The organism is Paenibacillus sp. cl123 (genome assembly GCF_900101595.1).
In the GTDB taxonomy this organism is placed as follows: domain Bacteria; phylum Bacillota; class Bacilli; order Paenibacillales; family NBRC-103111; genus Paenibacillus_G.
This window is the reverse complement of the sequence record NZ_FMYY01000015.1, coordinates 115,344-156,343: the sequence shown is the minus strand read 5'-3', so window position 1 is coordinate 156,343 and position 41,000 is coordinate 115,344. Positions and strand designations below refer to the sequence as shown.

Here is a 41,000-nt window from a genome sequence, read left to right as displayed (position 1 = left end):
GTAGTACACTCGCTTTTTTAGAATGGAACGCTTCTTATTCTTCACGGACTTCTGGAAGATGCTTCTTGCATCACGAATGAGTTGATTCTTAACGGCAGAGGGCAAATTCGCATCGATGTTCTTTGAGGTTAGCTTCGGAAACGTTCCAGATGCTTCGGCTTGCTCAGTCAAAAGATTAACCGTCCGAATGTATTCATTGCCCATATTCACCAATACAGAAGGGTTGGATGGAAAAATACGGATTTGAACAGTGACCGTCTGCATGTCTTCACCCCCTCTTCTTTTGTTCTTCCACATACCTTTTGATGGTTTCGCTTGAAACGTTTCCTGCCGTACTGACAAAGTAGGAACGTGTCCAAAGAGAAGGCAGATGCTTCAGGTGCTGGAACGTTTCACGGAGAAGACAAGAAGTTATTCCTTTCAATTTCGCCATGATGTCAGCGGGAGAGTCAGTTGGCAGGACATTCAGAAAAATAGGCACATGATCGGGCATCACTTCCATGGCGATAAGTATCCAATCGTTTTCAGCGCATATTTCCTAGGCGAGCTCTTTGAACTGAATCTCTACCTGATTGACTAGCACTTTACGCCTGTATCTCGGGCAAAACACAACATGATAGTTGATTAATGATAACGGTCGTTTTAGTAGTTCTGTACGATTGTCCCACAACAACATGGTATCAGTTCGATGGATATACGACAACAAATTCGTGTATCCATGTAGGACAATTAAGCCAGCCTAAAGGCTATCCCTTGTCCTAAGCCAATTCATCCCGCGGCTGAAGCCACGGTCTTTCTCGCCTATTTTCTATAATGTAAAGATGGTGCGGCAAGCGGACAGATACGAGTATAATCTACATCGTAAATTTTGTACAGTTTTTTCTGTACATACTGAATAAACGGAATTTATTGTTGACATATGAGGTTCCTTTTCTTTACACTTAATAAGGCACGAGAGAGAAACTCGAACGAAAAAGGGGTGAGCTTGTGGCCATTATAAATGTGCATCAGGTGACCAAAGTATTTGGTCCCGATCCCGACTCCGTTCTCCCTTTGCTGAAGCAAAAGTGGACGAAGGAGCGGATTTACAGAGAAACCAAGCATACCGTGGGCGTCAATGAGGTTAGCTTTTCCGTAGAACCGGGCGAAATTTTTGTCATTATGGGACTGTCCGGCAGCGGCAAGTCGACGCTGGTCCGGCTGCTGAACCGGCTGATCGACCCCACGCACGGCAAGATCGAAATTCACGGGCAAGATATCGTCGGCATGAACGCCGAAGAGCTGCGCCAGGTACGCCGGCAGAGCATCAGCATGGTATTCCAGAAGTTCGCGCTGTTCCCGCATCGTACTGTCGCACAGAACGTGGAGTACGGGCTTGAGGTTCAGGGCGTGGAGAAGAAAAAGCGGCGGGCCAAAGCGCTGGAATCGCTTCAACTGGTCGGCTTGCAGGATTGGGCGGACAGCCTGCCCTCCCAATTAAGCGGAGGGATGCAGCAGCGGGTGGGGCTCGCCAGAGCGCTGGCCAACGACCCGGACGTTCTGCTGATGGACGAAGCCTTCAGCGCGCTCGATCCGCTGATCCGCAAGGATATGCAGGATGAGCTGCTCGAGCTTCAGGAGAAGATGAAGAAGACGATCATCTTCATTACGCATGATCTGGACGAAGCGCTGAGAATCGGCGACCGGATCGCCTTGATGAAGGACGGCAGCGTCGTGCAGATCGGCAAGCCGGAGGAAATTATGATGAATCCGGCCAATGCCTACGTCGAGCGGTTTGTGGAAGATGTGGACCTGTCGAAGGTGCTGACCGCTTCTTCGGTCATGCGCCGCCCCGAGACGATCGGGATCGACCGCGGGCCGCGGGTCGCGCTGCAATTGATGCGCGAAAGCGGAATTTCCAACCTGTTCGTCGTCGACCGCGGCAAGAAGCTGCTCGGCGTCATTACAGCCGAAGACGCCTCTGCGGCAGTCCGTGACGGCCGGGGGCTGGAGGACATCGTAATCGCCGATGTTCCTGTGGTGTCCCCAGAGCGGATGCTGTATGAATTATTTGAAATATGCGGGACGTCCAAATATCCCGTAGGCGTAGTGGATGCCAACCGCCGCATACTCGGGGTTATCGTCCGCGGAGCCGTACTCGGGGCGCTTGCCGGACATCCGGTCGCCAATCAGGAAGAAGAGGTGAAGCCGCATGATGCCGAAGCTGCCCTTGGATGAATGGGTGGAAACGGGCGTAGACTGGCTCGGCTCCAACCTGTCGTTCTTCTTTGAGCTCGTCTCATCGGCGATTGAGGGGATCGTCAACGGCTTGTCGGCCGCCTTTCATTTCCCCCCTTCGCTCGTTCTGATCTTGCTGATCGCCGCCTTGGCCTATTATCTCGGCAAATGGCCGTTTGCGTTGTTCGCTGCCGCGGGCTTGCTGCTGATCGATAATCTCGGCTTCTGGAGCCACACGATGGACACCTTGGCCCTCGTGCTAACTTCGGCGCTGATCTCGATTCTGATCGGCATCCCGGTCGGCGTCTGGTGCGCCCAGAGCGACAGGATGCGCAATATATTCACGCCCATGCTGGACTTCATGCAAACGATGCCGGCCTTCGTGTACCTGATTCCCGCCGTTACCTTCTTCGGCCTCGGCGTCGTGCCGGGCGTGATCGCATCGGTCATTTTCGCCGTGCCGCCGACGATCCGGCTGACCAATCTGGGCATCCGACAAGTAGCCGAGGATCTTGTGGAAGCGGCGGACGCGTTCGGCTCGACGCCGGGACAGAAGCTGTTCAAGCTGCAATTCCCGCTGGCTATGCCGTCGATTATGGCCGGCGTCAACCAGACGATCATGCTGGCGCTGTCGATGGTCGTCATCGCTTCGATGATCGGCGCCCAAGGAATCGGTGCGGATGTATACCGGGCCGTGACCCAGATCAAGACCGGGCAAGGCTTTGAGGCCGGACTTGCGATCGTCGTCCTGGCTATTCTGCTTGACCGCATCACCCAACATATCATGAAGAAGAAAAGGAGCGTTTAATCGATGATGAAACATGCGATGAAATCATTCATGCTCGTAAGCTTGACCAGTCTGCTCGTTCTTGCCGGCTGCGGCACCAAGGAAGGGGCTCCCGGGGATGCCTCTGCGGGAGGAGCTTCCGGAGGCGCAGCCTCCGTGGGCGCTCAGGTCAAGCATGAGGTTATCGGGATCGACCCCGGAGCCGGCCTGATGAAGCAAAGCGCTCAGGCACTGAAGGATTACGAGCTGACGGACTGGAAGCTTGTCGAGGGCTCAGGCGCAGCCATGGCCGCCGCTCTGGACAAAGCCTACAAGGATAAGAAGCCTATTATCGTGACAGGCTGGACTCCCCATTGGATGTTTGCCAAATATGAGCTGAAGTATCTGGAAGACCCGAAGGGAACGTTCGGCCAGGATGAGCAGATCCATACGGTCGTCCGCAGCGGGCTCAAGCAGGATGCCGGCTCCGCTCACACGATGCTGGACCGGTTCGAATGGACGCCGGACGATATGGCGGTTGTGATGTCCGCCGTAACGGATGGGAAGAAGCCGGAGGAAGCCGCCGCCCAGTGGGTGAAGGATAACGCGGACAAGGTGGACGGCTGGGTGAAGGATCTGCCCCAGGATGCGGGCAAAAAGCTTAAGCTGGCCTATGTGGCCTGGGATTCGGAGATTGCCAGCACGAACGTGGTCAAGATCGTATTGGAAGAAAGGCTTGGCTATAAGGTAGAGATGCTGCAGGTCGAAGCGGGTCCGATGTGGGCAGGCATTGCCGACGGCAGTGCCGACGCGATGGTCGCCGCCTGGCTGCCGACGACGCATAAGGACTATTTTGACAAATATACGGGCAAGTTCGAGGATCTCGGTCCGAATCTGAACGGCACCAAGCTGGGCCTTGTCGTTCCCTCCTATATGGACATCGATTCGATCGAGGATTTGAAGACAAAGTAATGATAGGGCGAGTACGAGGGGATGGGGCCGGAAACGGCTCCTTTTTTCTATAGCGTTCCGGCAAGATTTCTTGTATGCGCGGCGATTCGCCGTGAGTGCGGGTTAGTGAATTCTTCCCTCGCTTTCTTGGGTAATATATAGGAATACAAGAGAAATGAGGGAAGCTTATCATGACATTGACGCACGAACAACGCATTACGCTGCACGGCTTCAATAATTTGACCAAATCGCTCAGCTTCAATATGTACGATATTTGCTACACCCGGACCAAGGAGGAGCGGGAAGCCTATATCGCCTATATCGACGAGCAGTACAGCTCGGAGCGGCTGAAGCGGATTCTGCAGACGGTAACGGATATCATAGGCGCGCATGTGCTGAATATCGCCCAGCAGGACTATGTGCCTCAGGGGGCCAGCGTGACGATCCTCGTCTCCGAAGGACCTGTGGTCGAGGTGCCGAACGAGTCGTTCGACGAATCGCCGGGGCCGCTGCCCGAATCCGTCGTCATGCAGCTCGATAAAAGCCATATTACGGTACATACGTACCCCGAATATCATCCCGATGAAGGGATCAGCACGTTCCGGGCGGATATCGACGTCTCCACCTGCGGGGAAATTTCGCCGCTGAAGGCGCTGAATTACTTGATTCATTCCTTTGACACCGATATTATGACGATCGACTACCGCGTCCGCGGCTTCACCCGGGACATCCATGGCTACAAGCTGTTTATCGATCACGATATCAGCTCTATCCAGAACTACATTCCGGACAAAATCAAGCGCCAATACGACATGATCGATGTTAATGTGTACCAGGAGCATATCTTTCATACAAAATGCAAGCTGAGAGCCTTCGATTTGAACAACTACCTGTTCGGCTATACGAAGGACAAGCTCTCCCCCCGCGAGCAGCAGGAAATTACCGAGCGCCTGCAAACCGAGATGGACGAAATTTTCTACGGAACGAACATGCAGCGCGGAGAGGTGGATGACGAGCAGGATGAATCGTAAGAACGGATGACATGGAAAGCGGCCCGAGTCGGTCGCTTTTTGCGCATGAAGCGGCCAAAGATCATCCTTCTGCAACCCGAAACGAAGTTCGGCTCAACGCAACCCCGCAAGTTTCTGCGGCTTACTTCCGGCTGAAGCGGCTGCCACTATCCTCCTAGCCACTCCTTCGCGCGTTCATCGCTTGGTGGTCGTGCCGTACGAAATGAAACGCACAGCCTCTCCTCCTACGTCCAACCCCAGAAAAAACCGTCCCGGTCCCAGGCGACACGTCCCCGGTGCATTTTTTTGAACAGCTTCTTTACTTCCTTGTCGATCGATTCATGCCCGTTGTCATTGATATAAATAAAGGATTCTCCGAAATGCTCGCGAATATGGGCAACCGCCTGCGTCTGATGCAGGATGCCCCTGTTTCGCACCTCCTCCAGCATCCAATGGGCCACTTGCTCGGCTGATACCGTGGTCATCTGTATCGCTCCCTGTCTTCTTGCGTATTTGTTTTCATTGTATCAGGATATCCTTCGCAAGCCAAAAAAGACAAATCGGGATAAGTTCAACCTCGAACTTGTATGTGTTCAGATTTGCGGTATCGGTCTACAATGAACTTGTCGGCAGCAGCCAAATTGGTCAACTTGTCCGACTGGTTCGGCCGGCTGCCCGGAAACCGTTTGTATCACTCAATTTCATCTATCACTCAATTTCGGAGGGATTTGTCATGAGTACTATTAAGGTCGCCATTATCGGCTGCGGCTCGATAGCCAACAACGCGCATATCAAGGCTTATATGGCCAACCCGGATGCGGAAATCGTTTATTTCTGTGATAAAATAAAGGAGAGAGCCGAGAAGGCTGTAAGCGATTACGGCTGCGGCCAAGCGATCGAGGACTATCGCGTGATCCTGGAGGATCCCGAGGTAGAAGCAGTGTCCATCTGCACGCCGAACGACGTGCATGCCGCCATCTCCATCGACTGCCTGCGCGCGGGCAAGCATGTGCTGTGCGAGAAGCCGGCCGCCAGAACCTATGCGGAGGCGCTGGAGATGCAGAAGGTGCAGCATGAAACCGGCAAAGTGCTGAATATCGGCGTCGTGAACCGGTTCAATACGGGTGTCAATATTATCAAGAATATGATCGCGGGTGGCGAGCTCGGCGAAATTTATCATGTATACGTCAGCTTCCGCTCGCAGCGCTCGATCCCGGGCCTCGGCGGAGCGTTCACGACCAAGGCCATCGCCGGCGGCGGCGCGCTGATCGACTGGGGCGTTCATTTCCTCGACATCGTCATGTACTGCTCCGGCGATCCGAAGCCGCTGACCGTAACAGGTCAAGCGTACAGCAAGCTGGGACGCGAGATGGAAAATTACTCGTACATCAACATGTGGGCCGGTCCCCCGAACTATAACGGCACGTACGATGTGGACGATTTCGTTACGGCGATGATCCGTACGGAGGGTCCTAGCATTACCTTAAACGGAGCTTGGGCGCAAAATATCGGCGTAGACGAGATGTATATCGACTTCCTCGGCGACAAAGCCGGTATCCGGCTGCAATACGGTCAAGACTTCAAGCTCTACAGCGCGCAGCACGGCGCCCTGCTGGAGACGACGCCGAAGTTCAATTCCAAAGAGATGTTTCAGAGTGAAATCGACAGCTTCCTCCGCTGCATCCGGACTGGCGAGAAGCTGCCCTCCCATATCGATACGGTCATCTTGTCATCCCAGATCATCCAGGCGATCTATGACTCGTCCGACCTGCGGGCGGAAGTTTCGTTCGAGTAAGGAGGCGGTCCTCTGTGCAAACGAAGAAAATCGGATTCATCGACTATTTCCTGGACGAATGGCATGCCAATAAATATCCGGAGTGGCTCGCTGCAGCTTCCCAAGGGAGCATGAAGGTCGCCTACGCCTACGGCAAAAAGGATTCCGACACCGGCCTCAGCAATGCGGCCTGGTGCGAGGCTCATGGCGTAGAGCTGCTCAGCTCCATCGAAGAGGTTGTCCGGCTCAGCGACTACCTGATCGTGCTGTCTCCCGACCATCCGGAGCAGCACGAGGAGCTGGCCCGGCTGCCGCTGGAGTCCGGCAAGCCGACCTACGTTGACAAGACGTTCGCGCCTGACCGTGCGGCGGCGCTCCGCTTGTTCGACCTGGCGCGCCGGCACGGCACGCCGATGTATTCCTCCTCGGCGCTGCGCTTTGCCGAGGAGTACAAGACGGCGGCGCGCGAAGGGATCGACGCGATCGCCAGCATCGGGCCCGGCAGCTTCGACACCTACTCGATCCATCAGATCGAGCCGGTCGTCTCCTTGCTCGGCAGCGATGCGCAGCGTGTCATGTTCATCGGCACGCCGGCATCCCCGGCGCTGCTGATCGAGTTCGCCGGCGGCCGCCAGGCGACGATCCGCCATCTGAGCGGAGACGCGCCCTTCCAGCTGGCCGTCAATTACGGCTCCGCCGGCAGCGCTGTCTTGAAGCCGGAGTCGAATTTCTTTCAATTATTTATGCAGGATCTGGTGCGGTTTTTCGAAACCGGCCAGCCAAGCGTCGATGCCGCGGAGACCGTCGCGGTCATCACGATTATCGAGTACGGCTTGAAGGCCGCGTCGGCTCCGTTTCAGTGGGTGGAGCTGCCTTAATCCTTAACGGTCAGCAATCGAATCGCGGGACGGGGAAATGAGATCGATATGGCGGGGGTTCGGACAAACGATGAAGGATAAACGCAAGGCAGGCTGCCACTTTCACTTCGATAATAACTTTGCCCAAGGGCAGTCTACTTTCGGCGGCATCGATCTGTATCAGATCGGCGAAATCTGCTGCGAGAGCGGGTACGAGATCGGTCCGCATCTCCAGTTTTGCCTGGAGCTGAGCTGTATCGTGTCCGGCAGCGGGTACTTCATCATCGACGATGAGCAGGTAGCCGTGCGGGAGGGGGATTTGCTGTTCAACGCAACCGGCCATATGCACACGATCCGCACCGATGCGGCCGGGCCGCTGCGCTTTGTGTATATGGGTTTTATGTTCAATACTTCGGCTGAGGCGGAGTTTGCGGAGATGGAGCGCTTTTTCCAATCGTCTCCCTATCACCACGCCCGGGACAGCTACAATCTGATGATGCCCTTCATCCGCAATATCGACGAATTTTACTCGCAGAAGCCTCACTCCCGGATTCTGATCCGCAACTATCTGGAGGAAATCATCGTGCTGGCCTACCGAACCTTCACGGAAAAGGGCGGCCCCGCCACCCGGTATGCCCCGGCGAAGTCCAAGTCCAATTCGGTCGGCTATACGGTTTACTCCGTCATCCGTTACGTCGAGAATCACATCTTCGAGCTGAAGAGCATCCGGACGATGGCCGAGCAGCTCGGCTACAGCTACACTTATTTGTCTCATACGTTCAAGGACAAGACCGGGATGACGCTGCAGCGGTACATCAATCACAAGAAGGTCGAGAAGGCGCTGGAGCTGCTGAGATTCGGCGGCATGTCCATCACCCAGGTCGCGGACCGGCTGCAGTATGAGACGGTTCAGTCGTTCAGCAAGGCATTCTCGCGGATCATGGGCTGCTCCCCCTCGCATTATGTCGCCCAGCAGCGGGAAGACAAAGCGCAGGCGGAGTAGCGGCAGACGCTGTTCGAGAAGGCGGCGCTTCATTGCATTTAACCTCCGTATCTTCTACAGTTATAGGTAGGACCTGATTAGGAGGAGATGCACTCATGCTGGCCGTCGTCAACCGAACCGATACCGGATATGTCGCTTGTTTCGAACGCCGCTTCAACCACCCTGCCGAAGCGGTCTGGTCCATGCTGACAGAGAATGAACAGCTGGCCCGATGGTTTCCCGAATTGCGCGCCGCCGATCTCCGCGAAGGAGGACGGATGACGTTTGACATGCAGGACGGAACCTTTGAGGACATGACCATTACGGCTTACAAGCCGCTGTCCGTACTCGAATATGCGTGGGGCGAGGATCAGGTGCGCTTCGAGCTTCAGGCCGAGGCCGCCGGATGCCGGCTGCTCCTGATCGAGCAGATCGACCGGATCACGGACCATACCTCCAAGGATCTTGCCGGATGGCATGTATGCCTGGATGTGATCGAAGCGCTTCTGGACAGAAGAACGCTCGAATCCCGAGAGGATGAATGGAAAACAAGGCATCCGCAATATGAGCAATTGCTCGGCTACTTCCGCTGAGCCGCCGCTCGTCTGTCCGGTCATGCAGAGGGGGACGCAAGAAGCTCCCAGCTCCGCATGCGCCCGGTAACCCCTTTATTGCCGAAAGCCCGCCAGGAGAACCGGTTCTCCTGGCGGGCTTTCGTATATCGTTCACTTCCTGGAAGTCCGGTGACCAAAAGGCCGGAGAGAGCCGATGGGAAGTGAAAAACAGGGTTCGGAAGCCCCGCTAGGCCCCAGGCCGCGTGTTGTTCACCGGACTTCTACCGGACTTCTACCGCAAAGCGGCCGGATCGATCGGCGGAACAAGTCCTTCCTCCGCCGCTCTGCCGAGCAGCGCCGTCACCGCCGCATACCCGTCTTCCCCGAGATCGGCCGTGAACTCATTGACATAAAGATCGATATGAGCCTGTGTCACATCCGGCGACATCTCCTGCGCATGCTCCCGGACATACTCGCGGGAAGCTTCGGGATGCGCCCAGGCGTACTCGACCGATTGGCGAATCCAGCCGGCGATCGCCTCGCGGTCCAGCGACCGGCGGGCAATAATTGCGCCTAGAGGGATCGGCAGGCCCGTATCGCTCTCCCACCAGCTGCCAAGGTCAGTCACCAGCGATAAGCCGTACGACGGATATGTAAACCTCGCTTCGTGGATAACGAGCCCCGCGTCGATCAAGCCGTCGCGAACCGCAGGCATGATCTCATGGAACGGCATGACGACGATCTCCCCTACGCCGCCTGGCACGTTCTGGGCCGCCCACAGCCGAAACAGCAGATAGGCGGTCGAGCGGTCGCTCGGCACCGCCACCCGGCGTCCGGCCAGCGACGCTGCGCCGCCGGCTTCTTCCGCCGCTCCGCCCGCCCGTAGCACCAGAGGGCCGCAGCCCCGCCCCAACGCTCCGCCGCAAGGGAGCAGCGCATAATCGGAGAGCACCCACGGAAGGGCTGCATACGAAATTTTCATCACATCCAGCCCGGCATCGCTCGTCGCCAGCCGGTTGGTCACATCGATATCCGCGAATGTGACCTCCAGCTCCGGCGCGCCCGGAATTAAACCATGCGCCAGCGCATGGAACACAAACGTGTCGTTCGGACACGGTGAATAAGCTATTTGCATGAAAGTACCTCCTTAAGTACGGCGCTGGCTCCAGCCAGCGCCTTCAATGCGTCGCCGATCCGCCAGGCGTCGCGGTCGCGCGGACCGACCGGATTGGAGATCGCCCGGATCTCCAATACCGGCAATCCCTGCTGCTGCGCGGCAATCGCCACGCCGTAGCCTTCCATCGCCTCGGCCAGCGCGCCGGGCACTCGCTTGGCCAGCTCCTCGGCCGTAGCCGCTGTTCCCGTTACCGTCGTAACGGTCAGCACCGGGCCCAGCTCCGCCGAATGGCCGGCCTGCTGCAGAGCGTCCGCCCAAGCCGCGGCCAGCCGTCCTTCCGCCTGAACGCGGCATGAGCCGAAGCCCAGCTCGTCCACCGTGCGGAAGCCGTCCGGCGTCTCCGCGCCCAGATCCGCGGCGATGAGCTCGCTCGCAACGGCCAGCCCCCCCACTTCCGTGCGGCCGACGAAGCCGCCTCCGATGCCTGCGCTGACGACCAGCGCATACTTGCCCGGGGCTGCCGCCAGAGCGGCAGCCGTTCCCGCTGCAGCCGCTGCCGGTCCTACGCCCGCAGCCAGCACGTCGAACTGATCTGCCGTCTGCATGCCTCGCAGCACCGCCTCTTTCTCGGCTTCGACGGCCGTTACGATCAGCACCCATCCCCCGGCCCTGTCCTGCGCAGGCTCAGGCGCTTGCCGGACCCCCGGCGCATTGTCAGACAACATACGTCCAGCTCCTTTGCTCTTGATCTCCATCCCGGCAGGAAGCGGGCTGTGACCGCCTCTGGACGAAGCAATCATCACGCCCGCCGCCGGGTTACTTTTAGCAAGTATACCACTTCCGTCCGCCCGGTTGCTAACTGTCCGACTCCCGGCGAAAGCAGCGGCGTTGATCGCTCCGGCAGGATATCGGGGCTCCAAGGTCGAAGCAGTTGTATACAATGAAAGCCATGAAAGGAGCAATAACCCGATGATTAGATTCGGCATCATAGGCACCAACTGGATCACGGATGCCTTCCTGCAGGCGGCCCGCAAGGCGGACGACTTCGTCCTCACCTCCGTCTATTCCCGAAGCGAAGACCGGGCACGAAGCTTCGCCTCGAAGTGGGGAGCTTCTCACGAGTATACCGATCTGGAGGCATTCGCAGCCAGCCCGCATATCGACGCCGTCTATATCGCCAGCCCAACGTCTCTGCATGCGGATCAGTCGATTTTGTGCATGCGTCACGGCAAGCATGTGCTGTGCGAGAAGCCGCTCGCTTCCAATGCGCGGGAAGCCGCTGCCATGGCCAAGGTTGCGGCGGACCATCAGGTGCTGCTGATGGAGGCGCTGAAGACACCGACGATGCCTAACTTCGAAGCGATTACCGAGCATTTGCCCCGGATCGGCAAGGTTCGCCGTTACGTGGGCAATTACGGGCAATATTCCTCCCGCTACGATGCGTACAAGCAGGGCACGATCCTGAACGCCTTCAATCCGGCTTACTCCAACGGCTCGCTGATGGACCTGGGCGTCTACTGCATCTATCCGCTGGTTGCTTTGTTCGGTCCTCCCGAGCGCATCCAGGCGAACGGCCTCCTGCTGGAGTCGGGCGTTGACGGAGAAGGCTGTCTGCTGCTGTCTTACCCGGACATGGAGGCCGTTATCATGCACTCCAAAATTTCCAACTCGCACACGCCTTCGGAAATTCAAGGAGAGCTCGGCAGCCTGATCATTGACAAAATCAGTCAGCCGGGCCGCGTGGAGCTGTACAGCCGCGACGGAACAAAAGAAGATGTATCGAGTGAGCAGGATGAGGACACCATGATCTACGAACTTCGCGAGTTTATCGGGGTTTTGCAGCGCGGGGAACGCGAATCGTCGATAAATACACACCGGCGCTCCATCCAGACGCTCAGCATCATGGACGAAGCAAGGCGGCAGATCGGGCTTGTGTTTCCGGCGGACCTCAAGTAGCAGATAAAGCTCCGGTCGGAGCACAGCACAAAGGACGCGGATAATCCGCGTCCTTTGGTCCATTCAGCCCGCCAGCGGCTTGGGGCCTCCTTCTGCTCCTGTCAGCCGATCGCCCTATGGCTTCAGCCGCGCCTTAAGCGATGCCTCCGGCTGGGAGAACCTCAGCTCCGGCGACCGTATGAAACCTTCAGCGAGCAGCGGACGTTCGAGCATCGAATGATTCGCTTCGTCAAAAGGCCATAGCGGAACTCAGCGTTCCTTATTTGGCTAATTGGGCTTTTGCGGCAGTGTAACGGAACTTAAACGCCGTTAGCTGGTGATGGAAGCAGACTGATACCTCGTATTTGACTGTTTAACGGCGTCTCTGTTCCGTTATTTTTTGGAAACGCGCAGATTCAGGCAATAAGCGCCGCAAAGTTCCGTTAACCCCAACACCCGGCCAACGCGAAGTTCCCCGTCACGCACAGAATAATCTCCTTGCCTTTCGCAGGCAGCGCGCGGCCCCTTCCTTTCCCTCGAACGCATCTTATATTATAGTGGTAGTGTATCACGCAACTGCTGCAAGGAGATGTTGTATGAAAGCCGAGGTGCCGCTGCTTTGTATACGTTTATCCATGAAGGTTATTACGCCCTGATCCCGATTCTGAATATTCTGCTTGCCATCACGGTTATTTTCCTGGAGCGGCGAAATGTCGGCGTGACCTGGGCGTGGCTGATGGTCCTCTTCTTCCTGCCCGGCGTCGGTTTCCTGCTGTATTTGATTCTCGGTCAAAACTTAAGCCGCCGCAAAATATACAAGCTCAAAAACGAAAATGAGCGCCGGATCGTGGACGCGCTTGTCGAGCAGCAGAAGGACGACCTTCGCCAGGACCGCATTCCGTTTCGGGATTCGTCCATCGGCAATTACCAGGATATGATTTTCATGAATCTGTCCAGCGCTTACGCCTTGTACACCCAGGACAACGAGGTATGGGTCTATACGGACGGACGGGAAAAATTCGAAGCGCTGCTGTACGATATCGAGCATGCGACCGATCATGTGCATCTGATGTACTTCATCATACGCAACGACTCGCTTGGCGTCCGGCTGATGGAGACGCTGACGCGGAAGGCGAGCGAGGGCGTCGTCGTCCGCCTGATGTTCGATGCGATCGGAAGCTCTTCGCTGCCGCGCCGTTTCTTCCGCAAGCTGCGGGAAGCCGGGGGCGAGGTCGCCGCCTTCTTTCCGTCGCGCATCCCCTATCTGAATCTGCGGGTGAATTACCGGAATCATCGCAAGCTTGTCATCATCGACGGCTCGACCGGATATATCGGCGGCTTTAATGTAGGCAACGAATACCTCGGGCTCAGCAAGCGCTTCGGCTACTGGCGCGACACCCATCTTAAGCTGTCCGGAGGCTCCGTCCTGCATATGCAGGCGCTTTTCTTCCTCGATTGGGCGCTCGCCAGCCGTCAGCAGATCGACCTGCTGCCCCGGTACTTCCCGCTCGCCCGCCAGTCCGGCCAAGTGGGCATGCAGATCGTCTCCAGCGGTCCGGATTCGGAATGGCAGCAGATCAAGAACGCCTATATCAAGATGATCGTGACCGCCAAGGACTACATCTATATCCAAACGCCGTACTTTATCCCCGATGAAAGTCTGACCACGGCGCTGAAGATGGCCGCGCTGTCCGGCGTGGACGTAAAGATTATGATCCCGAACAAGCCCGATCACAAGCTGGTGTACTGGGCCTCGTTCTCGTATATCGGCGAGCTGCTGCCGTTTGGGGTGCAGTGCTACTTGTATGAAAAAGGCTTCCTGCATGCCAAAACGATCGTGGCCGATGGCCGCGTCGCCTCCGTAGGCACCGCCAATGTGGACATCCGCAGCTTCAAGCTGAATTTCGAGGTCAATGCGTTTATTTACGATACGGAAACGGCGGAGAGACTGAAGGACGTCTTCGAGGAGGATATGAAGCACTGCCGCTGGCTGACGCCCATTGCGTACCACAACCGCCCCTTGCTCCATAAATTCCGCGAGCCGTGCGCCCGCCTGCTGTCGCCGATCTTCTGATGCAAAAGGCGAACGGCATGACAGGCTGCCGCGGCAGTCAAACTGACTTATAGAAAGGTGTGGACCAACATGCCCCAACTGCTGGTACGAGGCGTTCCTGCAGAGACTGTGCAATACCTCAGCCGGTCGCTGACCGATGAGCTGGCCGAAATTTGCGCCTGCGGCACAGATAACTTCACCATCGAATGCATCTCCTCGATCGGGATCATGGACGGAGAGCAGGTGCCGTCGTTTCCGTTCGTCCATGTCTGGTGGTTCGAGCGGGGACAGGACATCCGCGACCGCTTCGCCCAATGCATCGACCGCCATCTGAGGGAAGCCGGCGTAGAGGAATCCGAAGTGGCGTTCTCCGTATACCAGGAGAGCAGCTATTATGCCGGCGGAAAGCATTTCGGTTAGCCTCCGGGCCGAGAGCCAAGAACCGAGACCCGAAAGAGCGGACAAAGACAAGCCGCTTCCCATTCGGGTATACTACTTATAGAGGCATCCATTCCATTCCCAAGAGGTGAATAACTATGTCCACATCCAAACATGAGCTTGCCACGTTCGCAGGAGGCTGCTTCTGGTGCATGGTGACTCCGTTCGAGGAGATGCCCGGGATCGTCAGCATCGTCTCGGGCTATACAGGAGGCCATACCGAAAATCCGACTTACCAGGAAGTGTGTACGGATACGACGGGCCATACCGAGGCGGTTCAGATCACCTTTGATCCCGCATTGTTTCCGTATGAGGAACTGGTCGAGCTGTACTGGCGCCAGATCGATCCGACCGATGCCGGCGGCCAGTTCTGCGACCGCGGCTCTTCCTACCGCACGGCTATTTTCTACCATACGGAGGAGCAGCGGGAGATTGCCGAAGCGTCCAAACAGCGGCTTCAGGATAGCGGCCGTTTCGATCAGCCTATCGTCACTCCGATCCTGCCTGCCGAAGTTTTCTACCCCGCCGAGGAGTATCATCAGGATTATCACAAGAAAAATCCGCTGCGCTACAAAATGTACCGGCGCGGCTCCGGGCGCGATGATTACTTGAAGCAGCATTGGAATACGGATCAGGACAAGGCTGAGCTTAGGGACAGATTGACGCCCATGCAGTGGAAGGTAACCCAGGAAAACGGCACCGAGCCGGCCTTCCACAACGAGTACTGGGACAACCACCAGGAGGGCTTGTACGTGGATATCGTATCCGGCGAGCCGTTGTTCAGCTCGCGGGACAAGTTCGACTCCGGCTGCGGCTGGCCCAGCTTCACCAAGCCTTTGTCTGCGGGCTTGATCGAAGAGAAACAGGACTACAGCCACTTTATGATTCGTACGGAGGTCCGCAGCCGCAAGGCGGACGCTCATCTCGGCCATGTGTTCAATGACGGCCCTCCCGAGCTAGGCGGCTTGCGCTACTGCATCAACTCGGCCTCTCTTCGCTTTATCCCCAAGGAAGATCTGGAGAAGGAAGGCTACGGCCGTTACGCATCCTGGTTCGACTGAGCCTCCGCACGGTCCTGAGCACAACGATGGGCAAGAAGCAACGAGCAAGAAGTAAAAAACAAGATGTGAAGATCAAGAAGCAGAAGCAAGACAGCCAAGAAGCCCCATGCAGTCCGTCTGCTGGGGCTTGCCTTCTAAGCTCACATCCTTTGAGCGGGCCAGCGTTTATCTCATAACCGTTCCATGAGCGGGCATGCTAATTTATACAACATCCGGAAGGAGGCGTACGCCTCTTGATTTACATCGTGCTGCTCGTACTCGCCGTAATCCTGCTCGCTATCGTGGCTGTCAGCTTCTACTTCTACCGCATTGCCATCGCCCGTACGGACAAAAGCTTCCTGGCCGGCAACCCCGATCTTCGCACCGACGGGCCTTCACCTGCCTCCCAAGCGCGGGAGTGGCTGGACACCCGGCCGCTGGAGCGGGTAAGCCTACGATCGGATGATGGCCTGCAGCTTAACGGTTATTATCTCGCCGCATCTCCCTCTTCCGGAAAAACCGTTATATTGGTCCACGGCTACTCGGGCCACGCCCTGCAGAATGCCGCATTCGCCAAGTTTTATCACGAACAGCTCGGCTTCCATGTATTAATGCCTGACAACCGGGGACATGGAGCCAGCGAGGGTAATGTCATAGGCTTTGGCTGGCTGGACCGCAAAGATCTGCTGCGCTGGATCGAATATGTACTGGCGCGCAGCGGCCCCGCTTCCGAACTGGTCCTGCACGGCGTCTCCATGGGCGGAGCCGCCGTCTTGATGACCAGCGGCGAGAAGCTGCCTCCCCAGGTGAAAGCCATCGTCTCCGATTGCGCCTATACGTCCGTACGCGATCAGCTGGCTTATCAGCTTAAACGGATCTATCATTTGCCCAGCTTCCCGCTCCTGGCCTCCACGAGCCTGCTAACTAGGGTGCTGGCCGGCTACTCCTTCGGCGAAGCATCCGCTGTGAACCAAGTGCGGCAGACCAAGACGCCCATCCTGTTCATTCACGGGACGGCTGATACATTTGTGCCGTTCGCTATGGCACAGAGCTTATATGATCATTGTCCCGGCGAGAAGGAGCTGTTCATTGTGCCGGGGGCCGGGCACGGGATGGCCTACCGGACGGATACGGCCGGCTATCAGCTGGCGGTACGGCAATTCGTCGCCAAGCATACGGCGCCTGCTCTTGAAGATGCTTATGCCTTCAGCACATCCTGATGCAGGCTGCACCGCGATTGCTTCCGGCCTTCACTCCGGCGGACGGAAAAATTATAGCAATCGGCTCGAATCGCGAACGATCAACGATGACTCCAATCGGGTACTTGCCGCCGGCTTGCCGTTCAGATGACCGACCATCCGCTCCACAGCGAGCGCGGCGATCTCTGGGCGCGGGTAATGCAGGACGGTGATTGCAGGCGTCGTATGGAGCGTCATCATGATATCCTCGCAGCCGACGATGGCCAACTTGCCGGGCACTGGCACGCGCGCTTCCCGGCAAGCGGCCAGCATGCCCGCGGCCATCAAGTCGGATGCGGTCATAAAGGCAGAATGACCGCCCGGCATTCCGTCTTTGATATACCTCAACATGGCTTCTTGCGCCTGCTCCAGCCTTCCTTCGCCGTACAGCAAGGTTCCTTCATTCACCGGCAGCCCTTCTCGCTTCATCACGGCGAGGAATGCTTGCGTTCTCCGCTCGTGCGGATGCTCTTGGCCGCCGTTCGCCATAAAGCCGATGTTGCGGTGTCCCTGGGTCTTAAGATGGGAGATTCCCGCAGCCATGGCTGCTTCCCAGTCGATATCGATGTAAGCCGTAAGACCTTCCGCCCGCACGGGCTCCATAACCGAGATGACAGGAATACCTTCGGCGGCAAGCGACCTCAGCGTCTCCTCCTTCAAAGATTGACCCAAGAGAAGCAGTCCGTCGATCCTCCCCGCGAAATAATGCCGAAAGTCCTCTTCTTCCTCCTGCTGATAAGTATGAAAATAAATAAAATAGCCCAGCTCCCGCGCTCTATGTTCCATGGTATTCAGCAAACCTGCTTCGAACGGATCGCCGATATAGTTGACGAAGACAGACAGGCAGTTCGTCTTCTTCGTCTTAAGCGCGCGCGCCGCATAGCTCGGCTTGTAGCCCAATTCATCTATGGCAGAGCGTACTTTCTCGCGCACCGCGTCGCTTACGCCCGGCTTGTCGTTCAACACATACGAGACGGTGGCGACCGAAACGCCTGCCTTTTCCGCCACTTGCTTACGGCTGGCCATACATCCTTCCTCCCAACTGCTTGTTTGCTCTTAACCATCGTATCAATTGTGCAGAAAGGATACAAGAAGCAAAACTTACTCGTGTAATATTGCGAATAAAAGCGTATTCGGCTAAATAAAGGATGTAAAAGCGTCATCGCGACTCCAAATCGTCCGATTCGTCACTTGCAGCGAATATCTTCCCTCATTATACTTACTCGTGTAAGTAAAAAGAAAGGGATGATTACTCATGAAGAGCGTCACTGTAAACGAAAAGACCTATTACAGTTTTAGCGGAATTTATCCGCATCTGGCCTGGACGAACGGTACGGTGGAGAAGCAAGAGAAGGAATGCGGTCTCGGAGCCTTGGTTCCTTGGAACGGGAAACTGTGGTTCATCACGTATCCCACGCATTCCCCTTACGGCAGTAACGATAAGCTGAACATCCTGAGTGATGATATGACCGTTTACGCCCATCCTTTAAGTGTAGGGGGCACGCATGCGAATCGGATGATTCACAAGGAATCGAATCAGTTGATCATTGGGCCATATTTCGTGGGTGCCGACGACGAAGTCCGCGTCGTGCCTCCGGACCGGATGGAAGGACGGCTGACAGGCGTGGCGCGCCATCTGACCGCCCCTGCGAACAAGGTTTACTTCTACACGATGGAATCCGGCATCTACGAGGTAGACGTACACACGCTGGAAGTAACGACCCTGTACCGGGACCCCAACCATGTCACGGACCGGGAGCGCCCGTACCTGCTGCCCGGCACGCATGGCAAGGGTGCCTACACGGGTCAGGGACGATTGGTTGTGTCCAACAACGGGCTTGGCGGCGTGCTAGCCGAATGGAACGGGGAAGGCGATGCCGGCCGGCGGGCAAGCTGGACGATAGTCGATGCCAATAAGTATACGGAAGTAACGGGACCGGGTGGGCTGTACGGAGCGCCTGACGAAGCAGCCCCGCTATGGGCGCTGGGCTGGGACGCCAAGTCCGTCCTGCTGAACGTCTGCGACGGGGGAATATGGCGCCGCTACCGTCTGCCGATGGGCAGCTATACGCATAGCGCGGATGACGGTTGGTTCACGGAATGGCCGAGAATTCGGGATATCGGCATGGAAAATTGGCTGATGGACATGTTCGGCATGCTCTACGAATTCCCGTCTTCATTCTCGCACGCCAATACGGCAGGCATTCGTCCGATTTCCGTTCATCACAAAATGATCGTCGACTTCGATCACTGGAACGGGCAACTGGTGCTCGGATGCAACGACGCCTCGACGCAGGGGAATCCTATGACGGGCAGATGCCAGTCCAATCTGGTATTCACCAGCTTCGACAAGCTCGCGGAGTTTGGCCAACCCGCAGGCTGGGGCAGTCTCTGGGCCAACGAGAACATATCGGCTGGCGAAAATTCCGAGCCATTCCAATTCGCCGGCTACGAGCGGCGCATTTTCCATCTGTCCCATCAGGAGGCGGAGCCGGTTCAGTTCGGCATCGAGCTGGATGTGACGGGCAACGGAACCTGGACGACGTACGCTGAGATCGAGGTGGCGGCCGGCGGCTATAACTATCATATATTCCCCGCTGACCTCCAGGCAGAATGGCTTCGAGTGACGCCGGCCCGGGACGCGAAGGGCGTATCGGCAGCCTTGCATTTCAATGCCGCTCAAAGCAATCAACGCCTCGAAGCCGTAAACGCCGGGCTCGCCGACGCCGGCCGGCTGGAGGGAAGAAGCGAAGCAATCCTGTACGCGACGAACGATCTCTCGCTTCCGCTCCATCTCGCCGTGAACAAGCTGGACGCTTCCGGCCAGATTACGGGCTCTTCCTTCTACGAGCTGAATGCCGACATGGCGTTGCGGACAATCGAGCAGCCGGATCTGGAGCGTACCTTGCGCGGGACGTACGCGCCGGAGACCGCCTTCGAGGTCGACGAAGCCTCTGTCGTCGTGACGGATCAAGACGGCCGCCGGTATCGGCTGCCGAAGGGCCACAGCGACTTCGACCTGCCGTCGGCGTCGGGCCCTAGACGCGGCATACGGGAAATCATCACCGAGCGCAGCTTGATGAACCTGCACGGCTCCTTTTATGAGCTGCCCGACGAGCGATCCGGCGGGTTACGCAAGATTCAGCCCATTTGCACTCACAACAAGCTGATCTACGATTTTTGCTCCTGGAGAGGCTTGCTGGCTCTGTCGGGCGTCCGTTCGGACGGCGTGCCGGATGAGCATACGATTTATGACGAGAAAGGTGAAATCGGCCTATGGCTGGGCAGCGTAGACGAGCTTCGCAAATTCGGAGCTCCGGCCGGCACTGGCGGTCCATGGAAGGGAAGCGCCGTTCGGGCCGGGCAGCCGTCCGATCCGTATCTGATGCTCGGCTACATGAACAAATCGTTGAAGCTGAGCCACGAAGGGGCCGACACCATCCATGTCCTCGTCGAGGTGGACGTACAAGGCGATGACAATTGGGTGACTTATGCAAAATTCGCGGTTCCTGCGGGACAAGAGCATCGCCATACATTTCCCGACGGTTATTCTGCACATTGGGTACGCCTTACCAGCGACCAGGATACGATTGGAACAGCCTTGTTCGCATACAGCTAAGAGGGGAAAGCTACGTATCCAACATTATCCGTACGCGGCACGGTAGCCGTTCATAATCGTAGCTACGCTGCTATATCTGAGTATTACTGGGCGGGAGAATGCCCTGAAGGCAGATACACTAATTCTTGGCTGGTGGTTTGCATGAGCGTTCTCCTCCCGGTTGTAAGCTCTGAACAAAAAAAATCCATTTCTCGCAAGGAGAAATGGATCGCTTTGAAGCCCGGAGCAAGTCCAGGCTCAGGCCAGTCGGCAACAACCTGTCTTACCAGAAGCCCCCGAACCCGCCGTAGCCTCCGAAACCGCCATAGCCGTAACCGCCCCCGAAGCCGTAGCCGGGGTAACCCCCATAAGCATAAGGGGCCGTACCGATTGCAAGGAGATCGAACAGAACAAGGGGGATAATAGCCGATGTCCGGACCGTTTTCCCTTTGCTGCTGCGAACGGCCACATACAGCTTGCCGCCGCTGACTTTGACCAGCTTGCCGCGGACGACGGAGCCGTCCTTCTTCAAGGCATACACCGATTTGCCGACCAGCTTGGCGACATCTTGCTTGCGGATTGCCTTTTGCATCCACACCCACCTCCAGTTGAGATCGTCGTCAGGCCATATTCGTAGACGAACTGGCGTTAACGATATATTTTACGGAGGCCCGCTCTCCCCTGCCTGTACGGACGTCCCCCTGGCGCTCAAGTTGTGCGGTTGTCCCATGCAGCCAAAGTCAGCCGAATCTCATTCCCCTTGTGCCTCTCATGCCCCTCATGCCTCTTCTGTCTCATCCCTCTCAGCAAGGCTATCACTCTGTAGCCCGCCAAGTTCGGGACGATGCCTTCGCCTGACAGAAGCAACGCAAATAAGGACCGCGCTTTCGCACCGCCCCTCCTGCTTGTTCCTGTTCGCCCCTCTAGGGGGCCGCCATCCGCCAGCCGAACGACATCCTTATACCCGGCGAAGTCTGCCGAGCTCGGAGGTAATCGCTTCGATCTCGCTGATGCTGAATCGATTTTTACTGGCGACCATGCTGTAGATATCATGCAAATCCTCGTACAGCTCGTCGCTGAGCGATGTCGCCTTCAGCGCCGCTCCCGAAGCCATGCGCAGCTTTTTCTTGATTTCCTCGATCATGTATGCCGTATTCTCGAGCGTATTTTGCGTCAGATCCATAGGTATGCCCTCCCAAGCTTGTTTGCGCCAATTCCTATTGTACCATCCGATTGCAAGCAGTTCCATGTGGTAATATAAGAAGACACCCATTCCCCGCTGAAAGGACGGATGAACATGATACATAAGCTGCACATTCAAACCCATCAACGCAGCGAGATGATCGAGATTACAAGGCAAGTGCATGATCTGCTGAAACAGGAGAAGCTGGAGGACGGGATCGCCGTTGTATATTCCCCCCATACGACCGCCGGCATTACTATTCAGGAGAATGCCGACCCCGATGTGAAGCATGACGTGCTGATGCGCCTGGACGAAGTATTCCCCTGGGAGCATCCCAAGTACCGCCATGCGGAAGGCAATACGGCCTCCCATCTGAAGACGATGACCGTCGGCGCCTCGCAGACCATTCTGGTGGCAGGCTCACGGCTGGTGCTTGGACGCTGGCAAGGTATTTATTTGTGCGAGTTTGACGGACCGCGTGAACGCACCTGCCTGGTAAAGTTTATACGCGGATAAGCGCAAAAGCATACAAGCGGGTAAGCGTTTAAGCTTTAATAGGATGAAGCGAGGGGCTGCAAAGAAATCTCGGCTGCTGTAGGTTCGGGTTCCTTATCCCTGCAGCCCCTCGCACAAATATTTGACATGTTGCTCGGCCAGCTTCTTCACATCCTTGAAGCTTTGACTGTAATGAATATTATATGATATGAATCCGTGCATGGACATAAACAAGCTCCATGGCAGGTTGTACATCTTGCTATCGTTATTCTCCTGCTTGGCCACAACAGACCGGACGACGGTAGCAAATAAATCCAGGCACTGCGCCTGCTCGGTTCTGGAGTAGCGCTGCAGCTCCGGGTCCTTGATCATAAACATAATTTCGTAATGATTCGGGTTCTCCAGCCCGAACTTGATGAACTCCAGCATCAGCTTCTCCAATTGGGCCATATCCCCCAGACGCGTACGCCTCAGCATCTCCCTCTGCCGGTTCAGCAAATCTCTGAAGTCCTCGGTCACCAGAGCGTAGAACAGCTCCGCTTTCTCGCTGAAGTGATAGTACAAAGCGCCATGGCTGTACCCCATCGCTTTAGCGATGCTTCGCATCGTTAAAGCGTGATAGCCGTGTTCGACGAATAACTCACGAGCTCCGCCCAAAATACGCTCGCGGCTTAGCTCATGCTCGACTGCCTTCCTTGCCAATTGATCTCAACTCCTCTTAGCTGTTGTGTTGAATGGCTGAGCAGGCGCCGGCCCCCCTTAGACGGAGAGCTCGGCATGCTCGATATAACGGCTCTCGCCCTTGGCGACGGCCCCTTGTCCTTGCGTAAGGTCGGTCATCCAAGCGATAAACGCATCGGCTTCGGACTCCGCGGGCAGGCAGAGCAAGGTGACTTTATCGGTAAATTCCGTCTCGCCCATCAACGTGCCCCGGGTTCTAAGCTCATTCTCCACCTTGCCGAGCCACGTGTAGTCGATGCCGACCCTGACTTCCCGGTGCAGCACCCGGTATACCTGCTCAGCCGCCGCCAGTCCGGCCACCGCTCCGTCCGTATACGCGCGGATCAGACCGCCCGCTCCCAGCATGATGCCCCCGAAATAGCGCGTAACGACGACGGCCACATTTTTCAGTCCCTGGTTGCGGATAACCTCCAGGATAGGCTTGCCCGCCGTACCGCTCGGCTCCCCGTCGTCGGAAGCCTTCTGAATCTCATCCCGCTCTCCGATCATATAGGCCGAGCAGTTGTGGGTAGCCGACCAGTGCTCCTTCTTGATGCTTTCGATGAACGCGACGGCTTCCTCTTCGCTGTTCACCGGTCTGGCGTATCCGATAAACCGGGATTTCTTGATGACGATTTCCGCTGACCCGAATCGCTTGACCGTCCGGTAATGCAGAAGCATCGGCTGCCCTCCTTTCATACCGCTGCCGGCTGATTGCCCCGCTCCCGTTCCGAGCTGCTTTGCAAAAAAAGCGATTATCCTTCCGGATAAACCGCTTCTTTGCTTATAGCAGCCCGCAGGCGTTACTTGCCGAGTCTGGCTTCCAGCTCGGCCTTTTCTTTCTCATAGCCTGGCTTGCCCAACAGGGCGAACATATTTTTCTTGTACGCTTCAACGCCCGGCTGGTCGAACGGATTGACACCGAGCAGATAGCCGCTGATACCGCACGCTTTCTCAAAGAAATAGACCATGTAGCCGAACGTATACGCGCTTGTATCCGGCAGCGTGACGATCAGATTCGGAACTCCGCCGTCGGTGTGCGCCAGCATCGTGCCCTGGAACGCCTTCTTGTTGACGAAGTCCATCGTTTGCCCGCTCAGGAAGTTCAGACCGTCCAGATCCTGCGCGTCATGTCCGATCGTAATGTGCTCCGCTACTTCGCTTACTTGGATGACCGTTTCAAACAGATTGCGGTTGCCCTCCTGAATGAATTGTCCCATAGAGTGAAGATCGGTCGAGAAATCGACGGAAGCCGGGAAAATTCCCTTGCTGTCCTTGCCTTCGCTCTCGCCGAACAGCTGCTTCCACCACTCGGAGACATAGTGCAGCGACGGCTCGTAGTTGACGAGAATCTCAGTCGTCTTGCCCTTGCGGTATAAGGCATTGCGCACAGCCGCATATTGGTAAGCTTCGTTCTCGGCCAGATTCGGATTCGAATAAGCTGTCCGCGCATCCGCCGCTCCGCGCATCATCGCTTCGATATCAATGCCCGCCGTCGCGATCGGCAGCAGACCTACCGCCGTCAGCACCGAGTAGCGGCCGCCTACATCATCCGGAATCACGAATGTTTCGTAGCCTTCCTCGTCGGACAGCTTCTTCAAAGCGCCCTTCGCTTGGTCCGTCGTCGCATAGATGCGCTTGCGGGCCTCTTCCTTGCCGTACTTCTTCTCCAGCAGCTCGCGGAAAATCCGGAAAGCGATAGCCGGCTCGGTCGTCGTGCCGGACTTGGAGATGACGTTGACGGAAATATCCTTGCCTTCGAGCAGCTGCAGCAGATGAGTTACATACGTCGAGCTGATGTTTTGTCCGACGAAGTAAATCTCCGGCGTCTTCCGCTTGTCCTTCGGCAGCAGGTTGTAGAAGCCGTGCGTCAGCATCTCGAGAGCCGCGCGTGCGCCCAGGTAAGAGCCGCCGATGCCAACGACGATCAGCGCGTCGGAATTTCCTTGAATGCGCGTTGCCGCCTCCTGTATCCGGGCGAACTCCGCTTTATCATAATTGACCGGAAGGTCAATCCATCCCAGATAATCGCTGCCTGCGCCCGTACCGTTATGGAGCTGCTCGTGAGCGGTCGCCACAGCGGCGGACAAATAGTCAACCTCATGCTTGCTTACAAAATCAAGGGCCTTGCTGTAATCGAATTGTAGCTTGGCTGTCATACGTATTCATTCCTCCAATTCCGAACCTTAGGTTCTCTATGTAGGGTAAATCTTCGTATTTCCATCATTCCATAAGCTTAGCATACTTGATCTTGCTTCCGAAACGCAAGAGAACATTCACAGGTTTCCATCGAGATGCTAGAATGGAAGCAGGAGGGATCGGCATGAAAACGATCGGATTTATCGGACTCGGCACCATGGGGAAGCCCATGGCCGCCAACCTGTTGAAAAAAGGCTTTGAAGTCATCGTCTACAACCGTACGGAAGGCAAAGTCGACGAGCTCGCCGCGCTGGGCGCCGCAACGGCGGCAAGTCCCGCCGCGGCGGCCAGCGACGCCGATGTGATCATTACAATGCTCAGCAAGGACGACGTTGTGCTCGAAGCGGTCTTCGGCGAGCAAGGCATCGTGCACAGCTTGCGGCCCGGGCAGACGGTGATCGACTGCAGCACGGTATCCCCGGATACCAGCCGGCGGCTGTATCATGAGCTTGCCTCGCATCTGGTTGATTTCCTGGATGCCCCTGTGACCGGGAGCAAGCCTGCCGCCGAAAGCGGCACGCTCGTATTCATGGTCGGCGGCCAGGAAGAGGTGCTGGACGAGCAGCGCAGCGTCTTCGAGGCCATGGGCAGCAAGATCGTCTATATGGGGCCCTCCGGCGCAGGCTCTTATACGAAGCTGGCCCATAATACGATGGTTGGCATTAATGCCTTGGCTTTGATGGAAGGACTGTCGCTGGCAGCGAAAGCCGGACTTGACGCCGAGCAGTTTCTCCAAGTCGTGAAAGCCGGCTCCGCCTCCAGCAAGCAGGCTGAGCTGAAGGGACCGAAGATTTTGAAGCGCGACTTCAGCAATCAGTTCTCCGTCCAATGGATGCTTAAGGATCTGCAGCTCGCCGGACGGGCTGTGGAGCAGTTCCAGATGCCCGCCCCGATGCTGCACAGCGCCACGGATGTATTTCTGATGGCTCAGGCCAGAGGGCTCGGCGAGCAGGATCTCAGCGCCGTCGTCCAATGCTATGAGGACTGGATGCATCTGCAGATCGGCGAAGAGCAGACACCGCAGCGGATGGAGGTCAGAGCCGCCGAGCGCCGCCGGGGCGCCCGGATTCAGCTGAACATCAAGCTGCATCTGTCGGTCTACCAATGGGAGCAGGAAGGCTCCTTCTCCGGACAGCTTGTCGAAGGAACGCTGGTCGACTTGTCGGAAAGCGGCATGCGCATCCTCAGCGCGGCTCCGCTGGCCAAGGATATGTTCATCGTCATTCACTTTCCGCAGGAGGCGGGCCTGCCTCCGGTAACGGCGCGCATCATCCGGATCGATCCCGACAGCGGGCAATTCCGCTACGGCTGCATGCTGTCCGGCCTGCCGCCGCATGTCCGGCTGAAGATCGAGGAATATATCCGCATCAAGTCGGTTTAAGACCCTCTCGGATATGACCCTTGAAGCGACAAACCCCGACCTGCTCTCTCTGAACCTACTGAGAGCACCAGGACGGGGTTTTGTCTTATCAACCGGTTGCCGGACTGTTATTCGTTCATATACGAGCAGATATAGTCGGTCGCCTGGCGTACTTCCAGCTTGAACTTCTCGCCCTTCGGAACGGTAAATTCCCCAGTGCCGTTAATCTCCAGCCACTCGTCGGCTCCAGGCAGCAGCACCTTCAGCTCGCCCGCCTGAATTTCCATGATTTCCTTCGTGTCCGTACCGAATTCATATTCGCCCGGCAGCATGATGCCGAGCGTTTTTTTCGTGCCGTCGGCGAACAGGACCGTACGGCTTGTCACTTTGCCGTCAAAATAAATATTTGCTTTCGTCAGGACGGTAACTTGTTCGAATTGGGACATGGCCTGCTCAGTTCTCCTCTACTTCAACAATTGTTTGACGCGCGCTACGACATTCTCGGCAGTAAAGCCATACTCGCGGATAACGACCGGCCCCGGTGCGGATGCTCCGAACTTGTCGATCCCCAGCACGCTGCCCTGCTCGCCGACATAACGCTCCCAGCCGAACGGATGACCCATCTCGACAGCCAGACGCGCCTTCACCTCAGGCAGCAGGACCGAGTCTTTATATGCCTGATCCTGACGATCGAACAGCTCCCAGCTCGGCATGCTGATGACGCGAGTCGCAATGCCTTCCTCTGCCAGCTGCTTGTGTGCGGCCAGCGCCAGTTGGACCTCGGTGCCTGTCGCGATGATCTGCGCCTGCGGCTTGCCTTCCGCCGCATCCGCGACCACATAGGCGCCGCGCTCCACTTCGGCCTGCGCAGAGCCTGGGATCGCCGCTGCCGCCTGGCGGGAGAAGATCAGCGCAACCGGCCCCTTGCGATTGGCGACGGCATAACGCCATGCGCCTACCGTCTCCGTGCCGTCGGCAGGGCGGATGACCGTTACGCCCGGAATGACGCGAAGCGCCGCGAGCTGCTCGATCGGCTCATGGGTCGGACCGTCTTCCCCGACGCCGATGCTGTCATGCGTAAACACGTAGATCGCCGGTACATCCATGATGGACGCCAGACGGATGGCCGGACGCAGGTAGTCGGAGAAAACAAAGAACGTGCCGCCAAACACCTTCAGCCCGCCGTGCAGCAGCATGCCGTTCACGGCTGCGCCCATTCCGAACTCGCGTACGCCGTAATAGATGTTGCGTCCGCTGTAGTCCTTGGCTGTCAGCACGCCAAGGCCCTTCATATGCGTCATCGTCGACGATTCGAGGTCAGCCGATCCGCCTACCAGCGAAGGCACCTGCTGGGCGATGGCGTTGAGCACGATGCCGGACGCCGTGCGGGTACCCTTGTCCGACGATACGTCAGCCGGAATCAACGAATCCCAGCCTTCCGGCAGCTCGCCGCTGATCGCGGTCTCCAGCTGCTTCGCCAGCTCCGGATGAGCTTCGCCGTACGCCTTCATCAGCTTGTTCCAGGATTCGAACCGATCGATGTTGCGGCGCTTGATATCCGCGAAATGCGCTTGAACCGGCTCCGGCACATAGAAATGCTGGTTCTCATCCCAGCCGTATGCCCGCTTCGTCAAGACGATCTCGTCCACGCCGAGCGGAGAGCCGTGCGGTCCGACATGGCCGCCTTTGCCCGCCTTGTTCGGGCTGCCGAAGCCGATAACCGTCTTCACTTCGATCAGCGTCGGACGGAAATCCGTCTGCGCCTCCAGCACCGCCTGGTGGATCGCCTCCAGATCATTGCCCTCCTCCACGCGCAGCACCTGCCAGCCGTAACCTTCGAAGCGCTGCATCACATTCTCGGAGAAGGACAGGTTCAGTTCGCCGTCCAGGGAGATGTCGTTGGAATCATAGAGCACGATCAGCTTGCCCAGCTTCAGATGGCCGGCCAGCGAAGCCGCCTCGGAGGACAACCCTTCCATCAGGTCCCCGTCGCCGCAGATCGCGTACGTATAATGATCGATTACCGGGAAATTATCGCGGTTGTATACTGCGCCGAGATGCGCTTCGGCCATCGCCATCCCTACGGCCATGCCAAGTCCTTGGCCAAGCGGGCCCGTTGTGGCGTCAACCCCCGGGGTATGCCCGACTTCGGGATGTCCGGGCGTCTTGCTGCCCCATTGGCGGAAGTTCTTGAGCTCGTCCATCGACAAGTCATAGCCGGACAGATGCAGCAAGCTGTATAGAAGCATCGACCCGTGACCGGCCGACAGCACGAAACGGTCGCGGTTGATCCACGTCGGAACGTCCGGGTTATGCTTCATCAGCTTGGCGAATAATTCATAGCCCATCGGAGCGGCGCCCATCGGCATGCCCGGATGTCCGGACTTCGCTTTCTCTACCGCATCGATGGATAGTGTACGGATCGTATCCACCGACAATTGATCGATCGTCTTGTTTGAAATAGTCATAAGTATCCTCCCAGGCCATCCAAAATATCCTTTATTGTACCACTCTCTCCTACAGTTTGCCATATCCAATCCTATCCCATGCCTGCACACAAAAATAATCATCAGCGGCGAAGGAATTATGAACCGCCTGTCGAATTAGAGATATAGTACTAGGTTTGGAATAAATTCCAAAATAACCAGATGCCATTGGAACTATATCATAGTCGGGAGTCGATCCATGAACCACATGTTGCTGGAGCTGGCCAACACTCGCCAGAGCTATCGAAAAATGCTGAATTTATATTGGATCACGATTCTGCTGACAGCTGTCCTGGAGTACGCTATTCAACATCTGCATGTCCAGGCAAATCCGGCCGATATTTTGCCTTCGCTCGCCTGGCAAGCCGTGCTGCTGTCGTTGGTTACCGGACTGGTGGACCTGCTGCACCGCTACCGCAATGTGCAGAGCGACTGGCTGCTTATCACGATGGGGATACTTTACGCTTCTTCCATTGTCATGATGAATCCGACCGTCGGCATCGTGCCCGCCATCTTTATTTTTCCTATAATAACATCTGTTCTGACTTTCGACACCCGAAGAATCGCCGGGGTTTTTGCCCTCGTGCTGCTCAGCTTCGCTCTGCTGTATGTCCTCAGTCCTCCGCTCCGCCTCACGATGCAGCCTATCCATATCATCGGCATCCTGTTTTTGTATACGGGCACGACCGTTATAGCGCTATCCATCGCAAGCACCGGCATCGAGCTGCTGAATAACCTCAAGCACGCCACTGAAGCCAAGCAGGAGCTGCTGGTCAAAAATATCATTATGGATACGCTCTCCAAAATTGATGCGCTGACCGAGCTGTACAATCACAAAACCTTCCATGAATACCTGGAGAAACTGATCGAGCAGCATGAGCTTAACGAGCTTTCCCTGCAGCTGGCCATACTGGATATCGATAACTTCAAGCGGATCAATGACACCTACGGACATTGGGTCGGCGACATCGTGCTGCTGCGCGTAGCCGCGATTATTAAGGAAACGGTGACGCCCAACGATTTCGTGGCGCGCTACGGGGGCGAGGAATTTGCCGTTATTTTCACGGAGAAAACGCTCGAGGAAGCCTACCGGATAGCGGAGCTCATCCGGCAGCGCCTCTATGTGACCATGCACCCGGAGCTGGACTCCAAGTCGGCGACCATCAGCATAGGGCTTCAGGAATATGTGAAGGGAAAAGGCAAGGAAGCGCTGTTCAAGGGCGCAGACGCCTCGCTGTACGAAGCCAAGCGCACCGGAAAAAACAAAACGGTCGTACACGCCGCCTCCGAACCTCCTGCCGGCTCCTACTCCCCCGGCTTCCTGGTCCGAAGCTCCGCCGAGTGAGGCAGGTATGCCCGGGCATCGTGCGGCCGATTGAGACGCTTGATGGCACGCACAAGGCCCCGGTCTCTTCCGACATGGCGGAAGAGACCGGGGCCTTGCTGACTTGCGCTGTTGTCCGCGTTTGCCGGATCGCTGACTTCTTTGCTCCATGGGCGGCCGCCCGCGCTTACGGGATCAGCTGAAGCCTTGCCCATTGAGCAGCATCCTACGTCTGCCGGACTAGCTGAACACGACCGTCTTGTTCTGGTGTACGATGACTCGGTCCTCGACATGCCAGTTGACGGCTTTGGCCAGCACCGTACGCTCGATATGGCGGCCGATCCGCTTCAGATCATCGACGTTATCCCGGTGGCTGACCCGCTGAACATCCTGCTCGATAATCGGCCCGCCATCCAGCTCCTCCGTCACGTAATGCGCGGTGGCTCCGATGATCTTCACCCCGCGGTTATGCGCCTGCGCGTACGGCTTGCCGCCCACGAATGCGGGAAGGAAGGAATGATGGATATTGATGATCCGGTTCGGGAAATGCTCGATAAATTTCGGCGAGATAATCTGCATATAACGCGCCAGAATGATCGCGTCGATCTGCTCGCCCACCAGCTCCAGCTGGCGGCGCTCCGCATCGGCCTTCGTATCGGCCGTGACCGGGATGTGATGGTACGGAATGCCGAGCTGCTCCACCAGCTCCCGCATCTCGTTGTGATTGCTGATCACCATCGCGATCTCGGCATCCAGGTCTCCGGACTGCCAATGCCACAGCAGCTCAAGCAGACAGTGGTCTTCTTTGGAGACAAAAATCGCCAGACGTTTCTTGCGGCTTGCCCGGGTTATGCTCCACTCCATCGAGAACCGCTCGGCAATCTTCGCGAAGTCCGCCTTCAGCTGCTTCCGGCGGTTGTCCAGATCCTCCAGATCGAACTCGATGCGGATGAAAAACAAGCCGCCTTCGGCAGGCTCCATCGTATATTGATCCGACTGGATGATGTTGGCGCCGTAGTCGAACAGAAACCGCGAAACGGTGGCGACGATGCCCGGCTGATCCGGACAGGACACCAGCATACGCGCCCGATTGGCGAGGGAATTACTTTTGGACTTAGTCATTTTGGGAACCATGCTGCTACTCTTCTCCTTTATACGTCCCGGCTTTGAACGGATGTTGCAAGCGGGATTATGGACATTACACGGCGGCAAACAAATGCTCGCCCGCAAACCAGGCGGTCAGACGGTGATTGACCTGCTCCTCGCTCAGATGAGGAAAAAGCGCCTCCTCGGCGATCAGATCGTACAGCCGCTCCATCGGCTCGCGCCCGTCGGCTTTTTTGGCCTTCGGATCGTTTTTCAGCAGCTCCCAGGTTGTCAGCACATACTGTCTCGGGTCCAGCTCCTGCTGCTTGAAGAAATGCGCGAGCTTCTCCACATCCGTCAAAAATCCGTCGCCGAAACGCTGCTGCACGGTATCGCCGAGCAGCGCAATCTCCGCTTCGTACATCGGACGCTGCGCCGTAGACTCCTTGCCGATCCAAGGCGTCTCGAGAATAAACGGCAGATGCTGCAGCTTCTCATGATGAACCACGTTGTACATGGTCTTAAAGCCGAGCCAGCCCGCTCCGACAGGCGCATGACGGTCCTTCGAAGCTCCCCGCGGATTTTTGCTGTCGTTCAAATGTATGACGGCCAGCCGGTCCAAGCCGACGGTCCGGTCAAACTGCTCCAGCACCCCGTCCAGGTCATTGACGATATCATAGCCGGCGTCGTTCACGTGGCAGGTGTCCAGACAAACGGTCAGCTTGTCGTTATGGGCGACCTTCTCGATAATCGCGGCCAGCTCCTCGAAGCTGCGGCCGATCTCCGTCCCTTTACCTGCCATCGTCTCCAGCGCGATGTGCACGTTCGTATCCTTCACGCCTTCGAGCACCTCGTTCAGCCCTTCGGCGATGCGGGCGATGCCGTACTCGGCATCCTTATCCGTGTAGGCTCCCGGGTGCAGCACGATCTGCTTCACGCCGAGATAATCCGTGCGCCGGATCTCATCTTGCAGGAAGCGGACGGCCAGCTCGTAGGTGTCTTCCTTGTAGGAGCCCAGGTTGATGATATACGGAGCGTGAACGATAATCTCTCCGATGCCGTGCTCTTGCATTACCGCCCGGCCTTCCTCGATATATTGGTCGGCTATCGGCTTGCGGCGTGTGTTCTGCGGCGCCCCTGTATAAATCATAAACGTGCCTGAACCGTAGCTGACCGCTTCATTGGCTGCATTCAGCAGCCCCTTGTCCGAAAATGATACGTGTGAGCCGATTCTAACCATTGGTCTGATTCACTCCCTATCAAAATAGCTTCTATTCATTTTACTAGGAATGGGCGAATAAATCTAGAAAAGGAATTTCCCTGCTCCCCCTCTTGCAGGATGAGCGCCAAGCATTTTCCTGAGACGCAAATTAAGGTATAATGAAGGCATAATGAAGCCTGAGGTGACAATCGCCATGCCATATATGATGAGCAACGCCCCGCATCCGGGGTTTATGTGGTTTATTTTATTCTGGGTATTCGTCCTGCTGTTCGCCATGTCGGTCGGCGGCTACTTTATGTTCCGCAAATTTTTCAAGGTGCTGCCGATGGCGGACGGCAAGAGCAAGCTGGACTGGCAGAACCATTACGTGGAGGCGTCGCGGCATCTGTGGACGGATGAAGCCAAAGCCTTCCTCGATGTGCTTGTGGAGCCCGTCCCGACCCCGTTCCGCGATATCGCCAAACACTCCATCGCCGCGCGCATCGGCCAGTTGGGCCTCGAGGAGAAGGTGCCGGCCATCACCCGAGATCTCTGCATCAAGGGATACATCCTGGCGACGCCCAAGCGGGATTACAAAAGTTTGACCACGTATCTGGACAAGAAGGAAATCGACTATACGCCCTACAAGCATCTGCTGAGCTAGCAGCTCGGGCATTCGGGGCAATCGCAGCAAGCTTGCCTGCAGCGAGCGGACTTTCACCGCTCAAACTATCGCCCCTGCCGGGCGCATACACGAAAGGCTTCCCTATCCCGCTAGCCGGGAAAGGAAGCCTTTTTTGCTTGCAGCAAGCCCGCTGACGAAGACCGTCATCTTTTCTTCTTGGTCTCCGGCGCTTGATTTGTCAGCTTGACGGACAGCGTCGCGTTATAGTTGCCGTGGCTTTTCAGATTCGTATCCCGCAGCTGCGAACGGAACCCGACGAGCGAGACGCCGCTGACGGATAACGTGAGCGGAAATTCTTCCTTCTTCACGAAGGAAATTTTGCCGTCTACGACCACATACATATCGATGCCTTCCTTCGCCTCAAAATCCACGGTCAAGTATCTGCTGCCTTGCGGCTGCACCACCGCCTCGATATCTCCGCCGGTCGCCACATTTTTGGTCAGTACGCCGTTTTCGTCAAAGTAGTCCCTGGCATGCACGACCGACTTGTCCGTCCATTCCGAGGAACCCGGCTGCCCGCCGTAAGGATATGGGTTCCCCCCGGACGCCGGAGGGAGCGGGGTTGAAGGCGTTCCGCCCGGCGCCGGCGAGCCCCCCGTCTTGCCGGAACCGGAGGACTGGCCTGTCCCCGTCTTCGGGTCCAGCTCCACGGTCGAGTAGAAGGACAGCCAGCTCTTGTTCTTCAAATAATGATACATCCGGTCCAGGATGACAACAGCTTCCGCCCGGGTAACCGGATCCTTGGGACGGAACCGTCCGTTGTCGGTCGGCGACATGATGCCGCTTGCTTTCAATCCGGCCAGCCCCTTGGCCTGCACATTGGAGAGCGGATCATCCCCCAGCCGGCAGTCGTTCGGACCCTTTCCGATCAGCAGCGTCTTGTAGACCGTCTCGTCGGAAGCCCGCATCCAGCCGCTGGCGTCATAGCGTCCGTCGGACTTGGCGAACCAGTAAGCCGATTCGTCCTCCAGCAGACTGGTAGGCATATCCTTGAACTGCAGCATGACGGCGCAAGCGTCATTGTCGCTCAGCCGGTCGGCGTCCGCCAGCTTGCCGCCGAACATCGCATACAGCATTTGCGCCAGCTGCAGCCTCGTGAGCGGACGGTCCGGATTGAACGCCAGCTGGCCTTCTTCATTTACTCCGAAGCCGCCTATGCGGAAGGTGGCGTCGTATAGATCGGTAATAGGCTTGTAAGCCCAGTGGTCGGCGGGAACGTCGGCGAAATAGGCGATTTTGTTCAATTCCGTCGCTTTCGCATTGGGCCGGTATGTATCGAACAACCGGTAGACCATCGCAGACCATTCAGCCTTGCTGATGGCTTGATCCGGGTGAAAGAGCCCGTCAGGGTATCCGGTAATAATTTGTTTGCCGGTCATCAGGTCGATCGAGCTGGTGGCCCATACATAGCTTGAGGTAACGTCGCTGTACCGACTTGCGGCTTGAAGCGGCTGACTGGCAAGGCCGGACAATCCTACGGTTACAGTCATGGCCAGTGCGATTCGGCGGAGCCACTTTGGTGGCGTCTTGTTCATGATTGATTCTACCTCCCGTCTCTATCCTATATCGGACGGAACGGGACCAAATGTTACCTATAGCGGGAAATCATATGGGGAATTGTTCCAGAACATCCTTCAGCCGGCCGGGATAGTCGGTGATAATCCCGGTAAAGCCTGCGGCGACCGCCTGGATCAGATGCTCCCGGTCATTGACCGTATAGGGGTATACCTGCAGCCCCCGGCTGACCGCCTGCGCCACATCCTCCGCGTCCATGCTCAGGACATGCGGGTGAAGGGAGTATACCTCCATCCCAGACAGCTCAGCCAGCTTGGCGTGATTGACGAAGCCGCCGACATAGAGCAAGCCCACCTTCAGCGAAGGCATATCCTGCTTCAGCCTTTGCAGAGTTTTATGGGAGAAGGCAGAGACAACCACGGTGTCTTGCCGGTCAAATTCCTTCAACAGACGCCGCAGCTCCTCGGAAAGGCGGGGGCTGTAGCTGCATTTGACCTCTACGTTCACCATAATCCGGGGCGGCGTCGCGGCAAATACATCTGCAAGCAGCGGCAGCCGCTCTCCGGCAAACTGCTCAGAGAACCAGCTCCCCGCATCCAGCCCTCCAAGCTGCGCAAGCGTCAGCTCCCGGATAGAGCCGCTTCGGTCGGTCGTCCTGTCAACCGTATGATCATGACAGACGATCAGCTGCCCGTCCGCCGTCTCGTGGATATCGAGCTCGAGCGCATCCGCTCCCTGTTCAAGCGCCAGCCGGAAAGAAGCCAGCGTGTTCTCCGGCGCTTCCCCAGCGGCCCCTCTGTGGCCGATGATCAACGGTCTTATTTTACGTTCAATTGAGCTGCCCGAATTGTCTGGCATAGCTGGCATGGATATGCTCCTCCTCGTACTTAACAGGTATGATGGCAATGGCAGATGGGCTTAACATCAACTGCCTCAAGCTGCGGTTCTCCCCCTATTATCGGCGCTCGTTCTGCCGCTTTCAAGAACGAGCCGGTATAAAGACAGGATAGAGTCTCGGCCGCGCCGTATGTCCAAACAAACCTGTGCGAGGCTGGGCTGGAGATGCCGCAACGTATTATATAAAGCATGACATTCATTGTAGATAAGTTCCATGATATAATGGAATCATTAATAATTGGAGCTGATTCATGTGAGCGACTTGCTTGACCCCAAGAATGATTTCGTATTCAAACGTATATTTGGAAGCGAAGAAAACAAGGATATTCTCCTTGCTTTCCTGAATCATACGTTCCATGAAGCCGGGGAGCCGCCGCTCACAGAGATTGTATTAATGAATCCTTATACGGACAAGGATTCGCCTGCGGATAAGCAGTCCATATTCGACATTCGAGCCAAAACCGCTTTGGGCGAGTTGATAAATATTGAGATGCAGCTCTTCAATCAGTACGATATCGAGAAACGGACGCTATACTACTGGAGTAAGCAGTATGCTTCGCAGCTTATTGAAGGCCAGCGTTATCGGAGACTTAGGAAATCGGTTACCATTACGATAGTAAATTTCTCTTTTTTGCCTAATGATCGTTATCATAATATATTTCGCTTGAGAGAAGACCACACTGCTATTTCGCTAACGAATGACCTGGAAATTCATGTTATGGAGCTGGCCAAGCTCGATCATCGGCCTCTGCGCATCGAGGGAGGCTTACTAAACTGGCTGTTGTTCTTAAAAGGAATCGATCCATCCAATTGGGAGGTGTTGACGATGAACGAACCTGTTTTGCGTAAAGCGATGAATACCTTGGAGTTTTTAAGCCAGGATGCCGAGGCGAGGCGGTTGTATGAAATGCGTCAAAAAGCTTTGCATGACGAGATATCGATGATCGAAGGAGCGCGGGAAGAAGGTCGGGAAGAAGGTCGAGAAGAAGGCGTTCATCTAAAAGCTATTGAAGTGGCACGAAAGATGTTGGCTAAAGGCAAAGATATGGACGAAATTATTGAATATTCTGGTCTGACCGCTCAGGAAATCAGGCAACTTAAGGCTCACTAAACGCTGCCCTGCAAAGCCTTGCCTCCGACGGTGGTCCTCAAGCAGGCTCTAAAAACAAAAAAAGCCTTGATATACAAGGCTTTCTTCAGTATGCGGTTGAGAGGACTCGAACCTCCACGAGCGTACGCCCACTACCCCCTCAAGATAGCGTGTCTGCCATTCCACCACAACCGCGCGTCTGAAAGACATTATACTGCTTTTTATAGAAATAGTAAAGCGGGAAAGCCAATTTCTTTTCCCGCCGTTTCTTGCGCTTTATTTCTCCCACACTTGCGGCTCTTTGTCGGCGCCCGTATATTCGATGCGATCAGGATTAATCTTCAGGATCACATATTCGGGGTCATGCGGGCCTTCGAACCATTCCTTGAACGAGCTGTTCCAGAGGCGTTCCCGAAGAGTCTCATCCTTGCAAACCTCGGCCTTGGCTTCGATCTGGAGAATGTCATTCGATTTTTTCCCGTCAAAGCCTACCAGCACATAAACATTCGGATTGCCGAGAATCTCGTCCACCTTATCCGTCTTGGCGTTCGTCGCCAAATACAAAGTCAGCCCTTCATTGAACAAGGCCATGTATCGAACCTTGGGCTTCTGTCCATCTATCGTCCCGAACGAACAAAACTTGTTATCCTCCAGCACGGCCGTAATCTGCTCTTCCAATGACTTGGTTTTCCACATGACGCACATCTCCCTTCATGAACTACAGGTTTGTTTGTTATATTCCCCTGGATCGTTTGTTTCGAAACAAAATCCTTCACCAAGGCGGCACCAAACGCATATCCCCTCCATCTCAGCACAATCGGTTCCCTCCCGGGAGGCGCCGCCTCGTTGGAATATGATATGATGGGCATATATTCCGATCTACTTATCGTTAGAGGTGTCGCTCATGCTCGTATATAAAGCTTCCGAAAGTCTGACAACCGAGCAGCCGCTGCGGGCTCCGAGCGGCGAGGAAGTCGTATGGATTCATCTGGAGAATCCCCAAGCCTCTGAAGTCGAGCATATAGTAGGGGAGCTGTTTCATTGCCATCCTCTCGTCGTTGAGGATTGCATCAAGCTGAACCAACGTCCGAAGATGGACCGGTATTCGGACCATATCTTCCTTACGTTCTTCGCCGTCATCAACCAGCAGCTGCAAACTGCAGAGATCGCGATCGTCATTGGCGAGAACTACGTCATTTCCATCTGTCAGGAACCGCTGCCGATGATCGACGAGTTAAAGCAGCATTTTCTTCAAGTCGAAGGCACTTTATTTGCTCCGGGCGCTATTCTGTACCGGCTGCTGGACCGATGCGTGGACGACTATACGCAGATTATTAATCTTGTCGAGGATCGGCTCGACCGCTTGGAGCGCGCTATCTTCCATAATCCCTACCTTCAGGTGTCCCGCGAGGTGTTCACGCTCAAGCGAACCCTTCATCATTTGCGCCGCATCATTATCGAGGAAAAAACGGTCCTTGGCACCATTAGCCATCAGAGCTTTCCTTATATGAGCGTGGAGGCCGACGTTTACTTCATCGATATATACGACCATATCTCGCGAGTCGTCGATTCGATCGATATGTTCCGCGAGTCCTTGTTCGGCCTGCTTGAGCTGCAAATGGGCATGAAATCCGACCGCATGAACGAAATTATGAAGACGCTGACCATTATCAGCTGTATTTTTCTGCCGCTGACCTTTATCGTCGGCTTGTATGGAATGAACTTCGATCGAATGCCCGAGCTTCATTGGGATTGGGGTTATTTGTACGTGTGGCTGGTGCTGATCGCGACGTCGGTGGGGATGTGGTTGATATTTAAGTGGAAAAAGTGGCTGTAGCTGCGAAACGCACCGGGTGCTTTCCAATAGGGGGTCTCGCCCGCCTCCATGTTATAGTGCAGACAGCCGGGGATAAACCCGGGCATTTTGCCTATAGCCGAATATACCCGCGGCTTCTCTCTGTGTGATTTCGTACAAACTCGCATCGTTCTTCGCTAAGGCGCGACTCCCGGGTTAGTCTCTTCGCACTCCGCACAAACCCGCATCGTTCTTCGGCGTATTCGCAAAGGAGCGATTCCAGAGGTTTGCCCACGGACAAATCGCCCCACAACAAAAAAGACCGCCAGAAGGCGGTCTTCCTAATTGTACGGAGAGAGAGGGATTCGAACCCTCGCACCACTTGCGCAGTCTAACCCCTTAGCAGAGGGTCCCCTTGAGCCACTTGGGTATCTCTCCAAAGATAATGGCTCCCCGAACAGGACTCGAACCTGTGACAACTCGATTAACAGTCGAGTGCTCTACCAACTGAGCTATCAGGGAAGAACAATTTTTAATTTATCATGAATCCGAATTCAAGTCAAGCGCCACAAGCTTAAGCTTTCCCCGGCAATGACCGCATACGAAACGGCGCGGATCGGTCTTTCTTTTTCTTAAATATTCAGCCGAGCAGGCGGTGCAAATGAGTTTGTACCGGTACGGCTCTTTGCGCTGCAGCGCGTCCGGAAGCGACTTGCAATAACGGGTCCCGCCTACGAGCGCGAGCAGCTTCTTGAAATCATCGTCCCGGTGCTGATACCCGTGACCCAGGATGTGCAGATGATAATGGCAGAGCTCATGCTTGATGATCTTCTCCACATCCTGCTTGCCGAACTGCTCGAATTGCAGCCAGCTGATCTCAATGTCATGGCTTCCCGTGAAATATCGGCCGCCTGTGGCCCGCAGCCGCTTGTTGAATCTGGCCTGATGCTTGAATGGACGTCCAAACGACGACAGCGATATTTGCTCCACCCACTGCTGCAGCTGCCGATCATTCATTTTTCATGCTCCCACCCCTAAACACTCTTCTCTATAGGTTTTCTCACTTGAATTGTAACCGCAGGTTAGGCTACACTGTCAAGTAGGAATCTTGCCCGCGCACCTTACTTTTTATTCGCTTTGACGACAGGAGAGACGTTAACCATGTCCAACAAAAAATATGCGCTGCTCCAGCATCAGGATCAGCTGGAATTTGTCGAAATGCCAGCCACTCATATGTACCAGCTCGCTGCGCTCAATCAGCGCCTGCATAAGGAGCTGGACAAGCTGACCGTGCCCGGCGTGCCGGCGCTGCCTTATTTTATCGCCGAGTTTGAAGCGCTTGAGCTTGTACATCCCGGGTTCGAGTTGCAGCAAGGACTTGCTTATATCAACCGGCTGGAGCAAGCATTTGCGGCACTGCAAGCCCAGGAGAAGCAGTATCCTCTCGTCTCCCTGCTGACCGAGATTCGCGCCCTCCAGGCTCAGCTCGAGCAATGGTACGAGGAAGAAGAAGAACTCGCCTGACCCCGGCGGACTTGCACCTAAACGCCCTCCCGCCCATATGCTATACAAACAGCAGCTAGAGGGAAAGGGCTGATCGTCTTGCCACAATGGCTTTGCAACCAGTTAATGCACGCCTTCTATAACAAAAACCGGCGGCAAATCCGCCTGCTTAACGATTGCTGGTACTTCTACCGAACCCGCCGGTCCGATACCGAGACTCCCACCAGCCTCCACTCACAGCCTTAATTAAGGTCCTGCGTCAGGCTCGGAAGCCAGCGCCAACAGAGCACTAGAGCGTAGCCTCAGGCTATCGTTCCAGTGCTCTGTTGCTTTTTTATGTCCGTCTGCGCGAGTGCTTACGGCTTCTTCATCGTCAGGCCGACCCGGCCCTTCTTCGCATCCACGCTCAGTACCCAGACGGTGACCACATCGCCGACAGACACGACATCCATCGGATGCTTGACGAACGAATTGCTGAGCTGCGAGATATGCACGAGCCCGTCATTTTTAATCCCGATATCCACGAAAGCTCCGAAATCGATCACGTTCCTGACGGTCCCCTTCAGCTCCATCCCCGGGGTCAGATCCTCCAGCTGCAGCACGTCCGTCCGGAACAACGGGGCCTCCAGCTCTTCCCGGGGATCGCGCCCCGGCCGCAGCAGCGAATCCACGATATCGCGCAGCGTCGGCACTCCGACGCCAAGCTTGTCGGCCAGCTCCTCCGGCTTCAAACGCTGCAGAGCAGCCTTAAGCTCCTCGCTGCCCAGCTTGGCAAGCTCCAGCTTCTGATCGCGGAACAGCTTGTCCACGACCGCATACGACTCCGGATGAATCGGCGTATTGTCGAGCGGATTGCCGCCGCCCGGGATGCGCAGAAAGCCCACGCACTGCTCGAACGCCTTGACTCCCAGACGAGGCACCTTCTGCAGCT

41 protein-coding genes, 3 tRNA genes and 2 pseudogenes (1 of these 46 only partly in view) are annotated in these 41,000 nt (G+C 56.2%); 23 read left to right on the top strand and 23 right to left on the bottom strand.

What is annotated here, in order from left to right; translation table 11 throughout:
• Both BLR08_RS21195 and tnpA read right to left on the bottom strand, forming a co-directional pair.
• A pseudogene (locus tag BLR08_RS21195) lies at nt 1-264 on the bottom strand (RNA-guided endonuclease TnpB family protein); the annotation flags it as partial.
• Nucleotides 265-268: 4 nt separating this feature from the next.
• Nucleotides 269-668, bottom strand: a pseudogene (tnpA, locus tag BLR08_RS21190) (IS200/IS605 family transposase).
• A gap of 319 nt (nt 669-987) precedes the next feature.
• On the opposite strand from tnpA, the gene BLR08_RS21185 reads away from it, so the two are divergent.
• From BLR08_RS21185 to speD, 4 genes are all read left to right on the top strand, one after another.
• Nucleotides 988-2,217 (top strand): quaternary amine ABC transporter ATP-binding protein, encoded by a 1,230-nt coding sequence (locus BLR08_RS21185; RefSeq protein ID WP_072331123.1) that lies wholly within the window; start codon nt 988-990, stop codon nt 2,215-2,217.
• Nucleotides 2,192-3,025: an ABC transporter permease gene (locus BLR08_RS21180; protein WP_072331125.1), complete on the top strand. Its 834-nt coding sequence runs from the start codon at nt 2,192-2,194 to the stop codon at nt 3,023-3,025. Before BLR08_RS21185 ends, BLR08_RS21180 begins: the two co-directional genes overlap by 26 nt.
• A gap of 3 nt (nt 3,026-3,028) precedes the next feature.
• Nucleotides 3,029-3,955: a glycine betaine ABC transporter substrate-binding protein gene (locus tag BLR08_RS21175; RefSeq protein WP_072331127.1), complete on the top strand. Its 927-nt coding sequence runs from the start codon at nt 3,029-3,031 to the stop codon at nt 3,953-3,955.
• 170 nt (nt 3,956-4,125) lie between these two features.
• Nucleotides 4,126-4,965 carry an adenosylmethionine decarboxylase gene (speD, locus tag BLR08_RS21170; RefSeq protein ID WP_072331129.1) on the top strand — a complete coding sequence of 280 codons (840 nt, stop codon included), beginning with the start codon at nt 4,126-4,128 and terminating at the stop codon, nt 4,963-4,965.
• Nucleotides 4,966-5,189: 224 nt separating this feature from the next.
• Here the strand turns inward: speD and BLR08_RS21165 are convergent, their stop codons facing one another.
• Nucleotides 5,190-5,429, bottom strand: coding sequence for a DUF6953 family protein (locus BLR08_RS21165; RefSeq protein WP_072331131.1), 240 nt, complete (start codon nt 5,427-5,429; stop codon nt 5,190-5,192).
• Nucleotides 5,430-5,677: 248 nt separating this feature from the next.
• Between BLR08_RS21165 and BLR08_RS21160 the strand changes: the two genes are divergently transcribed.
• The 4 genes from BLR08_RS21160 (at nt 5,678) to BLR08_RS21145 (ending at nt 9,150) form a co-directional block, all read left to right on the top strand.
• Nucleotides 5,678-6,739 (top strand): Gfo/Idh/MocA family protein, encoded by a 1,062-nt coding sequence (locus BLR08_RS21160; protein ID WP_072331132.1) that lies wholly within the window; start codon nt 5,678-5,680, stop codon nt 6,737-6,739.
• A 14-nt stretch (nt 6,740-6,753) separates the two neighbouring features.
• A complete protein-coding gene (locus BLR08_RS21155) occupies nt 6,754-7,596 on the top strand; it encodes a Gfo/Idh/MocA family protein (protein ID WP_072331134.1) in 843 nt (280 codons plus the stop codon).
• 70 nt (nt 7,597-7,666) lie between these two features.
• The gene (locus tag BLR08_RS21150; RefSeq protein ID WP_072331136.1) at nt 7,667-8,578 is read left to right on the top strand and encodes an AraC family transcriptional regulator; all 912 of its coding nucleotides are present in this window, start codon (nt 7,667-7,669) and stop codon (nt 8,576-8,578) included.
• 95 nt (nt 8,579-8,673) lie between these two features.
• Nucleotides 8,674-9,150 (top strand): SRPBCC family protein, encoded by a 477-nt coding sequence (locus BLR08_RS21145; protein ID WP_072331138.1) that lies wholly within the window; start codon nt 8,674-8,676, stop codon nt 9,148-9,150.
• 253 nt (nt 9,151-9,403) lie between these two features.
• Here BLR08_RS21145 and BLR08_RS21140 read toward each other — a convergent pair whose 3' ends face one another.
• Nucleotides 9,404-10,246, bottom strand: a complete 843-nt coding sequence (locus BLR08_RS21140; protein WP_072331140.1) for a 1,4-dihydroxy-6-naphtoate synthase — start codon at nt 10,244-10,246, stop codon at nt 9,404-9,406.
• Nucleotides 10,237-10,953: a futalosine hydrolase gene (locus BLR08_RS21135; RefSeq protein WP_090586413.1), complete on the bottom strand. Its 717-nt coding sequence runs from the start codon at nt 10,951-10,953 to the stop codon at nt 10,237-10,239. Before BLR08_RS21135 ends, BLR08_RS21140 begins: the two co-directional genes overlap by 10 nt.
• Before the next feature lie 244 nt (nt 10,954-11,197).
• Here BLR08_RS21135 and BLR08_RS21130 point away from each other — a divergent pair, with 244 nt between their 5' ends.
• The 5 genes from BLR08_RS21130 (at nt 11,198) to BLR08_RS21110 (ending at nt 16,914) form a co-directional block, all read left to right on the top strand.
• Complete coding sequence (locus BLR08_RS21130) at nt 11,198-12,184, top strand: Gfo/Idh/MocA family protein (RefSeq protein WP_072331142.1); 987 nt, start codon at nt 11,198-11,200, stop codon at nt 12,182-12,184.
• A 598-nt stretch (nt 12,185-12,782) separates the two neighbouring features.
• Entirely contained in the window at nt 12,783-14,237 is a 1,455-nt protein-coding gene (gene cls, locus BLR08_RS21125) for a cardiolipin synthase (RefSeq protein WP_256257644.1), read from the top strand.
• A 69-nt stretch (nt 14,238-14,306) separates the two neighbouring features.
• Nucleotides 14,307-14,636: a DUF1904 family protein gene (locus tag BLR08_RS21120; protein ID WP_072331146.1), complete on the top strand. Its 330-nt coding sequence runs from the start codon at nt 14,307-14,309 to the stop codon at nt 14,634-14,636.
• Between the two features lie 116 nt (nt 14,637-14,752).
• Nucleotides 14,753-15,715, top strand: a complete 963-nt coding sequence (gene msrA / locus BLR08_RS21115; protein WP_072331148.1) for a peptide-methionine (S)-S-oxide reductase MsrA — start codon at nt 14,753-14,755, stop codon at nt 15,713-15,715.
• A gap of 236 nt (nt 15,716-15,951) precedes the next feature.
• Nucleotides 15,952-16,914, top strand: a complete 963-nt coding sequence (locus tag BLR08_RS21110; RefSeq protein WP_083537188.1) for an alpha/beta hydrolase — start codon at nt 15,952-15,954, stop codon at nt 16,912-16,914.
• Nucleotides 16,915-16,965: 51 nt separating this feature from the next.
• Here BLR08_RS21110 and BLR08_RS21105 read toward each other — a convergent pair whose 3' ends face one another.
• The gene (locus BLR08_RS21105) at nt 16,966-17,958 is read right to left on the bottom strand and encodes a LacI family DNA-binding transcriptional regulator (RefSeq protein ID WP_072331152.1); all 993 of its coding nucleotides are present in this window, start codon (nt 17,956-17,958) and stop codon (nt 16,966-16,968) included.
• A 229-nt stretch (nt 17,959-18,187) separates the two neighbouring features.
• Between BLR08_RS21105 and BLR08_RS21100 the strand changes: the two genes are divergently transcribed.
• Nucleotides 18,188-20,551, top strand: coding sequence for a hypothetical protein (locus BLR08_RS21100; RefSeq protein WP_083537157.1), 2,364 nt, complete (start codon nt 18,188-18,190; stop codon nt 20,549-20,551).
• A gap of 262 nt (nt 20,552-20,813) precedes the next feature.
• Here the strand turns inward: BLR08_RS21100 and BLR08_RS21095 are convergent, their stop codons facing one another.
• Together BLR08_RS21095 and BLR08_RS21090 are read right to left on the bottom strand one after the other, a co-directional pair.
• Nucleotides 20,814-21,122 (bottom strand): 50S ribosomal protein L33, encoded by a 309-nt coding sequence (locus BLR08_RS21095; protein WP_072331154.1) that lies wholly within the window; start codon nt 21,120-21,122, stop codon nt 20,814-20,816.
• 366 nt (nt 21,123-21,488) lie between these two features.
• Entirely contained in the window at nt 21,489-21,713 is a 225-nt protein-coding gene (locus BLR08_RS21090; RefSeq protein ID WP_072331156.1) for a DUF1128 domain-containing protein, read from the bottom strand.
• Between the two features lie 114 nt (nt 21,714-21,827).
• Here BLR08_RS21090 and BLR08_RS21085 point away from each other — a divergent pair, with 114 nt between their 5' ends.
• Nucleotides 21,828-22,229 carry a secondary thiamine-phosphate synthase enzyme YjbQ gene (locus tag BLR08_RS21085; protein WP_072331157.1) on the top strand — a complete coding sequence of 134 codons (402 nt, stop codon included), beginning with the start codon at nt 21,828-21,830 and terminating at the stop codon, nt 22,227-22,229.
• 93 nt (nt 22,230-22,322) lie between these two features.
• Here BLR08_RS21085 and BLR08_RS21080 read toward each other — a convergent pair whose 3' ends face one another.
• The 3 genes from BLR08_RS21080 to BLR08_RS21070 form a co-directional block, all read right to left on the bottom strand.
• Complete coding sequence (locus tag BLR08_RS21080) at nt 22,323-22,910, bottom strand: TetR/AcrR family transcriptional regulator (RefSeq protein ID WP_072331159.1); 588 nt, start codon at nt 22,908-22,910, stop codon at nt 22,323-22,325.
• A 57-nt stretch (nt 22,911-22,967) separates the two neighbouring features.
• Nucleotides 22,968-23,609: a YigZ family protein gene (locus tag BLR08_RS21075; RefSeq protein WP_072331160.1), complete on the bottom strand. Its 642-nt coding sequence runs from the start codon at nt 23,607-23,609 to the stop codon at nt 22,968-22,970.
• Nucleotides 23,610-23,731: 122 nt separating this feature from the next.
• On the bottom strand, nt 23,732-25,087 hold the full coding sequence (locus BLR08_RS21070; protein ID WP_072331161.1) for a glucose-6-phosphate isomerase: 1,356 nt from the start codon (nt 25,085-25,087) through the stop codon (nt 23,732-23,734).
• 86 nt (nt 25,088-25,173) lie between these two features.
• Between BLR08_RS21070 and BLR08_RS21065 the strand changes: the two genes are divergently transcribed.
• A complete protein-coding gene (locus tag BLR08_RS21065) occupies nt 25,174-26,508 on the top strand; it encodes an NAD(P)-binding domain-containing protein (RefSeq protein WP_371117557.1) in 1,335 nt (444 codons plus the stop codon).
• 107 nt (nt 26,509-26,615) lie between these two features.
• On the opposite strand, the gene BLR08_RS21060 is transcribed toward BLR08_RS21065, so the two are convergent.
• Entirely contained in the window at nt 26,616-26,933 is a 318-nt protein-coding gene (locus BLR08_RS21060; protein WP_072331164.1) for a pyrimidine/purine nucleoside phosphorylase, read from the bottom strand.
• Between the two features lie 18 nt (nt 26,934-26,951).
• Nucleotides 26,952-28,955, bottom strand: coding sequence for a transketolase (tkt, locus tag BLR08_RS21055; RefSeq protein ID WP_072331167.1), 2,004 nt, complete (start codon nt 28,953-28,955; stop codon nt 26,952-26,954).
• 217 nt (nt 28,956-29,172) lie between these two features.
• Between tkt and BLR08_RS21050 the strand changes: the two genes are divergently transcribed.
• Both BLR08_RS21050 and BLR08_RS31240 read left to right on the top strand, forming a co-directional pair.
• The gene (locus BLR08_RS21050) at nt 29,173-30,318 is read left to right on the top strand and encodes a GGDEF domain-containing protein (RefSeq protein WP_072331169.1); all 1,146 of its coding nucleotides are present in this window, start codon (nt 29,173-29,175) and stop codon (nt 30,316-30,318) included.
• Nucleotides 30,315-30,500 (top strand): hypothetical protein, encoded by a 186-nt coding sequence (locus BLR08_RS31240; protein ID WP_072331171.1) that lies wholly within the window; start codon nt 30,315-30,317, stop codon nt 30,498-30,500. The genes BLR08_RS21050 and BLR08_RS31240 overlap by 4 nt, the downstream gene beginning before the upstream one ends.
• 37 nt (nt 30,501-30,537) lie before the next feature.
• On the opposite strand, the gene purU is transcribed toward BLR08_RS31240, so the two are convergent.
• Complete coding sequence (gene purU, locus BLR08_RS21040) at nt 30,538-31,431, bottom strand: formyltetrahydrofolate deformylase (protein WP_072331173.1); 894 nt, start codon at nt 31,429-31,431, stop codon at nt 30,538-30,540.
• Between the two features lie 64 nt (nt 31,432-31,495).
• Entirely contained in the window at nt 31,496-32,623 is a 1,128-nt protein-coding gene (locus BLR08_RS21035; protein ID WP_072331175.1) for a deoxyribonuclease IV, read from the bottom strand.
• Nucleotides 32,624-32,798: 175 nt separating this feature from the next.
• On the opposite strand from BLR08_RS21035, the gene BLR08_RS21030 reads away from it, so the two are divergent.
• On the top strand, nt 32,799-33,248 hold the full coding sequence (locus BLR08_RS21030; RefSeq protein WP_256257645.1) for a DUF2621 domain-containing protein: 450 nt from the start codon (nt 32,799-32,801) through the stop codon (nt 33,246-33,248).
• A 164-nt stretch (nt 33,249-33,412) separates the two neighbouring features.
• On the opposite strand, the gene BLR08_RS21025 is transcribed toward BLR08_RS21030, so the two are convergent.
• The gene (locus tag BLR08_RS21025; protein WP_072331179.1) at nt 33,413-34,804 is read right to left on the bottom strand and encodes an S-layer homology domain-containing protein; all 1,392 of its coding nucleotides are present in this window, start codon (nt 34,802-34,804) and stop codon (nt 33,413-33,415) included.
• Between the two features lie 70 nt (nt 34,805-34,874).
• Entirely contained in the window at nt 34,875-35,651 is a 777-nt protein-coding gene (locus BLR08_RS21020) for a glycerophosphodiester phosphodiesterase (protein ID WP_256257646.1), read from the bottom strand.
• 283 nt (nt 35,652-35,934) lie between these two features.
• Between BLR08_RS21020 and BLR08_RS21015 the strand changes: the two genes are divergently transcribed.
• On the top strand, nt 35,935-36,792 hold the full coding sequence (locus tag BLR08_RS21015) for an Rpn family recombination-promoting nuclease/putative transposase (protein ID WP_072331332.1): 858 nt from the start codon (nt 35,935-35,937) through the stop codon (nt 36,790-36,792).
• 91 nt (nt 36,793-36,883) lie between these two features.
• Here the strand turns inward: BLR08_RS21015 and BLR08_RS21010 are convergent.
• A tRNA-Leu gene (locus BLR08_RS21010) sits at nt 36,884-36,966 on the bottom strand.
• An 81-nt stretch (nt 36,967-37,047) separates the two neighbouring features.
• Nucleotides 37,048-37,467, bottom strand: coding sequence for a pyridoxamine 5'-phosphate oxidase family protein (locus BLR08_RS21005; RefSeq protein WP_072331181.1), 420 nt, complete (start codon nt 37,465-37,467; stop codon nt 37,048-37,050).
• 208 nt (nt 37,468-37,675) lie between these two features.
• Here BLR08_RS21005 and corA point away from each other — a divergent pair, with 208 nt between their 5' ends.
• Nucleotides 37,676-38,608, top strand: a complete 933-nt coding sequence (gene corA, locus BLR08_RS21000) for a magnesium/cobalt transporter CorA (protein ID WP_072331183.1) — start codon at nt 37,676-37,678, stop codon at nt 38,606-38,608.
• A gap of 308 nt (nt 38,609-38,916) precedes the next feature.
• On the opposite strand, the gene BLR08_RS20995 is transcribed toward corA, so the two are convergent.
• The 3 genes from BLR08_RS20995 to BLR08_RS20985 all read right to left on the bottom strand — a co-directional run bounded on the left by BLR08_RS20995 (nt 38,917) and on the right by BLR08_RS20985 (nt 39,583).
• Nucleotides 38,917-39,004 (bottom strand) — tRNA-Ser (locus BLR08_RS20995).
• Nucleotides 39,005-39,012: 8 nt separating this feature from the next.
• Nucleotides 39,013-39,088, bottom strand: a tRNA-Asn gene (locus BLR08_RS20990).
• An 18-nt stretch (nt 39,089-39,106) separates the two neighbouring features.
• Entirely contained in the window at nt 39,107-39,583 is a 477-nt protein-coding gene (locus BLR08_RS20985; protein WP_072331185.1) for a SprT family protein, read from the bottom strand.
• Nucleotides 39,584-39,727: 144 nt separating this feature from the next.
• Here BLR08_RS20985 and BLR08_RS20980 point away from each other — a divergent pair, with 144 nt between their 5' ends.
• Both BLR08_RS20980 and cmpA read left to right on the top strand, forming a co-directional pair.
• Entirely contained in the window at nt 39,728-40,090 is a 363-nt protein-coding gene (locus BLR08_RS20980) for a hydrolase/acyltransferase (protein ID WP_072331187.1), read from the top strand.
• A 78-nt stretch (nt 40,091-40,168) separates the two neighbouring features.
• Nucleotides 40,169-40,315 (top strand): cortex morphogenetic protein CmpA, encoded by a 147-nt coding sequence (gene cmpA / locus BLR08_RS20975; protein WP_090586403.1) that lies wholly within the window; start codon nt 40,169-40,171, stop codon nt 40,313-40,315.
• A gap of 110 nt (nt 40,316-40,425) precedes the next feature.
• Here cmpA and BLR08_RS20970 read toward each other — a convergent pair whose 3' ends face one another.
• Nucleotides 40,426-41,000, bottom strand: partial view of a Tex family protein gene (locus BLR08_RS20970; RefSeq protein WP_083537159.1) — the end only. The gene runs 1,669 nt beyond the window's last position; the window shows 575 of its 2,244 coding nt (coding positions 1,670-2,244); the start codon falls outside the window, past its right edge; the stop codon is at nt 40,426-40,428.

Bases quoted from the DNA above. Each gene is read 5' to 3' on its own strand.
- BLR08_RS21150 (WP_072331136.1), top strand. From the start codon at position 7,667: ATGAAGGATAAACGCAAGGCAGGCTGCCACTTTCACTTCGATAATAAC.
- BLR08_RS21090 (WP_072331156.1), bottom strand. From the start codon at position 21,713: ATGGATCTGACGCAAAATACGCTCGAGAATACGGCATACATGATCGAG.
- BLR08_RS20980 (WP_072331187.1), top strand. From the start codon at position 39,728: ATGTCCAACAAAAAATATGCGCTGCTCCAGCATCAGGATCAGCTGGAA.
- speD (WP_072331129.1), top strand. From the start codon at position 4,126: ATGACATTGACGCACGAACAACGCATTACGCTGCACGGCTTCAATAAT.
- BLR08_RS21175 (WP_072331127.1), top strand. From the start codon at position 3,029: ATGATGAAACATGCGATGAAATCATTCATGCTCGTAAGCTTGACCAGT.
- BLR08_RS21145 (WP_072331138.1), top strand. From the start codon at position 8,674: ATGCTGGCCGTCGTCAACCGAACCGATACCGGATATGTCGCTTGTTTC.
- purU (WP_072331173.1), bottom strand. From the start codon at position 31,431: ATGGTTCCCAAAATGACTAAGTCCAAAAGTAATTCCCTCGCCAATCGG.
- BLR08_RS21105 (WP_072331152.1), bottom strand. From the start codon at position 17,958: ATGGCCAGCCGTAAGCAAGTGGCGGAAAAGGCAGGCGTTTCGGTCGCC.
- BLR08_RS21005 (WP_072331181.1), bottom strand. From the start codon at position 37,467: ATGTGGAAAACCAAGTCATTGGAAGAGCAGATTACGGCCGTGCTGGAG.
- BLR08_RS21160 (WP_072331132.1), top strand. From the start codon at position 5,678: ATGAGTACTATTAAGGTCGCCATTATCGGCTGCGGCTCGATAGCCAAC.
- BLR08_RS21075 (WP_072331160.1), bottom strand. From the start codon at position 23,609: ATGCTTCTGCATTACCGGACGGTCAAGCGATTCGGGTCAGCGGAAATC.
- BLR08_RS21050 (WP_072331169.1), top strand. From the start codon at position 29,173: ATGAACCACATGTTGCTGGAGCTGGCCAACACTCGCCAGAGCTATCGA.
- BLR08_RS21180 (WP_072331125.1), top strand. From the start codon at position 2,192: ATGATGCCGAAGCTGCCCTTGGATGAATGGGTGGAAACGGGCGTAGAC.
- corA (WP_072331183.1), top strand. From the start codon at position 37,676: ATGCTCGTATATAAAGCTTCCGAAAGTCTGACAACCGAGCAGCCGCTG.
- BLR08_RS21140 (WP_072331140.1), bottom strand. From the start codon at position 10,246: ATGCAAATAGCTTATTCACCGTGTCCGAACGACACGTTTGTGTTCCAT.
- BLR08_RS21085 (WP_072331157.1), top strand. From the start codon at position 21,828: ATGATACATAAGCTGCACATTCAAACCCATCAACGCAGCGAGATGATC.
- tkt (WP_072331167.1), bottom strand. From the start codon at position 28,955: ATGACTATTTCAAACAAGACGATCGATCAATTGTCGGTGGATACGATC.
- BLR08_RS21020 (WP_256257646.1), bottom strand. From the start codon at position 35,651: ATGCCAGCTATGCCAGACAATTCGGGCAGCTCAATTGAACGTAAAATA.
- BLR08_RS21035 (WP_072331175.1), bottom strand. From the start codon at position 32,623: ATGGTTAGAATCGGCTCACACGTATCATTTTCGGACAAGGGGCTGCTG.
- BLR08_RS21100 (WP_083537157.1), top strand. From the start codon at position 18,188: ATGAAGAGCGTCACTGTAAACGAAAAGACCTATTACAGTTTTAGCGGA.
- BLR08_RS21120 (WP_072331146.1), top strand. From the start codon at position 14,307: ATGCCCCAACTGCTGGTACGAGGCGTTCCTGCAGAGACTGTGCAATAC.
- BLR08_RS21135 (WP_090586413.1), bottom strand. From the start codon at position 10,953: ATGTTGTCTGACAATGCGCCGGGGGTCCGGCAAGCGCCTGAGCCTGCG.
- msrA (WP_072331148.1), top strand. From the start codon at position 14,753: ATGTCCACATCCAAACATGAGCTTGCCACGTTCGCAGGAGGCTGCTTC.
- BLR08_RS21070 (WP_072331161.1), bottom strand. From the start codon at position 25,087: ATGACAGCCAAGCTACAATTCGATTACAGCAAGGCCCTTGATTTTGTA.
- BLR08_RS21130 (WP_072331142.1), top strand. From the start codon at position 11,198: ATGATTAGATTCGGCATCATAGGCACCAACTGGATCACGGATGCCTTC.
- BLR08_RS21030 (WP_256257645.1), top strand. From the start codon at position 32,799: ATGCCATATATGATGAGCAACGCCCCGCATCCGGGGTTTATGTGGTTT.
- BLR08_RS20985 (WP_072331185.1), bottom strand. From the start codon at position 39,583: ATGAATGATCGGCAGCTGCAGCAGTGGGTGGAGCAAATATCGCTGTCG.
- BLR08_RS21060 (WP_072331164.1), bottom strand. From the start codon at position 26,933: ATGTCCCAATTCGAACAAGTTACCGTCCTGACGAAAGCAAATATTTAT.
- BLR08_RS21165 (WP_072331131.1), bottom strand. From the start codon at position 5,429: ATGACCACGGTATCAGCCGAGCAAGTGGCCCATTGGATGCTGGAGGAG.
- BLR08_RS21095 (WP_072331154.1), bottom strand. From the start codon at position 21,122: ATGCAAAAGGCAATCCGCAAGCAAGATGTCGCCAAGCTGGTCGGCAAA.
- BLR08_RS21025 (WP_072331179.1), bottom strand. From the start codon at position 34,804: ATGAACAAGACGCCACCAAAGTGGCTCCGCCGAATCGCACTGGCCATG.